The 57,671-nt window shown below is 43.3% G+C and carries 44 protein-coding genes (1 of these 44 running past the window's edge); 12 read left to right on the top strand and 32 right to left on the bottom strand.

The features are described 5' to 3' along the window. On the top strand, positions 1-838 hold the end of the coding sequence (locus R7F07_RS15450) for an Hsp70 family protein (RefSeq protein ID WP_171342976.1). Its footprint begins 1,988 nt before the window's first position; only the last 838 of its 2,826 coding nucleotides appear in the window; its start codon lies beyond the left edge, outside the window; its stop codon occupies positions 836-838. Positions 839-923: 85 nt separating this feature from the next. On the opposite strand, the gene R7F07_RS15445 is transcribed toward R7F07_RS15450, so the two are convergent. After that, entirely contained in the window at positions 924-1,118 is a 195-nt protein-coding gene (locus R7F07_RS15445; protein WP_005377692.1) for a hypothetical protein, read from the bottom strand. An 86-nt stretch (positions 1,119-1,204) separates the two neighbouring features. Between R7F07_RS15445 and R7F07_RS15440 the strand changes: the two genes are divergently transcribed. Beyond that, complete coding sequence (locus R7F07_RS15440; RefSeq protein ID WP_005377694.1) at positions 1,205-1,891, top strand: DNA-3-methyladenine glycosylase I; 687 nt, start codon at positions 1,205-1,207, stop codon at positions 1,889-1,891. An 82-nt stretch (positions 1,892-1,973) separates the two neighbouring features. Here R7F07_RS15440 and R7F07_RS15435 read toward each other — a convergent pair whose 3' ends face one another. Together R7F07_RS15435 and R7F07_RS15430 are read right to left on the bottom strand one after the other, a co-directional pair. Then, complete coding sequence (locus tag R7F07_RS15435) at positions 1,974-2,951, bottom strand: Gfo/Idh/MocA family protein (RefSeq protein WP_171342977.1); 978 nt, start codon at positions 2,949-2,951, stop codon at positions 1,974-1,976. Positions 2,952-2,962: 11 nt separating this feature from the next. After that, positions 2,963-3,250: a putative quinol monooxygenase gene (locus R7F07_RS15430; RefSeq protein ID WP_039842932.1), complete on the bottom strand. Its 288-nt coding sequence runs from the start codon at positions 3,248-3,250 to the stop codon at positions 2,963-2,965. A 103-nt stretch (positions 3,251-3,353) separates the two neighbouring features. On the opposite strand from R7F07_RS15430, the gene R7F07_RS15425 reads away from it, so the two are divergent. The 6 genes from R7F07_RS15425 (at position 3,354) to R7F07_RS15400 (ending at position 11,286) form a co-directional block, all read left to right on the top strand. Continuing rightward, positions 3,354-4,232 carry a LysR family transcriptional regulator gene (locus tag R7F07_RS15425; RefSeq protein WP_171342978.1) on the top strand — a complete coding sequence of 293 codons (879 nt, stop codon included), beginning with the start codon at positions 3,354-3,356 and terminating at the stop codon, positions 4,230-4,232. 425 nt (positions 4,233-4,657) lie between these two features. After that, a complete protein-coding gene (locus R7F07_RS15420; protein WP_158159647.1) occupies positions 4,658-6,001 on the top strand; it encodes a sodium/glutamate symporter in 1,344 nt (447 codons plus the stop codon). A 203-nt stretch (positions 6,002-6,204) separates the two neighbouring features. Beyond that, the gene (locus R7F07_RS15415) at positions 6,205-6,696 is read left to right on the top strand and encodes a type II secretion system protein (protein ID WP_005377704.1); all 492 of its coding nucleotides are present in this window, start codon (positions 6,205-6,207) and stop codon (positions 6,694-6,696) included. 271 nt (positions 6,697-6,967) lie between these two features. After that, entirely contained in the window at positions 6,968-8,707 is a 1,740-nt protein-coding gene (locus R7F07_RS15410) for an ABC transporter transmembrane domain-containing protein (RefSeq protein ID WP_065274505.1), read from the top strand. Positions 8,708-8,710: 3 nt separating this feature from the next. After that, positions 8,711-10,486, top strand: a complete 1,776-nt coding sequence (locus tag R7F07_RS15405; protein ID WP_171342979.1) for an ABC transporter transmembrane domain-containing protein — start codon at positions 8,711-8,713, stop codon at positions 10,484-10,486. 251 nt (positions 10,487-10,737) lie between these two features. Continuing rightward, complete coding sequence (locus R7F07_RS15400; RefSeq protein WP_005377712.1) at positions 10,738-11,286, top strand: hypothetical protein; 549 nt, start codon at positions 10,738-10,740, stop codon at positions 11,284-11,286. Between the two features lie 42 nt (positions 11,287-11,328). On the opposite strand, the gene R7F07_RS15395 is transcribed toward R7F07_RS15400, so the two are convergent. From R7F07_RS15395 to R7F07_RS15360, 8 genes are all read right to left on the bottom strand, one after another. Next, positions 11,329-13,551 carry a TonB-dependent siderophore receptor gene (locus R7F07_RS15395; RefSeq protein ID WP_171342980.1) on the bottom strand — a complete coding sequence of 741 codons (2,223 nt, stop codon included), beginning with the start codon at positions 13,549-13,551 and terminating at the stop codon, positions 11,329-11,331. 199 nt (positions 13,552-13,750) lie between these two features. Next, positions 13,751-15,727, bottom strand: a complete 1,977-nt coding sequence (fhuB, locus tag R7F07_RS15390; protein ID WP_171342981.1) for a Fe(3+)-hydroxamate ABC transporter permease FhuB — start codon at positions 15,725-15,727, stop codon at positions 13,751-13,753. Beyond that, positions 15,724-16,608, bottom strand: a complete 885-nt coding sequence (locus R7F07_RS15385; RefSeq protein WP_005377718.1) for an iron-siderophore ABC transporter substrate-binding protein — start codon at positions 16,606-16,608, stop codon at positions 15,724-15,726. The genes fhuB and R7F07_RS15385 overlap by 4 nt, the downstream gene beginning before the upstream one ends. An 11-nt stretch (positions 16,609-16,619) precedes the next feature. Next, positions 16,620-17,384 carry an ABC transporter ATP-binding protein gene (locus R7F07_RS15380; protein WP_005389081.1) on the bottom strand — a complete coding sequence of 255 codons (765 nt, stop codon included), beginning with the start codon at positions 17,382-17,384 and terminating at the stop codon, positions 16,620-16,622. 324 nt (positions 17,385-17,708) lie between these two features. After that, positions 17,709-17,927: a hypothetical protein gene (locus R7F07_RS15375; protein WP_005377723.1), complete on the bottom strand. Its 219-nt coding sequence runs from the start codon at positions 17,925-17,927 to the stop codon at positions 17,709-17,711. A gap of 87 nt (positions 17,928-18,014) precedes the next feature. Beyond that, a complete protein-coding gene (locus tag R7F07_RS15370; RefSeq protein WP_115385952.1) occupies positions 18,015-19,139 on the bottom strand; it encodes an HD-GYP domain-containing protein in 1,125 nt (374 codons plus the stop codon). A 274-nt stretch (positions 19,140-19,413) separates the two neighbouring features. Then, a complete protein-coding gene (locus R7F07_RS15365; RefSeq protein WP_054701450.1) occupies positions 19,414-20,619 on the bottom strand; it encodes an aromatic amino acid transport family protein in 1,206 nt (401 codons plus the stop codon). Positions 20,620-20,780: 161 nt separating this feature from the next. Further along, the gene (locus tag R7F07_RS15360; protein ID WP_017634023.1) at positions 20,781-21,974 is read right to left on the bottom strand and encodes an iron-containing alcohol dehydrogenase; all 1,194 of its coding nucleotides are present in this window, start codon (positions 21,972-21,974) and stop codon (positions 20,781-20,783) included. 629 nt (positions 21,975-22,603) lie between these two features. On the opposite strand from R7F07_RS15360, the gene R7F07_RS15355 reads away from it, so the two are divergent. Beyond that, complete coding sequence (locus R7F07_RS15355; protein ID WP_025766702.1) at positions 22,604-23,869, top strand: HD domain-containing phosphohydrolase; 1,266 nt, start codon at positions 22,604-22,606, stop codon at positions 23,867-23,869. A 54-nt stretch (positions 23,870-23,923) separates the two neighbouring features. Here the strand turns inward: R7F07_RS15355 and R7F07_RS15350 are convergent, their stop codons facing one another. Both R7F07_RS15350 and R7F07_RS15345 read right to left on the bottom strand, forming a co-directional pair. Further along, on the bottom strand, positions 23,924-24,526 hold the full coding sequence (locus tag R7F07_RS15350) for a 2OG-Fe(II) oxygenase (protein WP_005377733.1): 603 nt from the start codon (positions 24,524-24,526) through the stop codon (positions 23,924-23,926). Positions 24,527-24,686: 160 nt separating this feature from the next. Beyond that, a complete protein-coding gene (locus tag R7F07_RS15345) occupies positions 24,687-25,457 on the bottom strand; it encodes a TerC family protein (RefSeq protein WP_017820626.1) in 771 nt (256 codons plus the stop codon). A gap of 411 nt (positions 25,458-25,868) precedes the next feature. Here R7F07_RS15345 and R7F07_RS15340 point away from each other — a divergent pair, with 411 nt between their 5' ends. After that, positions 25,869-26,807, top strand: a complete 939-nt coding sequence (locus R7F07_RS15340; RefSeq protein ID WP_005377737.1) for a LysR family transcriptional regulator — start codon at positions 25,869-25,871, stop codon at positions 26,805-26,807. A gap of 19 nt (positions 26,808-26,826) precedes the next feature. On the opposite strand, the gene R7F07_RS15335 is transcribed toward R7F07_RS15340, so the two are convergent. From R7F07_RS15335 to R7F07_RS15320, 4 genes are all read right to left on the bottom strand, one after another. Beyond that, on the bottom strand, positions 26,827-27,708 hold the full coding sequence (locus R7F07_RS15335; protein WP_021033867.1) for a YjjW family glycine radical enzyme activase: 882 nt from the start codon (positions 27,706-27,708) through the stop codon (positions 26,827-26,829). A gap of 22 nt (positions 27,709-27,730) precedes the next feature. Beyond that, on the bottom strand, positions 27,731-29,275 hold the full coding sequence (locus tag R7F07_RS15330; protein WP_171342983.1) for a YjjI family glycine radical enzyme: 1,545 nt from the start codon (positions 29,273-29,275) through the stop codon (positions 27,731-27,733). 212 nt (positions 29,276-29,487) lie between these two features. Beyond that, the gene (locus R7F07_RS15325) at positions 29,488-30,111 is read right to left on the bottom strand and encodes a LysE family translocator (protein ID WP_025766704.1); all 624 of its coding nucleotides are present in this window, start codon (positions 30,109-30,111) and stop codon (positions 29,488-29,490) included. A 200-nt stretch (positions 30,112-30,311) separates the two neighbouring features. Further along, entirely contained in the window at positions 30,312-31,529 is a 1,218-nt protein-coding gene (locus tag R7F07_RS15320; RefSeq protein WP_025766705.1) for an HD-GYP domain-containing protein, read from the bottom strand. A gap of 487 nt (positions 31,530-32,016) precedes the next feature. Between R7F07_RS15320 and R7F07_RS15315 the strand changes: the two genes are divergently transcribed. Further along, positions 32,017-33,720 carry a putative bifunctional diguanylate cyclase/phosphodiesterase gene (locus R7F07_RS15315; RefSeq protein ID WP_005377743.1) on the top strand — a complete coding sequence of 568 codons (1,704 nt, stop codon included), beginning with the start codon at positions 32,017-32,019 and terminating at the stop codon, positions 33,718-33,720. Positions 33,721-33,828: 108 nt separating this feature from the next. Here R7F07_RS15315 and R7F07_RS15310 read toward each other — a convergent pair whose 3' ends face one another. From R7F07_RS15310 to R7F07_RS15290, 5 genes are all read right to left on the bottom strand, one after another. Then, a complete protein-coding gene (locus R7F07_RS15310) occupies positions 33,829-34,302 on the bottom strand; it encodes a response regulator (RefSeq protein ID WP_005377744.1) in 474 nt (157 codons plus the stop codon). Then, on the bottom strand, positions 34,289-35,626 hold the full coding sequence (locus tag R7F07_RS15305; RefSeq protein WP_005389108.1) for an ATP-binding protein: 1,338 nt from the start codon (positions 35,624-35,626) through the stop codon (positions 34,289-34,291). The genes R7F07_RS15310 and R7F07_RS15305 overlap by 14 nt, the downstream gene beginning before the upstream one ends. A 3-nt stretch (positions 35,627-35,629) precedes the next feature. Next, on the bottom strand, positions 35,630-37,048 hold the full coding sequence (locus R7F07_RS15300; RefSeq protein ID WP_171342984.1) for an SLC13 family permease: 1,419 nt from the start codon (positions 37,046-37,048) through the stop codon (positions 35,630-35,632). Positions 37,049-37,285: 237 nt separating this feature from the next. Next, the gene (locus R7F07_RS15295) at positions 37,286-37,750 is read right to left on the bottom strand and encodes a GNAT family N-acetyltransferase (RefSeq protein ID WP_053350583.1); all 465 of its coding nucleotides are present in this window, start codon (positions 37,748-37,750) and stop codon (positions 37,286-37,288) included. 35 nt (positions 37,751-37,785) lie between these two features. Next, positions 37,786-38,148 (bottom strand): hypothetical protein, encoded by a 363-nt coding sequence (locus tag R7F07_RS15290; RefSeq protein WP_017634013.1) that lies wholly within the window; start codon positions 38,146-38,148, stop codon positions 37,786-37,788. Positions 38,149-38,627: 479 nt separating this feature from the next. Between R7F07_RS15290 and R7F07_RS15285 the strand changes: the two genes are divergently transcribed. After that, positions 38,628-39,185 (top strand): DUF3750 domain-containing protein, encoded by a 558-nt coding sequence (locus R7F07_RS15285; RefSeq protein WP_033905229.1) that lies wholly within the window; start codon positions 38,628-38,630, stop codon positions 39,183-39,185. A 51-nt stretch (positions 39,186-39,236) separates the two neighbouring features. On the opposite strand, the gene R7F07_RS15280 is transcribed toward R7F07_RS15285, so the two are convergent. The 10 genes from R7F07_RS15280 to R7F07_RS15235 form a co-directional block, all read right to left on the bottom strand. Beyond that, positions 39,237-40,814, bottom strand: a complete 1,578-nt coding sequence (locus R7F07_RS15280) for a sensor domain-containing diguanylate cyclase (protein WP_005389121.1) — start codon at positions 40,812-40,814, stop codon at positions 39,237-39,239. Positions 40,815-40,999: 185 nt separating this feature from the next. Next, positions 41,000-41,470, bottom strand: coding sequence for a heme-degrading domain-containing protein (locus R7F07_RS15275; RefSeq protein ID WP_033905228.1), 471 nt, complete (start codon positions 41,468-41,470; stop codon positions 41,000-41,002). After that, positions 41,467-42,507, bottom strand: coding sequence for an oxidoreductase (locus tag R7F07_RS15270; protein ID WP_042522861.1), 1,041 nt, complete (start codon positions 42,505-42,507; stop codon positions 41,467-41,469). Before R7F07_RS15270 ends, R7F07_RS15275 begins: the two co-directional genes overlap by 4 nt. An 11-nt stretch (positions 42,508-42,518) precedes the next feature. Then, positions 42,519-43,292 (bottom strand): DeoR/GlpR family DNA-binding transcription regulator, encoded by a 774-nt coding sequence (locus R7F07_RS15265; RefSeq protein ID WP_064368373.1) that lies wholly within the window; start codon positions 43,290-43,292, stop codon positions 42,519-42,521. Between the two features lie 178 nt (positions 43,293-43,470). Beyond that, positions 43,471-44,313 carry a phosphate ABC transporter substrate-binding protein gene (locus R7F07_RS15260; protein WP_171342985.1) on the bottom strand — a complete coding sequence of 281 codons (843 nt, stop codon included), beginning with the start codon at positions 44,311-44,313 and terminating at the stop codon, positions 43,471-43,473. Further along, a complete protein-coding gene (locus R7F07_RS15255; RefSeq protein WP_053303115.1) occupies positions 44,303-44,923 on the bottom strand; it encodes an OmpA family protein in 621 nt (206 codons plus the stop codon). Before R7F07_RS15255 ends, R7F07_RS15260 begins: the two co-directional genes overlap by 11 nt. After that, complete coding sequence (locus R7F07_RS15250) at positions 44,916-46,229, bottom strand: TolC family outer membrane protein (protein WP_005377756.1); 1,314 nt, start codon at positions 46,227-46,229, stop codon at positions 44,916-44,918. Before R7F07_RS15250 ends, R7F07_RS15255 begins: the two co-directional genes overlap by 8 nt. 15 nt (positions 46,230-46,244) lie before the next feature. Beyond that, positions 46,245-47,558, bottom strand: a complete 1,314-nt coding sequence (locus tag R7F07_RS15245; protein WP_047102180.1) for an HlyD family type I secretion periplasmic adaptor subunit — start codon at positions 47,556-47,558, stop codon at positions 46,245-46,247. Continuing rightward, positions 47,555-49,726: a type I secretion system permease/ATPase gene (locus R7F07_RS15240; protein WP_171342986.1), complete on the bottom strand. Its 2,172-nt coding sequence runs from the start codon at positions 49,724-49,726 to the stop codon at positions 47,555-47,557. The genes R7F07_RS15245 and R7F07_RS15240 overlap by 4 nt, the downstream gene beginning before the upstream one ends. Then, entirely contained in the window at positions 49,723-57,627 is a 7,905-nt protein-coding gene (locus R7F07_RS15235; protein ID WP_318110534.1) for an Ig-like domain-containing protein, read from the bottom strand. Before R7F07_RS15235 ends, R7F07_RS15240 begins: the two co-directional genes overlap by 4 nt. Between the last annotated feature and the right edge of the window lie 44 nt (positions 57,628-57,671).

Below are 57,671 nucleotides of genomic sequence, written 5' to 3'. Positions count from 1 at the left end.
CGGCAAACGTGACGAATGGGACTTCACCACACTCCGTCAACTTTTCGATACTTTTGCACAAGGTCGTAAGCGTCGCCGTCGTTCTGAACAGCACGAGAAAAACTGGCTTCGTTTGGCTGGCTTTGCACTGCGTCCGGGCTTTGGCGATCCAACAGACTCTTGGCGTATTGAGCAAGTTTGGGGACTGTATCAACAAAATATTCAGTTCAAAAACCATCAAGGCTGGACAGACTGGTGGGTATTCTGGCGACGTATCGCGGGCGGTCTAAGCCAAGAACAACAAGAAACCATTTTGGCAGACATCGCGAAATACCTACACCCTGGCGCGATGAAAAACCCACAGTCAGCTAAAGCGGCACAAGACATGGGTTATGAATCCATGGTTCGATTGGCGGCGTCGCTTGAACACCTAGAAGTCGAAGACAAAGTTCTATTGGCAACGTGGTTCTTGAGCAAAGCCATCAACCAAAACCAGTTTGAACAAGCGCACTGGTGGGCATTGGGACGCTTGGCATCGCGAACGCCACTTTATGGCAGCCAGCACAACGTCATTCCTCGTGAACAAGCGGAACAGTGGCTACCTAAATTACTGGAACAAAACTGGCAGAAAGAACCAATGATCGCGTTCGCAGCCGTAATGATTTGTCGTAAGACGGGCGACCGCCTATTCGATATCTCTGACGACTACCGTGAGCAAGTGCTGGCTAAGTTGAAGCAAAGCAAGGTGCCTGAATCTTGGATATCACTGGTTGAAGAAGTCAAAGAGTTATCTGAGAGCGAATCGAAGCGTATCTTCGGTGATGCACTGCCAAGCGGTCTGACGCTGGTAAACAACTAAGCTCCCATGCTTATAAACGCAACAAAGCCCTTCGAGTGAAGGGCTTTGTTTTATCTGATTCTGCTTGCTGACGATAGTCGACTCGTTAGTTCATTTCCGTATTGATTACCACATCACGCGTTTCATTATCCATATCACTGATGCCGACAACTGAGATTTCACGGTCAGATAAATTCTCAATCATGCTGTCTTCTAACCCACCGTCCGTCATCCACGCATAGAATTTTTCTGCAATACGATCCGAACCTTCTCCGACAAACGTTAATGTGACCTTCTTCATTTGTGACACTCCATCAATTTGCGATTCAGCCACTTAAGCGTAGTATGTTTCGCAAATATCGACATAAACTAGGACTAACTTCTTTTATGAGTATCGAAAAATTTGACGCGATTTATCAGCGCGCTGCCGAGCGTAAAGGTGGTGAAGATCAACTTGAAGCGCTTTTATCTCATCCACTAAGCAAAGAAGAGCTGGCAGCGATTCCCGACGACCGTTGGCTGGCTGCTTTTTCAATGAAGGTATTCCAAAGTGGGATTTCGTGGAGCGTGGTTCGCAACAAGTGGCCGAACTTCGAAGAAGTGTTCTTCGGATTTAAGATTGAGCCGCTGTTGATGCTGTCAGACGAGCAATGGGAAACCAAAGCAACCGACAAACGCATCATTCGCCACCTCACTAAAGTCATGTCGATTCCTGCCAACGCACGTATGATCCACGAAGCAAAAATCGAATATGGCTCGTTTGGCAAAATGGTTGCCGATTGGCCGCAAGAGAAAATCACCGACCTGTGGGCGTATTTGAAGAAACGCGGTAATCGCCTAGGGGGCAATACCGGTCCTTACACACTTCGCCAAATGGGCGTTGATACCTTCATCTTGTCTAGCGACGTTGAAGCTTACCTGCGTAATTGCAAGATCATTGAAGGTGGCAAAGATACGAAAAAATCGCTCGATGCAACCAACAAAGCGTTTGTTCAATGGCAGCAAGAAAGTGGCAGAAGCCTGTCTGAAATCAGCCAAATCATTGCGTTCAGCACCGGCGATAATCGCATTTAACAGAGACTGGCCCAAAACAAAACGGCGCACCAAATATTGGATTTAGTGCGCCGTTTTTATGTTCATTGGTTCAAGTACAGACTTACTTTGAAGCCAGTGATTCCCACTCAGTCAGTAGCTGCATAATACGGTGAGAGTCTTCCCATGTTGCACAAGGGTTCTCTAACGATGTACGCCCTGCTTCAACCGCTTGGCGAATATTGCGCACTTGATAGAAGAAAGCGTCTCCAGCTGCCGATACAGACACCTCGCGCTTCGACGTCTCGTAAATTTCCACACTAAACTGGTTGTCTTGCGTTGGTAGCCATGGGTTTGAATCTAACGTAATACAGCCTTTGCTACCCAGAATGGTGAATTGGTGTTTCAATCCATGATCTTCGGCGGTGTGTACGCTCGCCGTTTGTTGCTCACCGAATTGCATCATCAAACTCGATTCACAGATATTCCCATCGTTACCTCGTCGACCAATCGCCGTCATAGAGCGGTTTCCAACGGCTTGTTCACCCAACATGGTTTTCACCACCAAATGCACTAATGACATTGGGTAGCAACCTAAGTTATACAAAGCACCTTTGCTGTCTGGATTAACAAACTGCGCAATCGACGCAATATAAGACGTGTGGATGGAGCGAAGTTCACCAATCTCTCCCGATTCAAGCACCGAAACCAACTCGCTGATCAACGGGTGATGTAAATACATTAAGCCTTCAGCAAAGAACACCTTGTGTGCTTCTACTGCTTGAAGTGCCAGCTCGGTTTTTTCCATATCGACAGAAAGCGACTTTTCACACAGAATCGCTTTGCCCTGCTCAGCCGCTTTGACGATAAAGTCATGATGAAGGTGATTTGGCAATGCGATGTAAATAATGTCGACTTGCTCATCGGCAATCAACGCATCGTAATCGTTGAACGTATTCTCGATGCCATATTGCTCAGCGAATGTCTTTAAGTTCTGCTCCGAACGCCCAGCAACCGCGTACAGTTCACTCTTGTCATCGCCTTGGATTGCCTCAGCCATGACACCTGAGATAAAGCTTGTGCCTAAAATGCCCCATTTCATGTTCACGTCTCCTATTGAGCTTGGGTTTCGAATGCTTGGACTAACTCTGCCATTTCAGCTGCAATGAACGCTTGTGTATGCGGCATAGCAAAATGCGCTTCAATCGCGGTGCGGTTTTCATATCGCTCCCAAAGAATCACACGTTGTGGATCTTTAGAATCGTAGGTCGCATTCGCTTGCAAGCACCCCGCTTCGCTTTGCATATCAAGGCAAAATTGTTCAATGGCTTCAACCACTTGTTGTCTTGGCTTATCGGCATTCATTTTCAGTTCGGCGGTAACAAAAATCGTCTCGCTCATGATGGATCTCTTTCTCCATTCTTAATCATACGCCCACTGTAATTAACCTCATTTGATTGATAAACTCTGCTTTAGTTATTTCTTTATCAACTCTGGGTGTGCAATGGATAAATTAACAAGCATGAAAGTTTTCGCTTACGTGGTCGAACACGGCAGCTTTCGTAATGCTGCACACCACTTTGATATTTCACCGACTATGGTTGGCAAGCACGTGAGCTTTCTTGAGCAAAGCTTAGGTACACAGCTGATTCATCGCACCACGCGTAAACAGTCCTTAACCGAAGCTGGCAGACTCTACTATCAAGAATGCCACCGCATTATTGAAGACATCACCAACGCAGAGAACCTAATCCAGACGCTGATTAACCGTCCAACCGGAACAGTAAAAGTTAACTGCCCTGTCACGTATGGCAAAAAGGTCATCGCCCCCATCGTAGCTGACTTCTTAGCTGAATTTCCCGATTTGAACGTTGAGCTGATGTTGGATAACAATTTGATTGACCCATATCGAAGCGAAGCTGACGTGATTATTCGAATCGGTGAATTGGTCGATTCGTCGTTAGTCGCGAGAAAATTGGGTGAATACCACATGACTTACTGCGCCTCACCCTCTTACCTTGAGCAACATGCCCCTATCCAATCGCTTGATGACCTTGAACACCATCATTGTTTGGGGTTTCAGTATCACCAAGGAGAAAGCCAACAAGTGGTGAACATGCCATCTAATACCTTTGGAAACAGCAACACCCGATTAACGTCTAATAATGGCGATGTACTTAAGTTTGCCGCGTTAAAAGGCTCTGGTGTTCTTCTGCAACCAAAGATCTTAGTTGAGCAGAAAATCCAATCTGGTGCCTTGGTAGAAATTCTCCAGCAACATGCTCCCAAGCCAAAACCGATCCACCTGCTTTACCGTTCAAAACAGCTTTCCCTTAAAAACCGTACCTTGGTCGATTTTATTCTTTCTCATGTGAATCCATAACGTCACCCCATAAAGCGGCGACAATTTAACCATTTAATTAACTTTTATTGTCGATATGACAAATATTATTGCTTGTTAATTGTCTTTATTTTTCATGTTGTTAGTCAGAGACACCCATAACTAGGCATAATTTATTGATTCACACCAATTGCATTGCTCTGACAAAGTGACTAGGATTGCCGCCTTTCCTGAGTGAACTATCAAAAAAATATCGAGAAATTTAATCTAATTTCTCTTCCTGTTCGTGTGCAATCACAACATTTACACTCATTTCAAATTGCATAAGCACATTCCTTTGCTTATGAAAACGACATTGATTTCTCAACGCTTTTAGTCACGTATGTGACTTTTTGGCTTGAGAGAGATTTTTATTCAAGGTAGGTCACAAGGACGCTACCCCTTGACTGCATTTACTGGAGGATAAGATGCCTAAAGGTCTAATGCTGACTGACTTAGCCATCGCTGGCTTACTATTGATTTTGGCAAAAGTCATTCGCGTTCACGCGCCATTACTACAGCGTATGTACATTCCATCGGCGGTTCTCGCAGGATTATTCGGTCTAATTTTTGGACCAGCCCTGTTAGACGTACTGCCTTGGACCGATACGTTTACCGCTAACGCAAGCCTATTAACTGCTGCACTTTTTTCTGCGTTAGGTCTGGCAACGGATGTTCCATCACCTAAAACCGTCGCGCAGCGTGCTGGCTCATTGTGGGCGTTTAACCAAATCGCTTCTGTTTCTCAGTGGTTGTTTGCGGCAATGTTTGGTCTAGTTCTCACAACCTTCTTCTGGCCAGAGATTAATCCCGGCTTTGGTGTGACAATGTCTGCGGGCTTTATGGGTGGTCACGGGTCTGCCTCTGTTGTTGGTGAAATCTTCACGGGGCTTGGCTGGGAAGATGGCTTCACACTTGGCTTAACGTTCGCAACCGTGGGTATTTTCATTTCAATTTCTGTCGGCATGCTCATGCTGCAATTCGCATTGAAGATGGGTTGGATTCGTAGCTTTACGACATTCGATAGCATGGATGAACACGAACGCAAGGGGCTCGTTAAGCCTGATGATCAAGAGCCGGTAATGAAAGACACCATGTCTTCCCTGTCGGTTGATTCTTTTGCGATTCACGCGGCGTTGGTTGTAGTGGTAACAGCTTTCTCGTATGTAGCGGCTAACTACTTATCTTCTTTCCACGATAAGGTACAAATCCCTACGTTCGTAACTGGCTTCCTTGGCGGCATGCTCGTGCGAATCGTCGCGAAACAAACGAAAGCTTCACGCTATCTTTGTGACGGTGCATTCAAACACGCTGCGGGCATCAGTACCGATTATTTGATTATCTTTGGTATCTCAGCCATCAAGATTACCGTCCTAGCCCAGTATTTAATGCCGATGGTAGTGCTTGCAATCGGCGGTATCGCCTTCACACTATGGCTAATCTTCTGGGTTGCCCCACGTATCATGGGAGAAGATTGGTTCGAGAAAGGCATTTTCTCTTGGGGTTGGTTAACCGGTACGGTTGCCATGGGTATTGCGTTGCTTCGTATTGTTGATCCAAAAATGCGTAGCAAGGTGCTTGATGATTACGCCATCGCTTATGTCCCTGGCTCAATCACTGACATCTTCATCATCTCTTTGATGCCAATCGCGATGTATAACGGCATGCACTGGCAAGCGCTTGGTGTAGGATTAGGTTACATCGCAATTGTCTTATTTATTTGGCGATTCATTTTTAAACGTAACAGCAGTGCTCTGACACACGAATCTTAGTCGCTTTACTCGGGAGGATTTTATCCTCTCGAGTTCATTCCTTGGTTTTTCTCAAAATCACTCCCCACCTCGAAAATAAGCAACTTGTTTTATATTTGAGATTTGCAATCCCGATCTCTTATTATCATTCTTTTTTAATACTTGACCTGAAAGTTTCTATATCAGAATAGCCGCCTATTCGTTTCTAAACATGGAGAAAGGCTGTGCGTCGCTCTCAAGGATTTACTCTTATTGAACTCATTGTGTGCATCATCATTCTTGGTATTGTAAGCGTCGTTGCATTTCCTAAATTTCTTGGCTTACAAAAAGATGCCAGAGTGGCGGTTCTATATGGAGCCAGAGAAGCACTCATGACCGCCAACAACTTTGTCTACACCAAAGCAGTGATTCAATCTCAAGAGACAGTAGATGGCGGCATACAATATAACATTGATCTAGATAATGACGGCCATAACGACCTAATTGGTTACTTTGGATTTATCAAAAATGTTATTCCAGCAAAAGAGCTAGCAGGCTTTGATCCGCAACTCACTATTAACACTTGGTATGGGGTAGATAGCCCAGACGAGCCCTACTTCCTTATTGGTTTTGCAAACAAGCCTGTTGGTCCAGAACATATGTGTTATGTCGAAGTTTACTACCCAGAAACTCCTGGTGGCCAAGTGAAATACAAAATACAAACTGACGATTGCTAATTCCCATATAGAGTGGCAGTAACACTTTTACTTTTGGTGTCTTCATCGTTATTGCAAGGTAATGGCTCCAAAACAACCATTAACAACTATTTCACATAATGTCGTCGCACAGTTAGCTCATAGAGATAAAACCAGTAATTTGCGCCGACACATGGCTATAATTGAAACAATCTATCGTTTTTAAACCCGCCTATAACTTGTGCTTGTAAACTCATCATTTCGCTCAATAATAGTTCTATAACAAATTCAATAATTTAAAGCGGGAGGCGTAATGAGAATATTCTGGCAGCTACGTTGGTATTTCCAACAAAAGTGGAGGCACTATGTCGGATCCATTCTGCTTTTCGCTGTGATATCAGCACTACAGCTTGTTCCGCCCAAAGCAGTTGGCATCATAGTTGACGGCGTCGTAGACAACACTTTAGATACAAATACGCTGATTCTATGGCTCTCAGGGTTAACTGTACTGATCTTTACCATTTATGGGTGTCGCATCTTATGGCGAATTTGGCTTTTCGGCGCAAGCTGGGAGCTCGGGACCATTCTACGTAACCGTCTATATAGGCATTTATCGACACAGCCACCTCGTTTTTTTGAACGTTACAAGACGGGGGATCTGATGGCTCGTGGCACTAATGATGTGCGTAATATCGTTATGACAGCCGGCGAAGGGGTTTTAACCGCCGCAGACTCTTTGATCACTGGTATTGCGGTTTTAATCATTATGGTAACGCAAGTAAGCTGGAAGCTCACCGTAATGGCGCTTCTTCCAATGCCATTTCTTGCCATCATCATCTTCTTTATTGTGCGCATCCTACATCAACGCTTTCGTGTCGCTCAGGAAGCCTTTTCTACCATGTCAGACATGACACAAGAGTCACTTAATGGCGTGCGAATGCTGCGTGCTTTCGGATTAGAAAACCAAGAGCAGCAACGTTTTGAAGAGGTTGTGGATGATACTGGCGAAAAGAACATCGCTGTTGCAAGAGTCGATGCTAGATTTGACCCGGCAATTCAGTTAACCATCGGTCTTTCTTTCCTTCTTAGTGTCGCTGCTGGTGCTTACCTTGTTGATAAAGGTGAGATCACGCTTGGTGATCTGACCGCATTTACGATGTATTTAGGGTTGATGATATGGCCGATGCTGGCATTCGCATTCCTATTTAACATTTTAGAAAGAGGCTCAGCTGCATGGAACCGACTACAAGAGATCTTTGATGAAAAGCCAGAAATTATCAGTGGTAATAAGCCAATAGAAAATAAACCACTTCCGTTAAAAATTGATATCGACGATTTCCACTGGTCTAGTGATTTACCGCCCGCTTTGACGGAAGTAAACATCGAACTTGAACCCGGAAAAATGTTGGGAGTTGCAGGGCCTGTAGGAAGCGGAAAATCGACCCTGTTAACACTACTTTTACGTCAACATGATTTAGAAAACGGCTCAATTAAATTCGGTGATGTCGAGATCAAGGATGCCCTACTTCCACAGTGGCGAAACCGCTTTGCTGTCGTTAACCAAAGTCCGTTTCTATTCTCCAAATCTATCTTCGACAATATTGCCTTAGGCAACCCTAATGCAGAGAAAGAAGAAGTCTATAGAGCAGCAAAGTTAGCCTGTATACATGACGATATTGAGAAGTTTCCTGAAGGCTACCAAACAGAAGTTGGTGAAAAAGGCATTACACTCTCCGGCGGGCAAAAACAACGTATTGCGATAGCACGCGCTATGCTGCTGAATGCCCAAGTGTTGGTTTTGGACGATGCACTTTCCGCTGTTGATGGACGGACCGAACATCAAATCCTTAAGAATTTGGAAACACACTACCGTGATCAAGCCCTAATCGTTATTGCACACCGCCTCACCGCATTGGAAGCAGCAGACGAGATCATTGTCTTGAATCACGGCCACATTACTGAACGTGGGCAACATAGCGCTTTATTAGCGCATCAGGGATGGTACGCCGAAATGTTCGAGTACCAAAAACTAGAACAGGCGATGGAGGAATAATGAATGAACCAGACCAGCACGTTTAAACGGTTAATGTCTTACCCATTATCTCAACCAAAGCCAATGACTAAAGGACTCGCCTTGCTGTTTATTGCAGCGTTAGCTAGCGCCGGCGGCCCTTGGTTGATTCAATATTTCATTGATGAGCACATCGCTAAAGGTGACTATTCACAAAATGTTCTGATTTCGCTAGCAGTAGGTTATATCGCTCTTCAGATCGTATCGGCAACATTCCAGTATTTTCAGTCATTGCAATTTAGCATTGTCGCGGCTAACACGATCAAAGCGATTCGTAAGCAAGTATTTTCTGGCGTGATTAAGCAGCCGTTATCTGCGTTTGATTACACTCCTGCTGGAAAATTGGTGTCGCGAATCACCAACGATACGGAATCTTTACAGCAATTTTATGAGCTTTTGATCGCGACCGTGGTGAAAAACGTGGTCATGATTGTCGTAATGCTTGGCGTTATGTTTTTCATGAGTTGGAAGCTCACACTCGTTGTGCTTGTATTGCTGCCGATCGTCATCGGCTTTATGTACTTGTTTAAGCAGCTAAGTACAGAAAGCTACCGAAAGATGCGTGACCTATTGACCGATATAAATGCGAATCTGAGTGAATCCATTCAAGGGATGAGTGTCATCCAATTAATGCAACAAGAAGAGCGTTTTAATAAACAGTTCAACGAGCTAACCGCAGAGCATCTGGTGGCATCTAAACGAGTGATTCGGCTAAACGGCTATCTGCTAAGACCATTAATGGACTTACTCGCTGGTCTTGCGTTGCTTTGCTTGGTTGCGATCTTTGGTTTTAATGGTATTGAGTTGATTGGTGTGGGGGTACTGTATGCATTTATCAGTTATCTTGCGCGAGTTACTGAACCACTAATTGAGATGACTCAGCAACTTGCTCTACTTCAGCAGGCGTTAGTATCAAGCGAACGTGTTTTTGAATTGATTGATGCGAAAGAACAAACTTACGGGGGCGATCATCAACCATTAAGGTCAGGTGCTATCGAACTTAAAGACCTCACATTTAGCTACGATGGTAAACAGGACGTCCTAAAAGACATTTCGTTGAAGGCCAACCACCAAGACTTTATCGCGCTTGTCGGGCATACAGGAAGCGGTAAAAGCACATTAGCGTCACTGTTAATGGGCTTTTATCCAACTCAATGTGGTGAACTGCTCATAGATGGTCGTCCACTTAAAACATTAGGGAAAGACGTACTTCGCAAAGATGTGGCAATGGTTCAACAAGATCCACATATTCTCCCTGCTTCAGTCAGAGAAAACATCTCTCTCAGTCGGGCGGTTGATGACAATCAAATATGGGATGCGTTAGACAAGGTAGGTTTGGCAGAACAAATTCATCGTTACCCTAACGGGCTAGACACGCAGTTAGGTCAAGGCGAAACTAATTTATCTGCGGGTCAGAAACAGCTTTTGGCGTTAGCACGTGTGCTCGTGGTAAAACCTAAGATATTGATATTAGATGAAGCAACCGCAAATATTGACTCAGGAACAGAGGCTTTAATCCAAAAGAGCTTGGCGGTACTCAGACAAGACATGACGCTCGTTGTTATTGCTCATCGGCTTTCAACTATCCTAGATGCAGACCAAATCATTGTTCTTCATCATGGGGAGTTAGTCGAGAAAGGCACACACAAAGCACTCTTAACGCAAAATGGTCGTTATGCTCAAATGTATCAGTTACAGCAAGCAAACCGACATCTACAACAGATTGAAGAAGACACCAAGCAACTCGAAGAAGCGGTGTGATTTTATGCCCGTGCCTTCTTTTTATTTAGTTGGTATGGGCATAATTGGTGTAACTTCAAAATTTAGCCTTGTTAGCTTCCAATTTCTTCATAATGTAAACTAATTTTCTATTTCTTACCTATTATTGACATAACCCCTCGCTATATCACGCAAGGTCGTTGTAAAATCGTACGGTACTTAAGTCTACTGCCTGTGGCATTGGGCCGAATTCCGCTTTCTAATTATGCACATTAATCTCATGACACAAGTCCATGGACAAAGATAAGTTTACTAACATCTATCGCTTGCCTGGTTCGATTCAAATTCGTATCGGTAAATGGCAAAAGACGTTCCGCGGCACCTCTGATTTAGTTTTACATCAGGCGCTAATGGAGCGTAATAAGCAATTTAAGAAGCCAGACTTTTTACCTAAAGGCTGGTGTGTCACTCCTATTGATGAAAACGACATTACCATTACGCATCACGGTAAATATATCCAAACCGTTATGCGCACAATGCTGGACAGAAAGGTCTCATACAAGCGACTGTTCCTATCTCGAATGAGTCTCGAAGATGGTGAAAAAGTGCTCCACAATTACAAGCTGGAGTGGGTAAGAAAACATAACCAGATCGCCAAAAAGTACAATCAAATTAAAAAGAAACAATATATGAACTTTGCAAGAGAAGAAGAGGAAACCCTCTACCCTTCGATTCCAAAGGGTGAGTTTGACAAAACATTATGGAACAAACTTGTCGTATCATCGTTTGGTCCGCAGAAAAAGTACAAAAACCCGCACTTTGTCCGTAAAGCCGATTTCTAAATAAACACCCCTAAAGTTAGGGGTGTTTATTTATACGTTAACTCACCAGTCGTAAGTTAAACTTGCAATAACATTTTGTCGGTCGCCATACCAACAAAAGCCATCACATGTCGCTATGTACTTTTTATCCGCGATGTTTTTAGCTGCGACTTGTAACTTGTAATCGCCGATTCGATAACTGACCGTCGCATCCATTAAGAAATAACTTGGTACTTTTAGTCTCTCTTCATTGTCTCCGTATGACTCACCTGTATAGCGCGCGCCTAAGCCAACAGCAAAGCCATCAAGAGGTCCATCAAAGAAACGATAATGTGCCCAAGCTGATGATACGGTATTCGCCACTTGGGAAGGTGTTTTGCCAACCCATGCCTTATTGATGTCTTCTTTTATCTCTGCATCAACGTACGCAATGTTCCCGATCAATGTTAAGGATGGTGTCACATTAGCTACAGCTTCAAACTCAACGCCGTTATTTTCTATTTTTCCTATTTGCGTTAATTCACTCAAGTAGATACGAGCCAAGTTTTCTTTTGTTGCCCGATACGTTGCAATATTGAAATAACCATCAAATGAATCCGGTTGGTATTTCATACCGATTTCAAATTGATCACCGCTTTCAGGCTTCGCTGGCTTACCATTGCTGTCTTCTTGAATAATTGGATCAAAGTACTGAGAGTAACTAAAGTATGGCGTGAAGCCAGAATCAGAAATATAAGCCGTTCCCACGCTAAACGTCCACTCTCCATTATCGACTTTCGTGCGAGCACCCGTGGTAACATTATGTACTTCATTACTTGTATCGTCGTAACGTGCCCCCAATAACATCGCCCATTTATCGTTGATCAGCATATGATCTTGAAAGTAGACGCCGAGCTGCTGATTATCGATTTTCGTTCTTTGCTTATCGGTTTCGCTCAATGGTTGTAGCATATTCGGATCGAGTAACATTATGTTATCCGAATAAGTAGGATTAAATACATTAAACCTAGGATCGGGCAAAGCTCCCATTGGTGTGTTTAATAATGCATTACCATTAGCAACGATAGGGTCATTGGCAAAATCTTTACCATCGATACTGATCATTTGAAAATCTATGCCCAACATCAAGTTATGCTCAACACTTCCCCAATTTACTTGGTGCATCAAACGATTATCGATATTAAAAGCATCAGATGACCCATCTTCTGTTGAAGCACCCCGAAGTATGGTTTTGCGTTCATTTGATGGGTCCAAAGCCGGCCCCAACGCAGGCACGTCAGCCGAGTAAACGTACGAATACATTTGTCTTAGCTTAACATCCATTTCGCTGTAACGAGCTGCTTGAACAAATGAAGTGGTATCATTAAATGCATGAGAAAACTCATAGCCTAAAGACACCTGGTCACGCTCAAACGTCTCCCAGTTAGGATTGCCTATCGCTAAACTATCACTGATCTTTCCATTTTTGTTTGGCGTTAACGTTCCTTCAACTGGCAAAAATTGCAGATAAGGATCTGAGTCGTCTTTTTGATAGCTCGTTAGAAAGGTAATTTCAGACGTCTCATTAAATTTGTACGTCATCGATGGAGAGAGAAGAATGCGCTCTGCTTCTACCCCACTAATTCTCGTCCCATTTTTTCTCGCTAACCCTTGAAAGCGGAAAGCTAACTGCTCACTCACCTCAGAGTTTACGTCAAGAGAAAGTTGTTTACGGTCTTCAGAACCGTACTCCAAAGATACAAGTCCTGACCCCCCATCAAATTGAGGTCGCTTACTGACAACATTGATAACCCCACCTGGAGGGTTTTGCCCATAAAGAACAGACGCTGCACCACGTAAAACTTCAACCCTCTCTAACGCAAACGGATCTATTTGCCAACTATAGAAGCCAGAAGAATATAAACGGGTACCATCTTGATACAACCCGCTGTTCGCTTGTTTAAAACCACGAATAATAAACCAATCTTGCTTGTTATCTTCGCCGAAATAATTAGTTTGAATGCTTGGTGTGTACTGTAGTGCGTCAGAAATGCTAATAGAGGCACGATCATCCATTTGCTCTCGCGTAACAACAGACACCGCTCTTGGAGTCTCATTGATAGCAATATCAGTTTTCGTCGCTGCCCGACTCTTCGCTCCGAGATAACTAAAATCTGGACCAACTGCACTGTCTTGCTGCTGTCCAATCACAACTATATTTTCATCTTCCTGAGCCAAGACATTTGGCGTTGATACAGCTAATACAACCGCCATCGACGTTGGTGTCAGCATAAACTGCCGAGTCATATTCTCTCCTTTTTGTCGGCAGCCAAACCAACCCTTCATGACTTCAGCGACCGCTGAAAGAAAAGCGAGTTACGGCATCGCCAGTTGTTTCCGTAAAAGACAAACCAGAGGTTTTGCATAAAGCACTCGCATAGGTTACGAATGCCACTACGAGTGCTTATTTGTATAAGTACTTTCTTGGTTGAGGCTTAGCTCATTTCTATAAGCGGCGTAAACCCCACATTAAATACAAACCGCCAATGAGAGACGCCATAAGCCCTGTTGGTATTTCTTGCGGGTAAAGGACCTGTCGTCCCAACCAATCAGCCAACAACATCACCCCTGCCCCCAGTATCGCGGCGCATAACATGTGTTGTGACGCTTTGTTAAAACCAAATAAGCGAGCTAAATGCGGAGCCAACAACCCAACAAAGCTAATCGGGCCAACAACCAATGTCGCACTGACCGTGAGACAAGCAACTAAAAGAAGCAGTATTGCGCGTGAACGATCAACTCGAATTCCAAGTGCTTTAGAGGAAGCGGCACCGACAGGAAGAATATCTAGCCATCTTACGCAGAGAAAACTCAACCCTATAAAGACAAGTGCAGATAAAGACAATGGGAGTAACGTTTCAACCGAGACATAGTAGGTAGACCCAGACAACCAAGCCAATGCTTGATAACTTCTTGGGTCACCAGTGGCTAGAATAAAGCTCTGTATTGCATTCATCAGTGCGGTTATCGCAATACCAGTCAACAAAATACGCTCCGGCTGAAAGCCTGACTTACGGTTTAGCAGCACAATGACTAATACCGTCGCTAATGCACCTACGAGCCCGCCTAGAGAAAGAGTGAAAATTGACGAACCAAACCCAGTAAACATCGCGATGATCAACCCCATCGCTGTCCCTGAACTGATACCGATCACTTCAGGACTTGCCATTGGGTTTCCACTTAGGCGTTGAATCATGGTTCCAGCAATCGCTAACATTGCCCCCGCAATTGCTGCTGCAAATAATCTAGGTGCGCGCCACTCCAAAAAAATCCAATTTTGGCTAGAAAATAAGTTTGCCCACCCTTCATTTTGCACAGCAACCGTGGCAAAAAGAACAACAGAAATTAACGTGCCGATCAACGCCAATGAGATCGCTTTAGGGTTTAGCTTGTAAACATGTTGACGGTGTCGAGTTAACACTGTTTGAGTATGGCTCTGCGTCTTTTGTGATAAACGAGGTAACAGCCATAACAGTAACGGAGCGCCCAATGCAGCCGTTGCTGCTCCCGTTGGTATAAAACTCGCCATTAGCCCTGGCAGTTGCTGAATAACCAAATCGGTTAAAGTCAATAACATGGCACCAATCAGCATTGATACCCAAAGCTTATGCTGGATTTTATTGATACCTATCAATCGAGTAATCGCTGGCGCCGCTAACCCGATGAAACCGATGATTCCTACGGCAGAAACCACCCAAGAAGTGATTAACACCGCAAGCCCAAGGCAGACAAAACGCAACTTAGCTAGCGAGACACCTAAACTCTTGGCACCTTGCTCGGAGAGTTCCAACAGACTTAACGGCTTTGCAATCACAAATGCAACGACCGTAGCAAGTGCGATTCGAGGGGCAAGATACGAGAAATCTCCCCATCCACTCTGAACAAGCGAACCGGCTCCCCATATCATTAACCCATTCAGCTTTTCGGTATTCATCATCAGAATAACCGTACTTAATGATGCAAAGTACAGGTTTATCACTAACCCAGAAACGACGACAACCGTTGGAGATAACGCTCGTCGCCATGACAACAGCATCACCAACCCCATCGATATCACACCGCCGATGAGAGCAACCAAATTAGGCGCGATATCCAACATCCAAGGTGCGAATAGCGTTGCTAACATCAAAGCAAAACTTGAACCGCTCGCCACACCAAGTGTCGTGGGTGAAGCGAGAGGGTTACGCAGCACTTGCTGCATCAATACCCCAGCAACCGCTAATCCAGCACCAGATATAATCGTGGTGAAGACTCGAGGCCACCAGCTAAAGTGAAGTAAAACAGAATCGATAGATTGAAAGTTAGGCTCCCATAAACTGCTTAGAGCTAACGAAAATGAGCTTACTTGGTACAATTGGAAAGCACCAATAGAAAAGGTAAATGCCGAAAGTAACACCACAAAGCTTAAAGGCATCGTTTTCATTGTGTTAACTCCTCGACCTTACTCGCCGTAACTAACTCTGCGAAACGGAGGGCTGAAGGCATAGAACCAAAACTCCAAACGGGCGCGACTTGCATGACCTTTTCACCAGATTGTTGAACAACATATTGCCAAAATGGGTCTTGAGAGAGCTGCTCCGCTCCACCATAAGGTAATGGCTCTACGATAACGATTTGAGCTTTTATGCCAGCTAACTTGTCGATGCCAACTAGGCTGAAGCCCCAGCTATTCGTCTTTTCATTCCATGCATTACTCAGCCCAATCTTTTCGATAGCCTGGGAGTAAAGACTATTTTGACCAAAAACACGTACGTGCTTTGTATCCATAAACTGAATCATTAGAAGTGGCGGCTGGCCTTTATTTATACGCTGTTTTAATAAAGACAAACGTTTTTCATATTGTTGGATAAGCGCCTCTGCTTCCGCCTCTCTTCCCAGCTCTTCACCAAACCTCCGAGTGAAACTGGTAAGTACCGACCAATCCGTAATCCCGCTTTCATATAAGTCAATGGTGGTAACCGGGGCGATATCAACTAAGCGATGCTTCATTGAGGAGAAGTACGGGGCAATAAAAATACGATCAGGTCTGAGCTCGTAAATGCGCTCTATATTGGGTTGAGTTCTTAACCCTACATCCTTCGTTTGAGGTGGTAACGGTGGCGATTTTACCCAAGCATCGTAATCTTGCCCTTGAGCAACGCCTACGGGCACAACCCCTAAAGCCAACATCGTTTCAGTTTGTGTCCAATCAACCGACATCACCCGAGGTGATGCGTCAGCTAGTGCTTGAAAAGAACTGACCAAAAGCGCACTAAGTGAGAGAGCGAAAGAGAAATGTTTAAGTCGAGTGTTTGTACTGCTCATTATTCCAACCTTTAGCTTGGCATCGCCACCGGATAACCCGCAGGGTGGTCAGAGATCATCATCTCTATCCCATATATGTCCCTCAACTTAGGTTCAGTAAACACCTGTTCAACATTGCCTTGTGCAATCAAATCACCTTGATGTAATGCAACGATGTAGTCGCAAAATCGTGCAGCCAAGTTGATATCGTGTAATACGATAATAACGCCCAAACCCAGTTCTTGACTGAGTTTAGAGATAAGCTTCAACATATCTACTTGATGGCTGATATCTAGCGCAGACAAAGGCTCATCAAGAAGCAAATACTCGGTTTTTTGGGCTAACAGCATAGCTAGCCACACACGTTGACGCTCTCCTCCAGATAACGTGTCCACTAAGCGATCTGCGTATTTTAGTGTGCCTGTCATCGCCATTGCTTCTTCAACAATGTCGTGATCTTTCTTACTCAAACGTCCAAGTAAACCATGCCATGGATAACGACCAAAACCGACTAAATCTCGACCTAAAATACTGTCGGTCACCGGAAGATGCTGAGGCAAGTAGGCAATATGTTGGGCGAATTTTTTCGCTGAGAGATCGTTAATGCTCGTTCCATGCAGAACCACGTCACCAGCTGTGTATTGCTGTTGCTGTGCCAGCAACTTTAACAATGTGGATTTTCCTGAACCATTGTGTCCAACAAGGGCGTATGTTTTTCCGGGTTCAAATGTCACATCAAACGCTTTTAGCAATGACTTGCCTTCAATCTCAAACTGGAGTGCTTTAGCTTCCAACATCCCTACTTCACCTAATAGCCATTTACGAATAACAGTTATTCAAAGCTCTCATTCGTTGATCACGTTTGCCGTTCTTATTCAACAGAACGATTAATAAGGGAGGTTTTATATAACAACAAAGATACAAATGCAAACCGTTGTCATTATCATTACATAAACAAGATCATTGAGAGAATTGCTAAGTGTTAGTGATAATTTGCTCTGCTGAACTTCATTAGTAAATTATAGGCAGGTCAACGAGAGCAGCGGTCTCCCACTGCTCTCGCATAAATTTGAACGAATACTGCAGCGTATGAAGAAATGAAAAATGCCGCAGTGAATACATTAATGACGAGCGTCAGCGCCAAACTCTACTTCTTTATAGATATCGGCCAGCGACTTTTTACCTTGTTTGTCTTTGGCTGAACGCTTTTTCTTAGTTTGATAATGGTATTCTTGCTCCTGAAGTGCTTGTTCGTGCTCTTTTGCTGACTCAACAAACTCAGGATTTGCAAGTGCTTGTTGGCGTAAGCGGTTTACTCTTTCAAGGGTTTCCCACAACATACTTCACCTCCAAACTTATTACTGTATATAAAAACAGTATTGTTTAAATATTCCTCCTCGTCAACATTTCAACTTTGTTACTGCTCTTCACATTAACCCCAAGCCTGTATAGTGCTCGGGATATTTGTGGATGATTTGCTTTATATAACCTTGATGCTCTCGCAGAGCATCAACACATTCTCGAGATAACCACCCCTGATACACCCATTTTTCAAGTTCTAACAATGCGTATGGGATGGACCACGCTTGTCTATACGGATGGTGCGTTGTCATAAAATCAAAGGCATTCGCGGCAGCCGTAATTTGGGCGACTATTGGTATATCATCATTGGTTAAACCATAAGGATAACCAGTGCCATTTAAATTTTCGTACTGATAAATAATCATCTGCAAAAACAAAGTCACACTCGGGTGAACCGGATTTCCGATACGGGCAACTATGTCATCCGCTGAATCGATACAACGCTCAATATGTTGAATCAATATCGCCTCTTGTTCTTGAGAGTAATTTGTTCGGCGGCTAGCAATTTCAACTGGCAGCTGACTATCACCGAGCGCATGGAACTGAGCAAAAATACCAATATCTTCGACCATTTCGTCATTCAGGTGATAACGATCCGCTAACTGCGTTGCGATAATTTGACTGTAGTACTTCATGCGTTTGGTATGCGCGTAATACTCAGGTGAATAGCCTGGCATCATACATTGCATTCGGTTCGCTAGCGTTTCTATCGCATTGACTACTTGAGTTTCTGATTCAACCGCAAATCGAATCATTTCGAAATAAGGTTTAAGACCATTCAGCGCTTCTAAACTAAACGCATCACGTTGGGTGGAGTTCAAAAATACAAAACCAGTAAAAGCTTTATTGTCATAACAAGGAATAGCAGCCGACGACTGATATCCGTGTTTGAGTAAAATTTGAACCCGAGGACAGTGATTAATATCATGAAGGTCTTCGACGATACGAGGAACCGCGTTTTTAGAGGCAATATTGAGGTGGTGGAGTTTACGGAATGCTGATTCGTGATGGGCTAAACACCAAGTGTCGAACTCACTTTCTGCAAATGATTTGAGCACATCTTGGTCTGGGTGATATTTTGCAAATGACACCCTATCAATACATGGCAAGTGCGCCTGCATCCTGCCTTTTAGCGTTTGCAGTTGCTCGTTAAGCGGTTTTGCAAACGGGTAAAAACTCCGGTGCGCCATGCTTCACCTCCACACCAAAGCAGAGAAACAAGAAAAGCTCATTGTGTTGCAAATTCAATGGTATTTTGAGCGGTTTTCTCCACTTAAATTATCGATATACCACAACTTAAGTGTACGAAATAAAAGCACATTTCTACCAATTTTTTCACCGGATATCTTACGGTAATTTGATCCAGATTAAAAAAGCCAACGAGCGAAACTCGTTGGCCTAACAATACTGATTGATTACGATGGATTCAGTAACTAGAAGTTATTCAAAGAACGTTCTAAACAACTAGCCTAGAGCAGGAAGCACACCCAGCGTAATTAACACCTGAGCGAATACGATGCCAGTGCCAGCGATGCCCGTTATCACTAACGCACCTTGACCACCTGCGACGCGGTACTCCCCAGTAAAATCATCCGATTTACGAACCTTGATCACCATAACCAAAGGCAAAAAGATGGCTAAAATCGCTAAGGCAATCGCTGCATAGCCCAAAGCCATAATAAAGCCTTGAGGATAGAAAAGTGCGAAGCCTAGCGGTGGAGTAAACGTCACTAGTGCCGCAATCAAACGATTAGGCTTATCGTTACTTCCTTTGATGGTATCACCCAAAAATTCGAATAGACCCAAACTCACGCCAAGGAACGATGTCAACAATGCCAAGTCAGCAAACACACCAACAATGCTACCCAAATTTGATTGGTGTACTGTCTGAGATAGTTGACCAATCAGTGCGCTCAACCCTCCGTTCTCAACAAGCGTACTTTGGCTAACCACACCCAACGTCACGATTTGCCAAAAGATATAAATAACGAGTGGAATCGTCGAACCAATAATAACGGCTTTGCGTAAAGAAGAAGTGTCACCGTCTAAGTAACTCACAATTGCAGGTATACTTCCGTGGAAACCAAACGAAGTAAAGATCACCGGAATCGCCGCTACAACAAGGCCTTGTTCGATTGGCATACTTAACAAGTAAGATTCCGTAACGTTTGGAGCAAGAAAAGAAAGCACCGCAACCATTGCAATGAGCTTCATCGCGAACAGAACTCGGTTTACTTTATCGACCGTACCGGTACCCACTGTCACAACTAAAGTCACAATCAAGGTAAAGATTATCGTTGATGTAGGCCCTGAAATATCGAGGTCAAACCATTGTGCAAGGCGGTCTCCGAACTGAGCACCACCGCCAGCGATATACGCTGCACATAATGAGTAGAAAAGAAACAACATCGCAAAACTTGCCACCCACTTGCCTTTTTGACCTAGGATCTGTTTCGCCAAAGTATGAAGTGTAGCACTACTCTCCGCATGTTGATGAAGCTCAAGCATAAGCAAGGCAGTGAAAGCCATCAGAGCCCATAAACCTAGCATGATGATAATAGAAGTTGAAAAACCAATGCCGGCAGAGGCAAGTGGAAGCGCTAGCATACCAGCGCCTATTGTAGTGCCCGCAATAATTAGCGTACTACCGAATACTTTAGAACGACTCATTGTATATTAATCTTTACACTTTATTAGAAATTATCAGTATTAGATCGGGCAACGGCGGACCGAAACCAACACCATATTTGTATTGCCGTCGATATTGTAGGATCTTTAGCAGAAGATCAAGCAAAGTGTAAGGATAAAAAACCACACATGTAAACTATAACTTACACTTTACTGATATTTAACAATAACTGTGTGCATTCTTCCCTGTTCATGAACTTGGGAACAGGGTAATTCCAGTGCGCCTCTTTCAGAATTAAATCAACAAGCGCATCAGCATCTTCACGTTGAATGAGCGCACTGGTTTGCTCAATATCAATAGTTGAAAACAAGGACTCCAGATTCGCCAAAAAATGCTGAGCACTTGCGTTACCTAACTGCCCCTCGGCCGTCAACTCATCGAGCTTTCTTAGTTGAGGCTCAATCTCTGATAATGAAAAGCGCAGCACAGGCAACAAGGCTAATCCGTTTGCCATACCATGAGGTATTCCATATCTCGCACCGAATGTGTGAGCAAAGGCATGAACATAACCCAAACTCGCTTTGGTAAATGCTAAACCCGCGTAATAGGATGCCATAGCCATTTTATGACGAGCTTCGACATCATCCCCTTGCATCACAGCCCTAGGAAGATATTTAAAAATGAGTTTAATAGCGGCAACCGAATAAGCCATCGTTTCTTGAGTAGCGTTTTTCGATACATAGGCCTCAATAGCGTGGGTTAATGCATCAACGCCAGTATCAGCCGTGATCTTAGGAGGTAAACCAATCATTAAATTCGCATCTAAAGCTGCCATTAGTGGCACCAACTTTGGATCCATTAAAGGGGTTTTAATGTGTGAGGAGGGATCTGACACGACCGCAGCGATAGTAACTTCACTTCCGGTTCCAGCCGTTGTTGGAATAGCAAAAAGCGGCGCTGGCATTCGCCATACCTTCAATAGTCCAGCTAATTTTTTTATTGGCCGTTTATTGGTAACTTTCGCAGCGATGACTTTTGCACAATCCATTGCAGAGCCGCCACCCAAAGCTAATATGCCCTCACAATGAAAACGATGATAAGCCTCTAGACCGCTCTCAACCTGATCATAGGTAGGATCGGGCTTAACTTGCGAGAAAACATCTAACTGTAAATCGAGTTGTGCTGCTGCCTCAAGCACCTTATCTACAATACCGACTTGGACTAACCCTTCGTCGGTAACTAACAAAACGCGTTTAAATCCCAGCTCGGTCATCGATTCTAATAGCTCATTCATCGAACCAGGGCCGGAAAACAAGGTTGGTCTCGGCATAGGAAGGATATGGGCTGCAATTTTTAACCCAGCGGTGTAACTCCGGTATAAACGATGCTTCAACATACGAAATCCTTTTCATTTAGAGCTATCATTCTAGCTACTTTTACTACCTATGCTTACTTTGCAATCACACATTTTCAATAAACTTATCTCACTAAAAGGGCTAGCATCGCTGGGAAACCGTACCATTTTATTATCTTTCCTCAACGACATGAGCTACAGAGAAAATGTTTTCAACGACGCTCTATTGTCATGTAGTTAACAAGCTTCTTTCCCTATTACTCTGTTAGTTACAGAGCGAGCCTCGAAGAAGTCTTCTTATTTTTTGCCTTCAAAAGCAACAATATGAATTCTGTTAATCACACATCAATACCGTGTGTCTCTGGTTGAGCCCGAGCACGATTTACAAAAATAAAAATAAGAATGCGTTACATCATGATTTATTGTCGTTTTCAAATAAGTCAACAAGAGCAACAATAATCTTTCAAAACTTATACTTAGTTCAAATATCTGACTCTTAACCATGAGCTTCAGGTGATATTATTATGCAACTAGGATTATTATCCCGCCCATAATCAAAACTATGTCTAAACGCCCACCTTTTGGGGGTCTATTCGCTGTCGTACCCAATTTTTCCTATCACCTTCTGATTTGGGTTTAGCGTGGGCTAATTAGCAATGTCGGTATAAACCATGAATCATTCTTGCCATTCCCATACGGACATGGGCTTTGAAGTCGATCTGAAACAAGCACTTATCTGGGTTGCTCGAGCACTCGACTATGTCGGTGTTGATGATACGCACCATAGCCATCGTGTCGCTTACATCGCTTACCAATGTGCTCGGGTCATGAACTGGGAACCAGAAAAAGCGGAGTTTTGCTACTTCGCAGGGATGATCCACGATTGTGGGGTCTCCGAAACACAAGAACATAAAATGTTACTTGAGGAGTTGGTGCCACAAGATGTAAAAACACATTGCTTAAGAGGATACCGAAGCCTCAAGCAGTGTCGTTTGTTACGTCAGTTTGCTACACCTGTTCTTTACCACCATACACATTGGAGTGAACTAAAATATCTTGATTTACCGCCTTTTGAAAAAGAGGTCGCTGCCCTACTCTATTTAGCCGATCGTCTCGATTTTATGCGTTCCAAATACGTCATGAACTGCCACTGTGACATTGTCACACTTCATGAAGAACTAATTGCAGAATGCATCATGGCAAACGCTGGAACTTTGTTTAATCCAGACATGGCTAAGGCAATGGTTAAGCTCGTTATGACCGACGCATTTTGGTTCGCGATGGAGTCTGAAAATATAGAAACCATCGGATTAAACTTTAAAAGCATTGATTGGCTTCAAAAACAGCTCACCATCCAAGATATGAATAGTTTGGGCATGTTTATCGCTCGAATTGTTGACGCAAAAAGCCCATTTACTTATCAACATTCGCAAAAAGTGGCGGAGTTATCTCGGTATCTAGCCATCAAGCTTGGGTTCTGTGAGCACGACCAAGAGATGTTATTTATTGCTGGGTTGGTGCATGATATCGGAAAGTTAAAAACACCAGATGAGATTCTTCATAAAGAAGGCTCTCTTAATAAACAAGAGTATACGCGTATTAAACGCCATACAATTGATACTCAGCTCGCATTACACAAAGTGTTTCCCAACGCTAAAATAGCGGAGTGGGCCTCTAATCATCACGAGCGTTTGGACGGTTCTGGCTATCCTTATCATAAAACAGGAGACGAACTCGATGTACCATCGCGTATTGTCGCGGTTGCCGATGTTTTTCAAGCTCTGTCTCAGGACCGTCCCTACCGCGGACGAATGGCTCAAGCACAAATCGCCGCGATTATGGGGGAGCAAGTCGCTAAACAAGAACTTTGTTCTGACGTCTATGCAGTGCTAGAGCGAAACATGACCGAGTGTTACGAGCTATCAACTAATGTTTAATCGATAAAGGGCGTATCTACGCCCTTTGCTGATTTTATGCTGGTTGCAAACCAATCATTTTGCAATATCAAGTACATTGTCTCGCACACCATTGATTCTGAACCAACCTGCAATACTGAAACGCTCAGCATTGGTCGGTAAAACCTCATGCGGGAATTGCTCAGATAAGAATAAAAGTAAGCGTCCTGATTGAGGAGGGATGGTTGCTATCTTATTATCATTTAGATCGTAAACCACCAATTCACCTGCATCCTTTTCCGTCCAAGATTCGTTCATGTAAAAAACGGTTGTCAATCGACGGTTTTCATTGCCCTTAAAACAATCTAGATGCTTTTGGTAGAAATCCCCTTCCTCGTACTTGGCAAAGTGAGCTTCATACTCAAAAAGTCCCAGAAACAAGTGACGGTTCACTTCTTGGCGTATTTCTTCCATCTTATCTAAGTAAGAAGTAACCGCGTGCCCCATATTGGGCGATAACCATTGAATTTTGTCACTTCGAATTGACTCAATACGTGTCACATCGTCATTACGACCAATACGCGCTTTTTTCCAGTTACTTGGAATGCAGTCTCGTAATTGAGCCACTTCTTGTTCAGAAAGAAAATCATCCCAGATGTAGTAGCCATGGGTTGCTAACGCATCGATCATTTTATCCATTATTGTCGTTCACTCATATTAGTTGGGCGGTCTATATAAAAAATCTTCAACCCCACAACAAATGCGATTTTTTGTCGAAACGACAACAAAATAAAAAGAGAGTAAAAATAGGTGATGACGAATATAAAAATGCCGCTCATATGAGCGGCAATATCTTTTATTATTGACGAGCTTCTAATCTGGTTGGATGAACTCGCAACGGACTAAGACGTTTAATAGTCGGGCGTTGTTTGTTTTTTAACTGGATATGACAAAGTTCCAGAATTAAGCCGAATGCCATCGCAAAGTACACATAACCTTTGTTGATATGAATTTCGAAGCCTTCTGCCATCAATAAACCACCTAACAAAACGAGGAATAACAAAGCAAGTGTCTTAAAACCAGGGTAACACGACACCAGGTTATTGATTTTTTCGGCTGTCATGACCATCACGATAGCAGACGAAACAATCGCTGCGACCATAAGTGGGACATCACTTGTCAAACCAACGGCGGTTATCACCGAGTCCATCGAGAATACAGCATCCACGGCAACAATCTGCAACAGAACTACCGCTAAACCAGTACGGGCGTGAGTTGAGTGAGCCGACTCGTTGTGATTTAACCAACTCCACAACTCTTTCAGGCTTTTAGCCAAGAGGAATGCACCACCCGCAATCATGATAACGTCTCTTCCGGTAAACGCATGGTTCGCCAAAGAAAATAGCGGTTGAGTCAGTTGCATGATCCAAGAAATTGAAAACACTAAACCAATACGAGCAATAACAGCAAGACCAATACCAAGGTTTCTTGCCAGCTTACGTTGGTGCAGCGGCAGTCTTTCACATAAGACAGAGATAAAAACGACGTTATCAACGCCTAAGACAACTTCAAGCGCAAACAAAGTGGCGAAAATAGCCCAAGCTTCTGGTTGCATAAAAAGTTCTAGCATGAGCATGTCTCCAATAATAAGAAGACATATGGTGAAGGGTTTTGTCGACTAAAGGGGTCGTCCATTAATTATTTATACCTTTGTTACTGAGGGATCATGAGTAAATCACCAAACAATCAACAAAACAATATCTATTTTAATTAACAAGGAACAAGTTTAATTCGTGTACAAATCAATCAACTCCTCCAAATTGATTAAAATTACATAGAAGCTTTAGAATTGAATAAATGAAAGCATTAAAGTCCAACAAAACTAAGATAAATTTCTAGACTTATAAGCACCATCAACCCTTATGCAACCCATTAAATGCATTGAGCTCAAAGAGAAACAGGCGTGTTTCCGAGATAAACAATAGTAAAAATTTGTTTCATGCTGATATACTGCCAAAAATCATAAGAAACCATGCTATTTATGGACTACATTGCTCTTTCGCGTATAAGCCTTAAACATCTAACTGTTTTACATATGTTGTTAACCACTCACAGCGTCACACTTGCGGCAGAACGCTTGTGTGTAACACCATCGAGCGTCAGTAAAACGCTCGGACAGTTGCGCGAAACGCTAAAGGATGACCTTTTTTATCGTGATGGCACTCGCTTAGTGCCGACAGCATTTGCGCTGCATATAGGCCCATCAATCCATGGCATACTCTCCAGTATGAATGGGTTATTACATCAAGGCTCTTTTAATCCGGCTTACTATCAAGGTAGTTTTTCATTAGCAATGCGTGAAAGTTCGTTTGAGCTCTTTGCGCCAGTTCTACAGCATCTGTCCCAACAACTGAGCAATCACGCGCACTTGAATGTCCATGCGAAAGAGGAAATGAGCTTCGATGCATTAGCAAGAGGTCAAGTGGATTTTTTGTTGCTTCCTCACGATCTCAGCCAACCACCCACACAAAATAAAGACTTGGTCTGGAAAACCATTTTGAAAGACGAAATGGTTTGCTTAATGAGAGCATCGAACCCACTCGCTGAGCAACCCCTATCTGTTGAAAGTTACCTTTGTGCAAGACACATCGGTATTCATGATAAAGATCTGTCACAACCTTATTTTGAGCAAAATCTCACCCAAAGGCATTCAAAGCGAAACTTGGCCATGCGTGTAGCCGACTTTGGTTCAGCTGCGGTGATGTGTCAGCACTCGGATTACTTGTTCACATGCTCCAAGCTTTGGGCAAGAGCGGCAATGCAAGCAAAAGGTTTGGTTGAACAAGCTCTTCCATTCGATTACGGACAGGTAGCCTACAGCCTCGTTTGGAACAAAGCGAGCTTAAACGATCCCGCTTTAAAATGGTTACAGCAACAATTACTCGACGCCTGCGCCATGTTAGATGCCTGTGATGCGTAAGTATAGATAAACAACGGTACTACGTGAGTACTGTCGGCACTGTGATAGGGTTACTCACGTAGCATCGAAGCTCTGATTTTAAGCGTTCGATATCATGATGAGAGCACATATCCCAAGTTAACGCCTCCCCCACTACTCCGTGATGCTGAAAGGCATTTAAACGGATAAGCACCGATTCAGGAAGAGTACTCAAGTAACGTCCAATTGCTACGATTTCTATATCTAAATCACTTTTTTGGGGAATATGCAGTAAGCGGACCTCGTACAATTTTTCGTGCTCAACAAGGTACTGAAGGGTTTTAAATACACGATGATTATCACGCCCAGTTAGCCACTGATGCGTCTCCGTCTGCCACGCTTTCAAATCGATCATTGCGCCATCCAGAAAAGGTAGAATACGCTGCCAACCAGCAACCGCTAAAGAACCGTTACTGTCGATGAAACAAGAGAGGTGCCGTAATTCAGGATCTTGTTTTATCCCTTTAAACAGCTCAATAATGAAAGGAAGTTGTAAGGTAGATTCCCCACCGGATACAGTAACACCACTGATGAAAAAGCGATGTTTGCGTATCAAATCGAGCATTGTTACTACAGAGTAGTCAGTAATTTTTGGATTAGATTGGTTCTGACATATCTCTATACAATGATCGCAGTGGGTGCACTCCTCTTTAAGCCAAACAACGTTGTTGTTTTCGTCGAACTTCAATGCGCCTGCTGAACATTCACTCACACACTCACCACAATGATTACAATGGTTTATCGTGTGAGGATTGTGGCAGTTCAAACACTGATAGTTACAACCCTGTAGAAAGATGACTAGACGATTTCCTGGCCCATCAACACAAGAGAAAGGAAGGATACGAGTGACTTTTGCCAAAAGGCTTCCACTTCGTCTAGACATCTTGTTCTTTCCTAAACCGAACTTATGCCTGCGTGTAAGTCGGTGTTACTTCATGACTCACCACACGTGGCGAGCGTTCTAAAATTTTGGTATTTTTTGCTGCTTCTGCACCTAGAAACGTCGTGTTGGTTCTCGAACCTTCTTTATCATGTTTCGCGACATCTGAAAGTTTGATCATGTAGCCTGTCACGCGAATTAAGTCATTTGAAGTGACATTCGCGGTAAACTCACGATAACCAGCATTTAGTGCCCCTTTACATAAATTGAACATCGCTTCTGGGTTAGATTTCACCGTTTCATCAATCGTCAAAATATCGCTGATACCCGCACGATAATACTGATGATGCTTCGCCGTTGCTTGTACATAAGTGACAGGGTCTGGCTCTGCACCATAAGGCAGACGTACACCTGGCGTAACATCATGATCTAAGCTAATGCCGCCTTGTGCATGTAAGAGCGCTTTGCCATCTAAACCATATTTCACCGGGGTTGAGTCCACCAGTTTAGCCAGTGTTGCTGAAACATCATGAGCAAAAGTATTTGCTCGATCATTTTTTCCGTATCGCCCTATTTGCCCTTCTTTTTCAAATAGAAGGTTTACCGCTTCGGCCATGCCGTAAACGCCATACATTGGCGCGAAATAGGACTCTTTTATCAACCCTTCTTGCGTCAAAAAGCCTTGAAAGAAGTTCGATTTTTCATGCAAGTGCGTGCTTCTTGCGTTTATGAGCTCGACCATTAATCGATGGTAAGAAGGCAACGCACTGTTTAAGAAGTCGTTACAGTCTGATGCTCGTTTTGCAACTTCTTTTAAATTCATTCGCACCAATGTGTTCGAGCCACCTGCTAATGGAAGCGAGTTGTAGCAACTTACAATACCAAAGCGTGAGCCGTTGTAGGCTTTCGCGTGCATTGGGTAATTGGCGATATGCGGTTTACTGCATTCACAAATGTTCTGTGTCGCTTGACGAAGTAAATCATCAGGTGTAATTGTCTCGTCGTACATAAAGGTGAGATTCGGTGCGATCTGCTTGAGCTCCGCATCTACTTTTAAAACAGTGCGACAAATAATGTTGTCTGTCGGTCCGACATTCACATGCATAAACGCATCTGGCAATGTGCGATCCAGCATGATCCAAAAATGTTTTAACTTTTTGTAAATCTGGCTCTCTGTTAGGTCGCCTATGTAAGGCAACAAGACATCATCTAACTGGCCTAAGTAAACCGGAATGTTCGTTACCGAAGGAACATGATGGTAAATGATAGTCAGCATGTTCAACGCATCATCGAAATCATCAGCCGGAGACAACTCTAAATAGTCTGAGCCTTGCGATAGAAATTTAGCGTAATCAGGCAACACATAGCGAGGTTTAAACGGTGCATGACCTTCAAACATATCGCAGATGATGGCTTCATCCATTGCTTGTCTCAGTGATGGAGATACGGTCATGTAAGGAATGCACGCTTCCGCCTCTAAAGCTAAAAAACTCGACTTCTGTTTTGGAGAAAGACGGACGTCGGTCGCGATATCTAGAAAACGTTGTTGTAGTTTAGAAAGGCTTGTCATCTAAGATATTCCTACAAAGTAACCACAAGCCCACAAGACAAAATACGAGCTCTACCCCTAAAGAGTAACGTGATTTTACTCCTGCTTGGCTGTTGCCACTAATGAAAATAAACAAAACGTCTATTTCCATTCTGGAAATAAGACAAAGCTAAATTAGCGCATTCCAACTTACTATATGGGAAAACCTAACTGCGTACCGAAGTCTGTCTTATTTATCGGTTTGCCGTCGACAACATCACGCCTGCACCAATAAATACTCCACCAGTCAAACGATTGAACAACTTCGCTCTTCCAGCGACAAACAACCAATCGGAGGCTTTTACCCCTAACAATGCATAAAATGTTAGCCAGCTAAGCTCAAAAACCACAAATGTAGACGCGAAAATCGCGTATTGAGACAGTAGCGGTGCGGAAGGTTCTATGAATTGAGGAAACAAAGCGGTGAAAAAGACTATCGCTTTGGGATTACTAGCGCCAACAATGAAACCACTAGTGAACGCGCTAAACGCTGTCGCGGAACTTTGAGTCGTTGCCGTTTTATTAAAATCTGTCTGAGATGAGCGCAACGCTTGAATACCTAACCAGATTAAATAAGCGGCGCCACACCATTTGATAATATTAAAAACTAACTCAGATGAAGCAATGACAACTCCCAGCCCGGTAAATGAGAGCGTAAGGATGATCGTAATCGCAGACAAACTGCCAAGCGCAGTCATGAAAGCAATACGAAACCCACTACTCACTCCTTTACTCAAACACAACAGTGAGCTTGGTCCTGGTGAAGCTGTGAGCACGAGAATGGCAAGAGTGTAAAAAATCCATGTATCTATTTGCATTGGCATCCCTTCCAGCAAAATGAGGTTTATAGCCCATTGTGTAGAACTATTTTATCGCCCGGTTTCTATCCATGAAGCCGAGGTCTTAATAACCATCTTGCATCTAAATAACTTAGAAAAAATTAATAGATAGTTATGCAAATAAAATACGATCTACATGCAAGGATGTAAAGCCTGTTGTATAAGCTTATCTATTTCTCTTAATCATAAAAAGGCTTAGGATCGATCTCTAACGATGAAGGCGCGATCGCTCTTTCAATTTTGTACGCACTCGTTTTTAAATCCACCATCGTGACATCAATGTATCGTTTATACTTGCGGGAGTAGAAACATTTCACTTCTGGCTTTAATGCTTGAGATTCATTTGAAGACCAAACAATACCAACACGCCCATCGTTCAACTCGACAATAGAGCCTACGGGGTACATCCCAATGCAATTAATGAATTTGTAAACTAAGTCTGCGTCTAAATGAAATGGCGTTAGACTCAACAAGATTTTAAACGCTTCGGCAGAACTCATGCCTTTTTTGTAACAGCGATCAGCCGTTAGCGCATCGTAGATATCTACAATACAGCTCATACGGCCGTGAATTGGAATCTCCTCCCCCTTCAAGCCTCTAGGATAACCATTGCCATCTAACTTCTCGTGGTGCATCAAACAAACATCACGGCTTACGTCACTAAGTCCTTTTACGTGAAGGATTATCTCACCTGCGAACACTTGATGTAGCTTCATATGTTCAAATTCTTCAGGCGTTAGCTTCGCTGGCTTGTGCAAGATCTTATCATCGACTTTAATTTTACCTACATCATGAATAATGCCACCTACAGCAAGCTGTTTTAGCGTTGGCTTATCCAAGCCCAAGTACTTACCGAATGACACTAAAAGACAAGCGACATTGACGGAGTGTTCCAATAAGTAAGAGTCTTTTTTTCGGAGTGCAGAGACACACTGCAACGCATCTGAGTCAATCAAAACACTTTCAATGACATCGTCAGCCCAAGCTTCTACTTCATCAACTTCAATGATTTTTCCTTCAAAAGTTTGATTCAATAGTTTCTGCGCCAAATCTTTTGCTTCGGCGATCAGCTTTTTGGCTCGCTTGTGTTGGATGTCTCTCGAACGATAAGTTCGTTGACCCCTCTTAAAATCTGAGTGTTTCTGCTCTCTCGTCTCTTTAGTGGCATCAGTTGATTCATCTACAGGCTTGAAGACACACTGCTGCGAAGATAATGTTTGATCTACCCAAACATACTTTACGCCACTTGTAGCAAGCTTCTTAATGCCTTCAGGGCTAGATATCCGCCCTGCATTGGCTAAATTGACGCGCTTGTTGTGCTCTATCGCGGTAACAAACATACCAACGCCGATATCAGCGAGCGCAATTTTGATTGAATTTTTCGGATCGTACTGCATATAAAGAAGGCTTACTCGATATTAACGTCCGCATTATAAGAGATTTGATTACTTGGCGTGATAATAAATTTGAATTGATTACAATTAATGAGCATCCTGTCAATTAATAATCGGTCGCGTTCATTAAGTCCTTTTTGTTATTATGGTTTTATCCAAGATAACATATATACAAATGACGTTAGAAAACAACACATTGATACCGACACAACTGAAAATAACTTTAGGATAATTATTCATAAATATTTATAGATTGCGGACGGCATCAATAACTGTATTTTATAAATGATTTTTACTGTTGACTATTTTTTATAAATGTCGATGATTAGCCGCCTAATCTTAGTATGTTATTAACCTAGTAGCGCATAAAATGATAGCCAAACAATTTGAACTGACACTTTTGTGATTGTAATGTACGCCAGCAGATCAACTCTATGTTATCAACCCCAACACTCATCTCTGATGCTAAAAGGCTCGAGGAGGAAATATCTTGACCACCATATTTGACCAACAAGTCTCAGATAGTGACCGAGAGTTCCTAAAAATCGTCGAAGAACGATTCATTCATATCTTCGATGTATTTAACGAAGGCCTCTTTTACATGGATGAGTTTGGCACCATGGTATTTTATAACAAGGGCTTTTATGAGCAGCTTGGTATCAACGCTGGTCGAATCAGCTTAGAGCAATGGTTAGACCTTGTTCACCCTCTCGATCGAGAAAGACTCTCCACTCGGGTCGATGCTCACATCATTACCAACAACACGAGGGTCACAACGACCTACCGCGTGCGTAAACCCAATGGACAGTACGTCTGGATTGAAGGCGTAGCCATGACCAAAGAAACAGAACATGGTCATTATATGGTTGGTAGCCACCGTGATATTTCTGAACGCAAGCTGATGGAAAGCTACATTCATCAAGTCGCATTTCATGACAATGCGTCAGGTATGGCTAATCGCGCCCATCTCTTGCTGGATATTGAAGATAGTGTGCGAGCCACCGATTCTTGTGCATCTATCTGTTACATTCAGATAGAAGAGATTAAATCTTACTTAAATCAATATGGCAGCGAGTTGGTCGATGGGTTAGTGGAAAAATTGCTACAAACTCTCAGTCACCTACCTTCTCCAAATAGTTCTGTATATCGCGTACATGATGATGACTTTGCGATTTTGATTCACGATGAATGCTCGGTAGAAACGCTGCAAAGTTATGCCGAAAGTTTAAAGGAAACCTACCACGAGGCAGTGATTGAAGAGGGCCAATACTTAGGAAGTAACATTAGTATTGGTTTGTATCCTTGCATAGATCCAAGTCACTCAGCAGAGGAAATATTGCGTAAAGCAGCACGAACTTGTCAGTACGCAAGCGAGCAGAATAAAGACCGTGTTGCGGTTTACAGTGAGAAAACTCAGCATGCCGTAGACCGTTATTTCTTTATTGAACAAGGTCTAAAAAGTGCACTAGAAAAACAGACATTAAGCGTTAAGTTTCAGCCAATTATTGACGCCAAAAGCTCAAAAGTAGTGAGCTTCGAATCTCTGGTTCGCTGGCGTAGCAAAGAGTTTGGCGAAATTTATCCAGACGAATTCATCCCCGTGGCAGAGAACAAAGGTTTGATTGTCGAACTCGGATATCAAGTCTTTGCCAAAGCGTGTGAATTTATCAAAAACTACCGTGAGCGTTACCAAAACCAAGTTCGTGTCAACGTGAATGTTTCTGTACTTCAGTTAATGAACAGTGAATTCCCTGCGCGAATTAAAGCCATGGCGGATGAGGTTGGTGTCGATCCTGAGTCTATTGTGTTGGAACTAACAGAAACGTTTATTTTGGATAATAATCAGACAGCCATTGCCCCTCTGAATACCCTCAGGGAACTAGGATTTGCACTCTCTCTGGATGACTTTGGATCGGGTTACAGTTCATTAAATAGCTTCTTCGACCTCCCGATGACACAAATCAAAATTGATAGGTCGATGGCGTGGAAAACACTAACCAACCGCTCTTCACAAGAATATCTGAAGTTTCTTATCACTATGTGCCAGGAAAATAATATTGAAGTAGTGATTGAGGGAATTGAAGACGCCAAAATGTGTGAATTTTTTACCGAAATGGGCGTCGATTATCTGCAAGGTTATTGGTTCTCTAAGCCACTTTCTGTTGCCAGTGCAAGCCGCTATTCGTTGAGTTAAGCATACTAGAGCAATATTCCCGCACGGCCACGTTAAACATGCTGAACTATTCACTATAGATTTCAGACACTAACTGGCCGTGACGAAAACAAGCTTAATGTCCCCCGATTAACGTAGACGTTCAAACACCACACTCTGATCTAAATGCTCGTGATACTGAGTATAATCTAAGCCCACATCAAAGATATATTGGGTCACCAAGTTTCTAACACACTCTATTAATTGGCTTGCTTGCCATGGTTTTTCAAAGTAGCGGTCAATGCCTGCTGAGTTGATCGCATTAATCGTATCGGTGTGCGTCGCTTGCCCGGTAAGAAGCACTTTCCTCGTAAAGCCAAAACGACCGTCTTTTGATACATCGGTCAGCAGTTCTACTCCCGTTTTACCTGGCATCACATGATCGGAAATAATCAATGCGATCATCTCGCCTTCTGCATCAAATTCATCCATCAGTTCTAGAGCCTCACCTGCTGATTCGCAGTCTTCGACATTCAACCATTGATTTAACGGCTCTAAATCTTGTAGAACCGCGCTTAGTACCTCTCGTTGGTCATCAACGCAAATTACATTAAGCTTCTCCATGTTCACCCTCTACTGGTAACTTGATTCTAAAAATCGTTTTTTCACTGTCGCTCTTTACCACAATAGAGCCGTTATATCCGGCGATAATGCGCTTCACAATCGACAGACCTAACCCTAAACCAAACGACAATCCCCCCTTTTTAGTGGTGAAGTTTGGCCGGAAAATTTTTCTACGTGTCGCTTCATCAATTTCTGGTCCATTGTTAGCAATCGTGACCAAAATTTTACCCTTACTCTCCCGAGTATGTATTTCGATACCGGGTTTCTCCGTTTCACCAAGTGCATCGCACGCATTCTTTAATATATTTACCCAAACTTGGACGAGTTCGGTTTGAGAACCAATAAAAGCAGGTAAATCCGCAGGGCTAAAACGAACACTCACTCGTCTTAAGTCACTTTGCAATAGAGCCAAGGCGCGATTGATTGAATCATTGATGTTAATCGCTTCATCCAAGTCGATATCCGTGCGCCCCAATTGTTTTACGGATCGCACAATGCCAACGGTATGTTTAGAGGCGATGCGTAAGTCATGGAGATCTCGTCCCATTTGCCAGAAACGTATCGCTTCTTCTGGTCTTTTTAGCCAATGTTCTGAAAGGAAGTTGTTTGGAACGGCACGTGCAAGATCACGAGCAACCTCCTTGGTTAAACCGTAGTATTTTTCGAAGTGGCGCCCCCGCTTTCTCGCTTCGCTAGAAGAGACTTTCTGCCCTTGCATTAAACCAAAATCAAAAAATTGACTCGCTTCCGGATGAACTTCTTCAAGCAGTTCCATGATAACTGTCTCTAGCCGTTCTGATTTACTGCTTACAACGCCTATCGCATTGTTTAACTCATGAGCAATACCCGCTGCAAGCTGCCCCAACGTTGTCATTTGCTCTGCGGTATGAAGCTTTTGTAGCGCTTTTTCTTTAGCTAATGCCTCTTGCATTGCACGCCGTTGACGACGAGATAATTCGTTAACCATCACAGGCATAAATTGTGTCGTCAATGGTCCGTATGTCGCCTCTTCCACGGCGGGCGTATCACGCTGTATCCAAGCCAATTCAACATCGGTTTGAGCAATCACTGTCGAAGAGGCAGTCCACGTACCAGAAAAGAAACTATGTACGCCAATAAACGCACCTTGAGACGCAGAAAATACCTGAATCGGTTTCTTGTCATCTTCCGCGTAATAGCCCGCCAGCTCTCCCGACAGCACATAGTACAAGCGATCGTTGTAGCCTGCTTGCTCAATAAGCACCGACCCGGATAGAACCGTTAATCGGCGTTCAAGGTGATTAAAGTAGCGTTGTACTAACGCGTCTAACTTCGTTTCGTACATGGGTTATCCAATATGCCCAACAGTATGTAAAATCCACACCATCACAAAACTGAGTAATACGCCAATCACGCCTAGCACGGCACCGATACGAGCCATTTGGCCGCTCTCGACATGCCCTGTTGCATGAGCTAACGCGTTTGGTGGCGTACTGATTGGTAACGACATACCGAGTGAAGCGGCAAATGTCACGACCAAGATCAGAGTAACTTCACCGCCGAGAGGCGTTAGCGAAGCCATAGAAGTACCCAGCGCAGCCATTATCGGCATCAGCAAGTTTGCGGTGGCTGTATGCGACATAAAGTTTGCCATTAACAAGCACAAGAAAGCCGCACCAAACAAGACAACATATGGCGAGAACTGATCAAACGGAATGCTGTGTACCACCAGCTTCGCAAGCCCGGTTTTATCTAGAGCAAGGCCCAGAGCAATACCGCCTGACACCAACCAAAGCACATCCCAAGAGATTTTCTTCAAGTCTTCTTTGTTAATGATGCCCGTCAATGAGAACACTGCGACCGGAATTAATGCTACTGTGTAAGAATTCATTCCATGTGCAGACCCCATCAACCAAAGAATAATCGTGCCGGCAAAGGTGACGTAAACCATTATTGCTTTGGGTGTTTTCAAAAACTTGCTTTTAATGTTCAGATCGATGGTGGTTTGTTCGGCTTTATACAAAAAACCAATCAGAAACCAGGCTAACGCCATCATCACAATAACGAATGGCACACCAAATACCATCCATTCACCAAACGTAATTAAGTTGTCACCAACCAAATACTTTAGGGCGATGGCATTCGGTGGCGTGCCGATTGGAGTACCAATGCCACCAATGTTGGCTGCAACAGGAATACACAAGGCGAATGCAATTCGACCTGGGTCTTTAGACCCGAAAACCGCTATCACAGGGGTTAAAATGGACAACATCATCGCTGTTGTTGCGGTGTTTGACATAAACATGGAAAAAACAGCGGTGATCAGCATCAACCCCAGCATAACGAACTTTGGTTTTTGTCCAAATGGTTTGAGTAACACTCGGGCTAAGTTGACATCTAACCTGTACTTTGTCGCCGCCATAGCCAAAAAGAAACCGCCGAGGAAGAGCATGATAATCGGACTAGCGAAGGTCGCCATTATCTCGTTGTATTGTAATAGCTCACCAAAATGTGGCTGCCCTTCTTGCAAACGAAAGAGCACAATACCTTTATTTGATACAAGCAATAGCTCTAGGACAATGATCACAACCGAAGTGGCGTAGATTGGAATTGGCTCGAATACCCAGCAAAGTGCGGCAAGCAAGAAGATTGCAATCACTCTTTGCTGGACGATAGTAATGCCATCAAATGGGAACGCAGAGAGAGGCATTAACCAAACAAGCAATGGTATCAATGTTGGAACAACGTATTTGAGATAAGGGCGCATAGTACTACTTCTCTTCCTGAGATGGTTAGCCAGACACATTTGGCGTTTGGAACGCTATTACCCGCCGCAAAACCAAAACTTTCAGACTGTTTTTAAGCCTTCAGAGACGAAATGCGGTAATGGCGTTCCAGAGAAGATTATGTACACTGTTTTCAAACAAAACGTTGGTGCGAGATCAATGAACTCGTTTTCACATTGGAAAACATTTTATATCTGTGTTCAAGCTCACTATTTAAGTTAAATATACTTTTCCATCATAAAGTTAGTTAAGGTTTCTCCCCTAACCTCAACACGTTGTCGAGACTTAACTGTGAAACCCATTTTCTCGTAAAAAGGTCGGGCGGTAATACTCACTTCAGAATACAGTCGTTTTATCCCCTGTACTTTTGCCTGTGAACAAAGAAAAGACATCAAATCACGACCAACACCTTGTCCTTGGTATTCATGATGGCAAAAGAAATGATCAATCAAACCGTCACCTTGCAAATCACAATAGCCAACGACCTGCCCTTCTATCTCCGCGACATATGGTTGAATATCGTCCATTTTTCGTTGCCACACATCGAGGTCAAAATCTGATGGTGCCCAAGCGGAAACTTGTGATTCCGTATAATCGCGACGATTAATGATTCGCACAGTATGGTAAAAGAGTGCCCACAGTGTTGGGGCATCCTCGGTGCGATAACAGCGTATTGAGAGCATCAATTTCCTCATTCCTATTCAATAAATACTAAGCATTAACGCAAAGTGATACTAGTGAACTCATCATTTTCAATGCCAATCACTAAAGGCTTCCCAATCTGATCACTGTTCATCAATACGGTAGTATTCAGCTCACGGCTTGATCTGCGTATATTGCTTTTTCTTATGATATGAATATTCACAATATAATCGGAATACTCCTTTGTGATTCCGCCGGAAAATTCTACGTGCTCACTTTCATTGTCTCGGACAACATGAAATTTTCGATTGGCTTGAATATCAGTACTGATGGAGGAATCACCATAGTTCAGCACAACGGACGTTGGTTCGCTATCTTGATTGGCAAAACAGCCAAATGCGAACATGCTTAATGCGAGTATACTTTTTGATTTAAACATTAATTATTCTATTTCTAGTTATTTTTCTGCTATTTGCATGACCAAACAGCACTTGTTCTGTGAGAGCCTATTGTGCCATAGCTGAACGCTGACTCTAAACGCGCAAAAAGATGAGCGATGAAAATTCCGCCCAAAACAAGCAAATGTGAGACAATGTGAGGGTCCCAAACTCACTCAATTAGTCAAAATCCACTGTAAACCTCTGTTTTTTAATGCTTTTAATTCATGTGGTCGTGTAAGGAATACATACAACCTCTTACTTTTTCATACGCAACTAGACGAATCGTTCGAGAAATACGGCATCGTCTATGCCACATGTTACAAATCGGCTTACCTTATTATTACGTATGAACTGGAATTATGGCACTAACTTCCCTCTCTCTTTTAATAAGGAGAGGATTTCAACAATCAGACTTGCCACGTTTTTATAGCTAAAATCAATAGAGCGTTACCAGCATCGGTTGGTCTAGGAGCAATAAATGAAAGACCCTCTCAACTTTACTCACCATGTAAAAATTTGGCTCATGTCAATCGCGGTTATGCTGGGTGGATGCACTCAAGGAGATTGGCGTACCGCTAGCAGAGAACCTGCGGGTATCGCACCCGATCCTTCCAATGTTAAGCATGCTGTGATTGAGTTTTACGCCGCAGACGCGTTTGGTTGGCGAGGCTGGTTTGCTGTTCATACATGGTTTGCAATAAAGCCTGAAAATGCGAACGAATATACAGTGTATGAAGTAGTCGGCTGGAGAGTGAATCGCGGACAACCCGCTCTATATCAGTACCAAACTGGGACGCCAGATCGATATTGGTATGGTGCAAAACCAGAAAAGATCCTCTCCATACAAGGTGAAAAGGCCCGCCAGCTTATCCCTAAAATACAAAGTGTTATTAACCAATACCCTTGGGCTGAAGAATATACGCTGTTTCCAGGGCCAAATAGCAATACATTTCCGGCTTGGGTGGGTAAACAAATTCCAGAGTTAGAGCTAAACTTGCCGTTTCGCGCAATTGGTAGCGGTTACGCCAGCGATTAACAGCAAAGGTTAGTCACTGGCTCGTTTTATGTTCAGCATAAAGCGCAATATCTATTGTGCGTCGTCACCCAACTCCGTTCTATTTCTTCCATTATGTTTCGCTTTATACAGTGCATTATCGGCGTCTTTCATTACCGCTTCAATTGGTGTGTCATTGCCTTTCCAGTGAGAAACGCCCAACGAAACCGTGACCTTACCAACCACCTGAAAGTCATGTTGTTCCACGTTGTGTCTAATACGCTCTGCAACATCCATAGCGTGGTTTACGTCTGTTTTTTCCAAAAACATCATAAACTCTTCACCGCCAGAACGACACAGGTGATCATTAGAGCGAGCTTGGTCTTTCATTAACTGCGCAAACTCTCTAAGTAAGTTGTCACCCACGTCATGGCCATAGTTATCGTTTACGCTCTTAAAGTGGTCAATATCTAGCGCCAAAACAGAGAACGCGGTATTTTCCTGCTTAAACAAACCAAGAACTTTATCTAATCCACGTCGATTCAATAATCCAGTCATCGAATCTGTTAATGTATCCAGTTGCAGCTTATCAATGGTTTTTGACACGATACCAAATGCTTTAAGAAAGCTAAGCTTCAAATGTGAGACCTCAAAATACCAAGACTTAACCAGTTTGAGATCATCGATAGATGATGAATGTTCTTCGACACCTCGCACAGCACCCGCTAACTGCCAAAGTGGTCTAGAAATAAGAAGGGACAAGAACCAAATTAGCAACAAAGTTAATAAACCAATTGGAATCGACTTAAGGAAAACATTCCACATCTGTTCATCTAGCACAGATAACGTCATCGATTTCGGGCGCTGAGCAACAATTCCCCATCCTGATGACTTTACTGGCGCATAACCAGCAAGCATTTCGACGCCGCGAGAGTTAACAATTTCTTTGTTGCCGCTCTGCCCCATCGTCACCGCTTTGATTGCTTCATTATCGTCGATTACTTCACCAACCCTCGATTGATCTGGGTGATAAATCAGAGTGTTACTCTCATCGACAACGTAAAGGAAAGAACCATCTTTGTATGCGTGCTGGCTGAGTAACTCTGCAAGAATATTTTCTTTTTCTAGATAAATAGTGCCGCCGATATAACCTAAATATTCATTAGATTGAGAAAATATAGGGTATGAGATGGTTAACAAGTAATTTCCAGCTGGCGATATAAATGGTTCAGTAACAACCGGTGCTTGAGCGTTTAAAGACTGGCGTTTTCTTTCACCCACTAACCTTACACCTTTCACCTGAAGTGTTTCAGGGGATACAGAAATAATAACCCCTTTTGCATTAACGACAACCACAGAGTTAAATGATTTGGTTTGCGTTCTTAATCTCTCAGCCTCTTTATCAAGAAGCTGAGCGTCATGCATCTTGTCTTTTAGCACGTTCGCACTGTATTTTAGCTGCGACATTGAGCTTTCTATGAAAGAGTCTGTCATTTCAGACATTTTTTGGGCGTAAACACGGTTTGATTCTAACGTGTTATTGATGATGAGATCCCTTTGAACACGATAAATCGAGTAGAATGCGTTGATCAAAGTGACAAGCACACTGAACACACATAGGGTGACAATAAGATTTCTAAGATTGAGTTTTTCTTTTCTTCTAAAAGACATTGCCAATGGCCAACTTTGAAGGCTTTCTATATGAATGAGCGTATAGGTTATATGAAATTGATTTGATTTTCAGGTAGTAAGTTGGGATCAATGTTAATATTTGCTCACATTAAAGAACACTTTATGAGCTAAAAAGAGAATTCAGTAGCACGATAAAGAAACCGTGCTACTTTCATATTTGGCGTTTAAGAGGGTTTTGTCTCTGTCATCGTTTTTAATATATCCACAACTAGCTGATGATCATCTAACTGCGGTAAACCCGATACCGTCACAACCCCAACCAAACCAGACCCAGAAAGCCGAATTGGGAACGCGCCACCATGAGCGCAGTACTCACGAGCATCGAGATGAGGCTGATTTTCGAAATCACGTTGCTTTTGCTTGTTGTACAGAGAAAGATAGTAAGAGCTGTGGCCATACCTTAATACTGAGTTTCGCTTCCTACGGACCCAATCTAAATGATCAGCGCAGGTTCCTGCCATCGCGTATTGAAATAGCGTTTGTCCAAAGCCGTAAACCTCAATAGCAACAGCCGCGCCGCGAGCTTCAGCCTCTTCTTTTAGAGCGAGGCCGATAGACCACGCAATATGGTGATTAAATTCCGCCAACTGAAGTTCATGCTCTTGCAGGGCCACGAGTTCAAGCGTCAAACTCATGGTTTCACCTGAATCGTTTTACCCGTTTTACTGCTTTCCAATGCCATCTCAATCAGAGCGATATTCTGTACTGCTTGAGCGGCAGGAACCGGGTTATCAGTGCCCAAACGAATGGCGTCTGCCACACCAACAAAGTAAGCTTGGTACTCGCCTCTCTCCGTTTTGATAGTTTGCGCACCGTCTTCGTCGTAACGGACGCCGTATAACACCTCATCTTCTTCCGACCAAGCATCGTTTTCCGGCAAACGGCCTTCTTTTAAGTAGCCCTCTTGAGGATCTAATCCGAACTTTTCATATTTAGCTTCCGTACCCAATACTTTGTAGCGGAGATTCGGCTCTGGGCTATACAAGTTTGAATGCAAGTGCACAATATGCTCAGGGTAATGAAGTATCAAGTTGTAATAATCAATCGTCGTCGCGCCCGGACGCATCATTCGACATTGTGCGTCTATCGCATCTGGCAAGCCAAACAACACCAATGCTTGATCGAGAAGATGAGGAGCAAGGTCGAATAGAATACCACCGCCATCTTGAGCCTGCTCTCGCCATCGTTGACGAACTTCAGGGCGGTAACGGTCAAAGTGTGACTCAAACAGCTTTATATCACCTAACTTACCTTGTTCGATAAGAGATTTAACCGTGAGAAAATCTCCATCCCAACGTCTATTGTGAAAAACGCTCAGCACTAGACCTTTCTCTTCCGCCAAGGCGATAAGTTCATTACCGTCTTCTATACGAGTAACAAACGGTTTCTCGACGATGACGTGTTTCCCATTGTTCAACGCACGCTTTGCAAGTTCGTAATGTACGTCATTTGGCGCAGTAATGATTACGAGCTCTGCATCACTATCATCGAGTAAAGTATTCGCATCAGAAAACCACTTAGCATCTGGCCAATCATTTTGAACCGCCTCCTGTTGACGAGAGCTTATCGCGCTCAGCGTTAAATTTGGTAGCGCTTTAATGAAGGGTAAATGAAACGTTTTTGCTGAATATCCGTAACCAATCACAGCGGTTTTTACGGGATCGTAAGCCATTCTAAGATTCCTTATTTCGGTGACACAACAATACATTCAATATCATTGTGATCGAGGAGTTGTTGAAAATCTGATTGAGGGGGATGATCGGTAATAATGATGTCGATCTTTGACAAATCACATACGTGGTGGAAATTGTCGCTACCAATTTTTCGGGATTCACAAACGACAATGACCTGCTGAGCTTGAGCAATCATCGCTTGTTTCATTGTTGCTTCTAACAAACTATTTGTTGTCAGCCCTCGGGATGACAATGCACACACGCCAATGAACGCTTTGTTCACGTGATAATGCTGCATTTGCTGCTCTGCTTGCGCCCCTAAAACTGCTCTGGAATAAGGGTCAAAGTGTCCGCCTAAGAAATAAACGTCCATTGTGTCGTTTGTCTCAGCAGCGGTCAGCACATCAATGCTGTTAGTAACGACGTTGAGCTTGTTTTCTCCACAACGCGCTTTTCCTGCATAGAGTGGGAGCAGAGATAAAATGGTGCTGGTATCAATAACAAGATGGTCGCGCTCATCCAACAACGCTGCGGCAGCTTGAGCCAGTCGATGTTTAACGTCACTCACGGGTCGACTCGCGTATGCCTCGGTATGGGAAGAGATCGGCGCAAGCATGACACCACCTCGTATTCTTTGTAACCCAGGTTGCTGACTCAACTTAACTAAGTCTCGGCGAGCTGAATCTCGCGAGATACCAAAGTACTCACAAACTTCAGACAACGTTACTTTGTTTTGCTGCTCCAGCTTCGCTCTGAGTGCTACGAGTCTTTCTTCTTGTGTCATAACTTAAATTCACTTAAGTGATTTTAAGTGAACTTGCCACAATAATAGAAAAATTACCAACAAAACCACTTACAACCAACTCAATTGACCAAAGGTTAACCAAAGATAAATGAGCAGCAAGGCAAAACTTCCTAGGACGGTACGTTCACTCAAGCCCACATAGTTAGGCGTATGAAGTTTATTTATACCCGTTTAAAACAACTGGCTCATCTAGCCCTAACTTCACTCTATTTCTTTTAATAAGCGCTTTTGGTAGTGGAATAAACCCAGCATTTCGTACCTGTTGTGTATTGTGGTCGGTTGTAAGGAGTTCAAATAGCTTTGATTTTTTGATCTTCTGATTAGTGTCGAATTGTTTATTTATATAAACGTAATAGACCACGGAAAATGGATAGCGAAGAGAATAGATGCAATCTGTGCTCAAAGAGCATGAGTCATCGTTATGATGAACAGAGAGAGCCTTGTAGCTCGACCACTGTTCTGAGTATTTAAAATCGGAGTATCGCATATAAGCTTTGGCTGAAAAGTCGTCGCTTAAAGCCCGTTTAAATCGGTCTTCATCAAGCATTTGAATCGATGATTGACAACCATTAGAGCTCACATCTGGGTTACTTAAACGCATCTCCCCGAAAGCATACGTATTTGCATCACAGCGTTTCAATTCACTAACGGAAACACTATCTACCGTACTCTTTTGACTATTGATTACGACAATAGCGTTTGCCATTAAAAACAAACGTGTAGGCCTGTGGCCTCTTTCTCGTTGAAATCGGGAGATGTTTTCATCTGACCATTTCTTAGATGTGATCGCAATAGAGGCTCCGTCATTTAGCATGTCGTTAAAACCACCAGACTGAGATGCAAGCGCTACATTTACACTTGGCTCATCTATCAATGTTTCTATCGTTTCTAGTATCTCTGGTTCGACAAAAATCGATGTTCGAGCCTCAGAGTCAGAAAATGCCAGCGGTGAAATCAAACATGAAGTTAGAGCAAGGAAAGGCAAGACTTTAATTTTCATAATTCAGCTCCAACTTCGAATTAGGTGTCAACTCGCTGTCCGAACTAAATATAGTCCACGCTTGTTCAGTACTTTCAGCTTTCGTGTTTACAACAGCAATTGTGCGCCTTTCCCGTTTTTTTAGTTGTACCGTCAATGCCGTATTCTGATAAAACTCTTGCTCTTCAATTCGATTATCTTGAATGCCGTTTCTCACTAGCAATTCTCGTATAGCTGCCGTCCTTTTCTTTGCCAACGCTTTGTTGTATTCGAGTGACGCTTCAGGGCTTGTGTCTCCTATCAGTATGACTTGCGCATTTGGGTTACTCTGAAGCAGTGCTTTCAACTCGCTTAGCGGCATATCATGAGATGGCGTTACCTGATGCTCATCCATCGCAAAGAAAAAGCTGATCAGGTGTGTCTGCGAGTCGTTGACCCAATTCGCACAGCCTTCACTGTCAACAACCACACCTTTTGGCGTATCTGCGCAGTTATCTCGTTGGTTTATCACGCCATCACTATCATTGTCTTTAAGGTCGTTGTACTGGTAAGTGGTCAACGTCGTATTCGGTGATTCAGCACAGCCTGCTAACATGAAAACTAGAAGACTCGTCACTGCGAATTTATCCATTATTGTTCTCCTTCCAGTTCTCTGGATACTCAACTCGCAACGCATAAGTCAGAATCCCCATCGAGTTGAATAAACGGTAAGTGGCAACCAAATGATCGTACTTTGTTCGGGTGTAGTTCCGTCTCGCAACAAACGTTTCAACTTTGGCATCTAATACATCTAACAAACTGCGTCGCCCTACATTGAACTGCTGGATGTACCCTAATTCAGTTACTTTCGCCGCATCAACGTTGACTTTTAAAAACTCCATTTGCTGTTGAAGCAATGTATGTGCGTCCCATGCCAGCCTTACACCTTCATTCGCATCTAGTTCTGCATTTGCTCGAATAGCCCTCGCCTCCTCTACTCGCCAGGCAGATGACTCCACTCGGGAGTCTGTAGAAAAGCCGTTAAAAAGATCGTAGTTGACCGTCAGCATAACCTTTGCATCTTCGTTAATGCCTTCAATATTATCCACGTTGTCTGTTTTGTTGGCTGACAGCTCAAGCTTGAGCTCTGGGTAGTAATCCCCCTTTTCTCTTTTTACTTCATGTCGAGCCGCCTCTAAATCTTTCATCGCTGACTGTATGGATGGGTGCAACCTAACCGCTTGTTTGAGTGCTTCGTCAAGCTTATTCGGAAGCAACTCCTGCGGGTAAACAGGTTCAACTAAGTTTTGCGGCGCTCGACCAACCAAACGTACAAATCTTGTTCTAGCATCGGAAAGATTGTTTTGGGCGGCAATCAATGAGGACTGTGTTGTCGCGACACGCGAAGAAACCTGCGCTAAGTCGGAGTTGCTGGTTAAACCTTTTTCTTTTTTATCTAGAATGAAACGGTAGATCTCTTGGTGTTCATTTAGGTTTCTTTCTGTCAGTTTCATCAACTCTCGGGCATGTAAAACATCCACATACGCTCTGACAGTATCTAATGCAACATTTTCCGCAGATGCCAATAAGTCCAAGCGTTCAGCTTCAGCCTCGTAAGATAGGCGATCAACATCAGCACTTGTTTTAAATCCATCAAATAACAGTTGGGAGATTCTTACGCCCATCTCCGTTCTTTCTAATGTTCTATCTTCACTGTCGATGTAGTTTCCGTTGTTATATCGAGTACCTTCGTACCCTGCTGCTGCATACAAATTAACCTGAGGAAGAAATGAACCATTTATGGCATTTCGGTCTCGTACCATCGACTCATAGCGAGAATAGCGAGCAAGCAAACTGGGGGAGCTATCGAGAGATAACGTAACTGACTCTTCTAAAGTCAAAGCGTTTGGCGACGATGATACTGCAAACAAGACCAATAACGTTGATTTAAGCCGCATCTTATATCCTTATGTCTATCTTTCTCTGAGCGAATTCTCTTTCGCACGTAATATAGGTTTTAACCAATAATTCAGTACTGTTTTTTCTCCTGTAAGAATGTCTACCACAACCTGCATTCCCGGGATGATCGTAAACTTATCATCAACCTTGAAAGTAACGTTGGCACGGTAGTAGGCATTGCCCTCTTCATTTTGAAGTGCATCGGCGCTTACGTAGGTCACTTCTCCTTCTAGGCCTCCGTAAATGACAAAGTCATAGGCAGACAACTTTACCGTTGCCGGCAGGCCAGGCCTTATGAAGGCGATATTCTGAGGAGAAATTCTCGCTTCAACGATTAACGTGCTATTACGAGGGACTATTTCTAAAATAGGCTCACCCGGCTTAACCACACCTCCGATGGTTCTGACAAAAACATCTTTGATGGTTCCATCGACCGGAGAAAGTAACTGCGTTCGATTCAACTGATCCGCAATCGCCTGACGACTTTCATTGAGCTGCGCTAGTTGCGTCACAACTTCATTGAGCTGCCCTTGTGCCTCTGCCCTAAAAGCAAGCGCAGTACCACGATAATCTGCGATGGATTCAGAATACACAGCCCTTTGCTTTTGGGCAGCAGCTTGTGAACTCGCGATGTCTCCTTTGAGCTTTATAACGTCTCTATTCAGTTTTAATAATTCCACTTCAGCTACCGCGCCACTAGAAACCACCTCTCTCAGCATATCTCGCTCTTTCGAGACAATAACCAGACTGCTTTTTAGTGTTTGAATGGTATTCAAGGTATCTAGATAAGCTTGCGATTGTTGCTCAATTCGCAATTTAGCCTCCTCCAGCTCAGACTCCAGTTGGCTCAACCGCTCAAGATAGTTTGCTTTGGCATTCAGATAGGCAGAGTGGCCGGTCATCGAAATATCAAATGTCTGAGGCTCGATACTCACTTGTTGTTTCCAATCCAGTTGGAGGCTATTCACTTTTACCGTTTCTAATTCAATTTGAAGCCTCTGCTTTCTGGCGAGCAAAGATTCAACTTGTTCAGAGGTCTCCGAATAGGTCGACTTAAACCTTGTATCATCCAGAATAGCGATGGTTTGCCCCTTAGTGACGCTTTCACCAGGCATGACAAGTAACTCCTTTAGAATACCTCCCTCTAAGCTCTGAATCGTCTGAACAGACAAAGTAGGAACAACCTTTCCTTCGCCGACAACCACTTCGTCTAACCTCGCCCACGAGGCCCAAATAATCACACTTAGCACTAACGCGGCAGACAACCAAATCAACGTTCTCGAACGGTTTGCTAAATGAGCATTACTCCAACGAACTGTGCTCATCATTGACCTCCTTCGCGTACAATTGATACTGCGCGTACTCTGTTCGTTTTCGCGTTAGACTGTTGTTTAGCAAAAATTTCTTGGGGCGCTCCTTCCCTCAAAATTGTGCCTTTATCAAGCACAACAATTCGATCACAAAGCGATAATAAGGAATGTTTATGAGAGCTAATAATCATCGTCGTCGAGTGCGGCAACGATTTAAGAGCATTAAACAACGCATTCTCAGCTGGCTGGTCTAAGGAACTGGTTGGCTCGTCTAAAATTAATGCTGCTGGGTTTCGATAAAAAGCTCTTGAAATCGCTACAGCTTGCCTTTGCCCCCCCGACAAATAACGCCCTCCTTCTCCGACTTGCGTTTCTAGACCATGAGGAAGGCGACTCATGTACTGGTTCAAACCCGATAATTCTATCGCACGGCGTAATCGTTCTTGATCAATAACATGATGTCCTAATACTATGTTTTCCATAATACTGCCGTATATAAGATGCGAATCTTGGCCAACCCAACCCGTTTTCTCTCTTATCAATTCGGCAGGCCAAAGCTGACTGTCAATGTCATCGAAATAAACGCTGCCCTGTGAGGCACTGAGTTGATTGGTCATAATGGAAAGGAGTGTTGACTTTCCTGCTCCTGCACTACCAATAACGCCAACGCGTTCGCCTTGCTTGATAGTAAGATTAATATCTCTCAAACATGGCATATCAACATCTGGGTATTGGAAGCTCACGTTTTCTAAACGTATATTCCCTGTAAATTCGGCAGACGTAATGACCTGACTGCGTTGCACCTCCTGAGGTAAAGACATGATAGAATTTAAGCCTTCAACCGCTGTTTTTGTCTGTTGATAGCGAAGTAACAGCATAGCTAACTGGTTAATCGCCCCTGCAGCACGACCGCTAAGCATGACAATAGCAATGAGCCCCCCCATGCTGAGCAATCCCTCAGAAATTCTGTACACGCCTGTTACAAGTAACATTACGGTAATTATCTGCTGGCTAGATTGAATGGAGTAAGCAACGATATTCGAATAGTTTCGCGATTGATTTTGCCAATCAGAAAGCATGGATACCGTTTGCTCCCAACGCTTTTGTGCTTCTCCCGTAGCGTTATTTTGCTTAATCTCTTTTAAAGAGGACAATGAATCAAACAAGTGAGCTTGTCGCTTCATGGATAGTGCAGCACTTTCCGTATGTGATTGTTCTATTTTTGCTTTTACCGCAAAGCCAAGGATCAGCAGGGTAAACATGACGGCAATAGGTATGAACATCATTGCCCCACCTAGCCAACCTATTAAGACTAAAAATAACAACGTAAATGGGAGATCAACTAAGGTCACAAGAGATGCAGAAGTAAAAAAATCGCGAACACTATCAAAATCTTGTAGTTGTCGAGCGAATGCACCGACTGATGCAGGACGGTGTTCAAGTTTCATCCCCATAACTTTAGAAAAAAGTATCGAAGAAAGCTTGTTATCGATGTACTTACCCGCGGTATCAGTGACAACTCCCCTTGCTTTACGCAATAGCCAATCAAAAATAATGATGACGGAGACACCAGCGACCAAAACCCATAATGTACTGAAAGCTTGATTAGGCACTACACGATCGTAAACGTTCATAGTGAAAAGCGGAATAACTAGCGCTAGCGTATTGATAAGGAAAGAGGCAATCAAAAGATCTCGATACCACGGAGACATTTCTTTCACTACGGCGAAAAGCCAATGTTCATTATAATCCGCTTGAATAGAACTTATCCGTTTGTCCAGCTCTGGACGCATAGAAACTTGCCATGCTTGAGGCTGGAATTGATTATGCAGTTCCGCGCTCGTGACGTATTGCGTTTCACCTTGATCTTCACTAAATAACGTGACTTGATAATCGCTGTTATGTCGCTCAGATATAATAGCGGGTTGTAACGTCTTCCTATTGATTACCACCAATGGAAAGCTCAACATTGCGGTGGATTTTAAATCGATTAATGTGAGTTCAAGATCGGCTCGCTCAGCGGCTCTGATGAATAAGTCAACATCCAATCTACCCTCAACAAGAGGTAATCCAGAAAGCACCTTTTTTGTATGGTGTCTAACCTCAAAATAACGCATCAACCAAGTTAACGAATGCCCCCAAGGATCGTTAGTCAGCTCACTTGATGAGGATGAGTGATGCTTCATGACATACCACCTACTAGCAAGTTGTTGTCATCAATCATCTTCTGTAAGACATTTTCTTCGGCTACGCCAGTCGAGTCACCTTTGTAAAGCTGATCAAGAGTGACGCCCTGCATAAGAATCTGTTGTTTTGTCCCCGTCTCTTCTGGTTTTATGTGAAGCGTTACGCCATCATCATTCTCTGTTAAATCGAGCTTATTATCGACTTCTGTTATCGAGGTAGCGGTGATTATCGAGGCAATGTCAATTGTGTCATTATCATCACCAACAGCGGATATTTGGAAATCGTTGATCACATCGTACGAGGGCTTTAACTCGTTACCGAGCCCTGAACTATCAAACTGGAATACATCGCTGCCACTTCCTCCAATAAGCAAATCATTAGCATCTGTCGCAAGTAATGTTTGGTCACCCTCTTCCACTAAGGCAACATTGACTACCTGAGCAGCACCTTCTGCGACTGTAGCACCCAGTGTTGCAATCGGTTTTATCGACAACGTAAAATCACTTGCACCGCTAAACCCGCCAACGATGGAAAGATCAGCGACATCCTCTTGATCAACAGTGTAAATGCCGTTCAATCTTTCACCATGACTCAACTCTAGATCTGTTGGTAATCCGCGAATCTCCACACTTCCAAACTCTTCTGGTGCAGGGTTGACTAAATTCATGCTCAACCCTAAAGGAATACTCCCAGACGCTTCAGACACAATAGACTGATAATCGGCCGTTAGTGTTGGCTCATCAGCTTCAGGGGTAACAACAATGGTTAGATCGGTGCTTTGCACATCTCCAAAATCGGTTTCGAGTTTCCCTGACACTATCGCTTGATCAAACGTTCTAACATTGAGAGCAACATCCATCGTTCCAAATGCATCCTTCGGAACGAACTCCAAACCTGACACTTCATTTGCTCGCACTAATACCGTCGCCACGGCATTGCCCGCGTCATCGAAGGTAAAGGATGAGAATTGAGTTCCAATACGAATCCTACCTAAGCCTTCCAATGCAGAGGGTTCAGAGCTTGCTTTGATCAACATCGACACTTCTATATATTCGTTGCTATTTGTTTCAAAACCGCTCGCTAAAAAGTCAATCGAAATGGAATCACCTTCATCTCCAGTGAACGTGTTAGAGGTTGTATTCAACGATACATCATCGCCAATCGGTTTTACGCCAACGTTGAACTGAGAAGTGGTATAGTTATAGTCGTTTGATCCAGACTCTTGGGTAATAGCTTGCAGTGTTAGTGAAATATCCCCACTAAAATCTAGTGGCGGTAGAAAGTAAACCTTATCAAGTTGTGCTTGAGTTAGCTGCCACTCCTTGCTCTCACCATCCGTTGAACCGTTATCAGGGAGTAATTCGAACGTCCCATTATTGTCCCAAACCAACACGGCTCCGTCTGGCACTCCTGTCATGACCAAAGACATCGACTCAGAACCATCTTGATCGATTAATGATGCAGATAAGTTTCCTAAATAAATATAATTATCTTCATCACCAACTACGTCTTCTGTTTCCAGAACCGCTTTATCAACCACTGGGGCAATGGTAACGGTAACTTCTGTTGATTTAGTTTGAGTATCTTTCGCACTGTCAGTACTTAAACAACTTCCCGTGACTTCATCAGTAATGTTTGCGTCAACGGAAATAACAAGCTCTCCACTGTAGTTTTCAGGTGGGATTAACTGAATTTCGTTTAGACGCGTAACATCTGTCACTACCCATGTTCCATCACCGTTGTCAATGAGTAGGCTCGGGTCCACGGCAGTAAACCGCGCATTCTCGTCAGACACCGATAAAGAAACCCAATTGACACTTTCAAGGCCAGTCGCTGCGTCACCTTCTCCAGTAATGGACTGCATTGGTCCTTCACTATCGCCCAATACAAGAGCAAGATTCAGGTTGGTTATAGTATCTTCTTGAACCGTAACTTGGCTTGGTGCTATCGCGATATCATCGACAACAGGAGAGATTTGTACCGTAATGGTCTGAGCGGTTGTTTTCGAGTCACCATCGCATGGGGCCGTTTCTGTCACTTCTAAATTGAAAGTAATGCAACCAGCAAAGTCCTCATCCACGCCAGTAAGCGTCAAGGAAGACAATCCAGCGCTAGAAATTGAATAACCCAACAGATTGCCCGCATTATCATAAGCAGGTATCACCCCTTCGCCAGTAAGCTCGACTCCTTCAGGTAAAGAATCTGCGGCGACAAAGAAGGAAACTAAGTTATCATCACTACTCGCCACATCAGGGTTTAAAAACGCCCCAATTGAGACATCTTCACCTTCTTTACCTACAATATCCCCACTTTGAACGCTTCCTGGTTCACCAGGATCAGCACACTGGTCTCCATCTCCTTCATGGCCAGTAATTTGAATTTGGAACTGACCTGTGATGTATTGAGCATCCGTTTCATCTCGAACATACGCTAACACATTCACATCAAGTATCTCTGTGTTAGATGGGCTATAAATCGATGCGCTAGCAAGCAAATCTTGAGCGGTTTCCAACACGCTATCACTTGTGATTCCTTCCATTGGAATCAGCCAGTTCCCATCGGCATCTTGAGAAGCACCATTCGGATGAGTAACAATGAGGTCTTGACCCTGCGGTATCTGTAAAACGATGTAATCGAGATACTCTGAACCATCAATATCCGCTTCTGTAAATGTAATGCCTCCACTCACGTCGACAGCAGACCCATCGGTACTTGTGAATACTTCAGTCGCACCTTCTAAACGTGTTTTGTCAATATCTTCATTACCAATATCCACTTTGCCAGAAACCACGACGCTCAAAGAGCCATTGATTGCCTTTACATCAGTCTCCATCGTCGGAGACGTGTCTGTCACTTCGTACTGAACTTCCAGGCTAAATGTCCCACTTAGGTCTTCATTAGCTTTTACAGTGATTCGTCCACTGTTTAACAACTCAGATAATGTTGCCGAGCTACCATCAAGTAGTTCATTGAGTTCTAACGGTAAGTTACTTTCCTCTACTGCATTACCATCAAAGTAAAGCGTTAAGCCATCTGGAATGGATACAATGGTGTATCCTGTCAAGGACTCACTAGAATCTATATCTTGATTAACGACAGGCTCAAGATTTAGTGTGATGAAATTGTCCTCAATACCATTGCTTTGTAATTCTTGACCGTCAGTTTGATCAACAATAGGTGAGATTTCCATTTCCACTTTAAGAGGGGTTTCAGCAGAATCACCATCCGGCTCTGTTGAAACGACGATAACATCCATGCTCAGTGTTCCACTAAAATCTTGCTCTGTTTTGAGGTAAGTGTTTTCAAGAACAGCGTTTGAGACCTGATAAACTGGCCCCGTTATTGGGTCCACGTAAGCAATTGGAAGAACAATAGGGTCACCATTTACATCTGTCAGTTGTGTTCCCAAAGGGATGTTCTGAAGCAAGATATTAATTTCTTCTGATAGATCGTCATCTGATGTCTGGATGATAAAATCCAGTTGTATCAGGTTATCTTCGTCTAACGTAGAGAGATTACTAATTACTTTAGTCGCTTGATCATATTGCCAATTCCCCTGTCCACCATCTAGGACAATTGGTTCATCGACCACGCCTTTTAGCTTAATATCAATGGTTGCAAATTGGCTCTCGGCGGTTTCATTAATAGGTGCTAAGCCATCAATAGTCGACTCTGTTGAAATGGCGGTTACTTGAAGGGATAGAGATTCAGTAAATGAGCTGATATCCGATTTTGGTTGAAGTAACGCTTCCGAATTGGCTAGAGCATTGGAGGTCACTAGGTAGGTATTAATACCGATAAGCGTAATCCCAGCTCCGACAGGCAATGTCCAACCATCTTGAACTTCTATGCGATAAGACAGAGACTCCGAGCCATCTGTGTCAGTGAGCCGCCCTAAGATGTAATCTTTTAAGTCAATCGTTTGGTCTTCAAGCCCCTGAATGTTTTTAACGGTCAGCGTAGGCACATCGGCATCTGGAGATATATCGATAACAACTTGCTCAGTGATCTCCGCTGTTTTATCTTGCTCATCGGCAAACACACTACCCGACTCAGTCGTTACTGCCGTTACATCAAAAGTAAATCTTCCGGCTAAGTTTTCGTTAGATGTGATTTCAATTTGATCTAACTCGGATTGGCTATACGCTTTACCTTCCTCAATAGCACTTCCATTAAGTGTTAACATAAGTCCATCTGGAATATTCGAAATTTGGTAGTGGAGCGTTTCAGAACCGTCTTGGTCAAACTTTTCAGCAACAATATTGAGTGAAAGTGATTCAGCGGAATCTTCAACACTTTGATAAGAAAAGTCCGAATCACTAGACCACTCTGGCAAATCTGCAACCGGTAAAACGTTAACATTTAACGTGTTATTGCCTTGTAGTACAAAACCATCTGGTTCGACATCAGATACGATTAATGCAGACACTGCTAACGAAACTTTGATAGTGTTGCCCGACAGGTTTAGCGCTGGTTGATAAGTGAGATCACCATTTGGAACGGTGAATATACCCACCCCCATCAGCTCTGTACCAGAAAGACTAATAAATCCGTCATTATCATCATCTTCAAGGCGCACTCCGTCTAAAAACAGAGCCCCTCCTTGTAGAGATTCAACAGAGATCCTTATCGCTTCAACACGCTCATTATTCTCCGTATCCCCAGGAGAAACTCTAATCGGTAACGCGACTGGCGTGGGGTCTCCACTATTATTCGCGCCATTATCTTCTAACGTATCTACATTAACGGTTCGAATAAAGCCCCTGGCATCATCAAGAATTAATTGAGCTTCACTGCTTGCTTGGTCACCGTCTGCATCCGTCACAGTTATCGTTAGATCATCAAGCAAACCACCTACAGGCGTATTAACAATAAGCTCGGTAGTTAGCGTAAATGTCCCATCTTGAGCAATAGTCAGCGTTCCATATTTTAAGTTACCATCACTACTATTGATTAAATCGATGGTCCAAGCATCATTGCTAAATACCGAACTCGCCGTATCGTATGTTTCACCTGCATAGGTCAAACTTGAAATCAACGTGCCATCTGAACTGATTAAGTCGGCATTATTGCTAAACCAGTTTCCCGAAAACTCATCCCCCTCGGTAAGTTCAATTTCTATTGGTGAGCTTGTGTCTTCAGGGATATCATCTACTACACTAACGGTATATGTCTCAGCTTCAGACTGGTCGCCATCCTTATCAACGGCATAAATTGAAAAACTGAGTTCTAATGTGTTCTCGTCCGCTGGAACACCGTCAGGTTCATCGTGTTCAAGTGCACGGTATAGATCAAACTCGACAGTCCCATCGGTATTAAATCTAATTCTAAAGACGTCTTGCTCGCTTTCATCTCTTGCATATAACCAACCATTCGAGTCCGGTGAATCAAGCGAAACCAAGCTACCACTACTTGTTTTATAGCCGAGCACATTGAACATATCGATATTCACGCTCACACTGGCGATAGAGTCTGAACCTTGTAATAGCGTAATGGATGGTGACGAGCCCTCGATGCCAGAATCAAGCGAATCATCATTCAACCCACTTTCATTGACTGTGATTCCCTCTGTAATTACTAGTTCCGGAAACAAGCCATCATAGACCAGTATGTTGGACTCCGTAGAGATCTCGCTTCCATCAGAATCTCTCGCCACGATGGGCATAGAGATCGACAATTGCGTCCCATCACCTAAAACATGGTCAAGCGAGTGATAAAGCTCTACAGTTACATTAACGGTAGACGTATCATTTGATGGCAAAGAGAAGTCACTAGGTAACGTGACCCTAAATACAACGTCTCCAGTGTCTGAAATTGCGTCAAAGCTTCCATCATTGTTATCGTACCAAGTGACAGCCTCTCCGTTATAAGTAACAGCATCACCAAGCGTAGTTTTGACAGTATCTCCATCATTTATGTCAACACCCAGATACACAATCGGATCGAATGATGACGTAACTATCACATCCGTATTCGCTATGGCTGAAACACCATCAGGAGCAATGTTTGTATCGACAGGTGTTTCGGTCAACTCGACATTGCCACTATTGATTAGCGCTTGTCCATTGTCGTTATCTATCACATTAATGTCTAAAACGACCGACGTGTTATCTTGGTCTGAGTCCATTGCAGTAACAACGAGAGGTACGTTTGGATCAGTATTTTCTTGTTGGTCGAGAGCCTGAAAAAGCTCAAAGGAGTAGGTAATGTCGCCATTTGCATCAATAGGTAATGAAGCATTGAGGATAGCTTGAAAGATGGGAATCTGAGTTTGCCCATCTTCGTCAAGAATATAACCATCAAGTGTTTTGCCATCCGCAGAGACTTGATAAAGCACAACTTGTTCACCACTCGTCAACAAGGGTTGTTCAGAGACGATGAACGACAAAGATTCGAGGTAATCGCTGCCAACCTCAACTTGAAAATTCCCTGAGCTCAACACACCTCCATTTGCGAGATCAGATTCTTTTACTTCTACCCCATTCAAATTATTTAAAGTTGGGTCTGCGCCATCCTTTAGAACATAGTCAATTTCATTCTCTACAAGCGGTGTGGCATCTAAATCTACGCCACCAATGGTCAACGGGAAAGTGACCGTATCACTGCTATTGAATTGATCGATAGGGTGCTCAAGAGTAAGCGAAATTGAAGCTAATACATCGTTACCCGATTCAACGCCACTCAATGTTAACGTAAATACAGTGACACCATTGGCAAATGCTGTAATTTGCTTTCCACTAGAGCTTAACGTGTAGCTAAGCTCATTATCAGAGACTGAGCTTGTAAGCCCTAATGCTTCTAACTTAGTAATAGATGACCCACCGAAATACAAACTACTCGGATCCGGATTGTCAGATCCCGCGACAATATTAACAGTTCCTTCAAAGTTCAATATCGGGCCATCCAAAGGGACTTCTGTTACGTCTATAGTCGCATTGCCTACGTAACCTGCTTGTCCATCACTAATATCAATCGTCGCGTTAGCCAAGCCATAGTCTTGGGAGTCATCTGCAGCTAAATAGCTGAAAGAAACACTTTGCTCGACCGAATGATCTAGGTTTCGACCTGCATCAAACTGCCAAGAGCCATCAGAAAATACGGTTAATTCGCCTTTTTCTAAACTAAAACTTACGGATCCCCCCTCTAGAATTGACTTCTGCTCCCCGCCAGCCTCTACAAATTTCACATAAAGTGTTCCATCAAGATCAATATCATTTTCAAGTAGATTGCCCGTAATTGTTTGATCTTCTACGACTGAGTATGTGTCATCTCTAATCACCGGATCAGAGTCATAAATAGTAATCGTTAACGGTGCCACAACCGTCTCTTGTGTACCGTCAGCATCACTTTGAATGCTTTCAACCAATACGTTAGTCACCAGCTCATCTTGACCTACACCATGATCAATCGCTTCATAAAAAGTAATTTGAACCGTACCATCATCATTGACCTCTGCAGAGAAAACTAATCGGTCGTCAGTCGATGTTCCTTGTAAGCTCAACCCATCTTCTGCAACAACAACATTTATAGATTGACCGACCGATGTAAGCGCGCTCAAACTTGGTTGCTCTGCATGCAGTGCTGGCACACCATTTTCTATGTTGATGGCTGCCGAGCTGCTTTGCTCACCAAAAAATCCAACGATGTTTTCAGAAAATACCGTTGAACCGGGTAGCACTATTGTCGGCATGGTATCGACCGCATGGTTGCCGGCGGCATCCAACACTTCAGCTTCAATGGTCCACGTGCTGTTTAGATTGAGAGTGTTTACGTCAATTCCGGTTACTGTCCACGAACCTGATGCATCAACAAGGCCAGTAAAATTGAGCGTGCTGTCTCCGTCACTTACCCGAATCGTCACTGCCAAACCTTGCTCTACACCACTGGTTGTCCCTCTCATTTCCGTGACTATACCCTCACGGAAATCATCAATGGCAAGACCAC

It is taken from the genome of Vibrio sp. YT-16 (assembly GCF_033337405.1).
Lineage (GTDB): Bacteria > Pseudomonadota > Gammaproteobacteria > Enterobacterales > Vibrionaceae > Vibrio > Vibrio alginolyticus.
The sequence above is the reverse complement of the archived record's forward strand: the minus strand, read 5'-3'. Positions and strand labels throughout refer to the sequence as shown.

What these genes read in the sequence shown, in the direction of transcription:
- R7F07_RS15445 (WP_005377692.1), bottom strand. Translation starts at nt 1,118, where the DNA reads ATGAAGAAGGTCACATTAACGTTTGTCGGAGAAGGTTCGGATCGTATT.
- R7F07_RS15440 (WP_005377694.1), top strand. Translation starts at nt 1,205, where the DNA reads ATGAGTATCGAAAAATTTGACGCGATTTATCAGCGCGCTGCCGAGCGT.
- R7F07_RS15435 (WP_171342977.1), bottom strand. Translation starts at nt 2,951, where the DNA reads ATGAAATGGGGCATTTTAGGCACAAGCTTTATCTCAGGTGTCATGGCT.
- R7F07_RS15430 (WP_039842932.1), bottom strand. Translation starts at nt 3,250, where the DNA reads ATGAGCGAGACGATTTTTGTTACCGCCGAACTGAAAATGAATGCCGAT.
- R7F07_RS15425 (WP_171342978.1), top strand. Translation starts at nt 3,354, where the DNA reads ATGGATAAATTAACAAGCATGAAAGTTTTCGCTTACGTGGTCGAACAC.
- R7F07_RS15420 (WP_158159647.1), top strand. Translation starts at nt 4,658, where the DNA reads ATGCCTAAAGGTCTAATGCTGACTGACTTAGCCATCGCTGGCTTACTA.
- R7F07_RS15410 (WP_065274505.1), top strand. Translation starts at nt 6,968, where the DNA reads ATGAGAATATTCTGGCAGCTACGTTGGTATTTCCAACAAAAGTGGAGG.
- R7F07_RS15405 (WP_171342979.1), top strand. Translation starts at nt 8,711, where the DNA reads ATGAACCAGACCAGCACGTTTAAACGGTTAATGTCTTACCCATTATCT.
- R7F07_RS15400 (WP_005377712.1), top strand. Translation starts at nt 10,738, where the DNA reads ATGGACAAAGATAAGTTTACTAACATCTATCGCTTGCCTGGTTCGATT.
- R7F07_RS15395 (WP_171342980.1), bottom strand. Translation starts at nt 13,551, where the DNA reads ATGACTCGGCAGTTTATGCTGACACCAACGTCGATGGCGGTTGTATTA.
- fhuB (WP_171342981.1), bottom strand. Translation starts at nt 15,727, where the DNA reads ATGAAAACGATGCCTTTAAGCTTTGTGGTGTTACTTTCGGCATTTACC.
- R7F07_RS15385 (WP_005377718.1), bottom strand. Translation starts at nt 16,608, where the DNA reads ATGAGCAGTACAAACACTCGACTTAAACATTTCTCTTTCGCTCTCTCA.
- R7F07_RS15380 (WP_005389081.1), bottom strand. Translation starts at nt 17,384, where the DNA reads ATGTTGGAAGCTAAAGCACTCCAGTTTGAGATTGAAGGCAAGTCATTG.
- R7F07_RS15375 (WP_005377723.1), bottom strand. Translation starts at nt 17,927, where the DNA reads ATGTTGTGGGAAACCCTTGAAAGAGTAAACCGCTTACGCCAACAAGCA.
- R7F07_RS15370 (WP_115385952.1), bottom strand. Translation starts at nt 19,139, where the DNA reads ATGGCGCACCGGAGTTTTTACCCGTTTGCAAAACCGCTTAACGAGCAA.
- R7F07_RS15365 (WP_054701450.1), bottom strand. Translation starts at nt 20,619, where the DNA reads ATGAGTCGTTCTAAAGTATTCGGTAGTACGCTAATTATTGCGGGCACT.
- R7F07_RS15360 (WP_017634023.1), bottom strand. Translation starts at nt 21,974, where the DNA reads ATGTTGAAGCATCGTTTATACCGGAGTTACACCGCTGGGTTAAAAATT.
- R7F07_RS15355 (WP_025766702.1), top strand. Translation starts at nt 22,604, where the DNA reads ATGAATCATTCTTGCCATTCCCATACGGACATGGGCTTTGAAGTCGAT.
- R7F07_RS15350 (WP_005377733.1), bottom strand. Translation starts at nt 24,526, where the DNA reads ATGGATAAAATGATCGATGCGTTAGCAACCCATGGCTACTACATCTGG.
- R7F07_RS15345 (WP_017820626.1), bottom strand. Translation starts at nt 25,457, where the DNA reads ATGCTAGAACTTTTTATGCAACCAGAAGCTTGGGCTATTTTCGCCACT.
- R7F07_RS15340 (WP_005377737.1), top strand. Translation starts at nt 25,869, where the DNA reads ATGGACTACATTGCTCTTTCGCGTATAAGCCTTAAACATCTAACTGTT.
- R7F07_RS15335 (WP_021033867.1), bottom strand. Translation starts at nt 27,708, where the DNA reads ATGTCTAGACGAAGTGGAAGCCTTTTGGCAAAAGTCACTCGTATCCTT.
- R7F07_RS15330 (WP_171342983.1), bottom strand. Translation starts at nt 29,275, where the DNA reads ATGACAAGCCTTTCTAAACTACAACAACGTTTTCTAGATATCGCGACC.
- R7F07_RS15325 (WP_025766704.1), bottom strand. Translation starts at nt 30,111, where the DNA reads ATGCAAATAGATACATGGATTTTTTACACTCTTGCCATTCTCGTGCTC.
- R7F07_RS15320 (WP_025766705.1), bottom strand. Translation starts at nt 31,529, where the DNA reads ATGCAGTACGATCCGAAAAATTCAATCAAAATTGCGCTCGCTGATATC.
- R7F07_RS15310 (WP_005377744.1), bottom strand. Translation starts at nt 34,302, where the DNA reads ATGGAGAAGCTTAATGTAATTTGCGTTGATGACCAACGAGAGGTACTA.
- R7F07_RS15305 (WP_005389108.1), bottom strand. Translation starts at nt 35,626, where the DNA reads ATGTACGAAACGAAGTTAGACGCGTTAGTACAACGCTACTTTAATCAC.
- R7F07_RS15300 (WP_171342984.1), bottom strand. Translation starts at nt 37,048, where the DNA reads ATGCGCCCTTATCTCAAATACGTTGTTCCAACATTGATACCATTGCTT.
- R7F07_RS15295 (WP_053350583.1), bottom strand. Translation starts at nt 37,750, where the DNA reads ATGCTCTCAATACGCTGTTATCGCACCGAGGATGCCCCAACACTGTGG.
- R7F07_RS15290 (WP_017634013.1), bottom strand. Translation starts at nt 38,148, where the DNA reads ATGTTTAAATCAAAAAGTATACTCGCATTAAGCATGTTCGCATTTGGC.
- R7F07_RS15285 (WP_033905229.1), top strand. Translation starts at nt 38,628, where the DNA reads ATGAAAGACCCTCTCAACTTTACTCACCATGTAAAAATTTGGCTCATG.
- R7F07_RS15280 (WP_005389121.1), bottom strand. Translation starts at nt 40,814, where the DNA reads ATGTCTTTTAGAAGAAAAGAAAAACTCAATCTTAGAAATCTTATTGTC.
- R7F07_RS15275 (WP_033905228.1), bottom strand. Translation starts at nt 41,470, where the DNA reads ATGAGTTTGACGCTTGAACTCGTGGCCCTGCAAGAGCATGAACTTCAG.
- R7F07_RS15270 (WP_042522861.1), bottom strand. Translation starts at nt 42,507, where the DNA reads ATGGCTTACGATCCCGTAAAAACCGCTGTGATTGGTTACGGATATTCA.
- R7F07_RS15265 (WP_064368373.1), bottom strand. Translation starts at nt 43,292, where the DNA reads ATGACACAAGAAGAAAGACTCGTAGCACTCAGAGCGAAGCTGGAGCAG.
- R7F07_RS15260 (WP_171342985.1), bottom strand. Translation starts at nt 44,313, where the DNA reads ATGAAAATTAAAGTCTTGCCTTTCCTTGCTCTAACTTCATGTTTGATT.
- R7F07_RS15255 (WP_053303115.1), bottom strand. Translation starts at nt 44,923, where the DNA reads ATGGATAAATTCGCAGTGACGAGTCTTCTAGTTTTCATGTTAGCAGGC.
- R7F07_RS15250 (WP_005377756.1), bottom strand. Translation starts at nt 46,229, where the DNA reads ATGCGGCTTAAATCAACGTTATTGGTCTTGTTTGCAGTATCATCGTCG.
- R7F07_RS15245 (WP_047102180.1), bottom strand. Translation starts at nt 47,558, where the DNA reads ATGATGAGCACAGTTCGTTGGAGTAATGCTCATTTAGCAAACCGTTCG.
- R7F07_RS15240 (WP_171342986.1), bottom strand. Translation starts at nt 49,726, where the DNA reads ATGAAGCATCACTCATCCTCATCAAGTGAGCTGACTAACGATCCTTGG.
- R7F07_RS15235 (WP_318110534.1), bottom strand. Translation starts at nt 57,627, where the DNA reads ATGAGAGGGACAACCAGTGGTGTAGAGCAAGGTTTGGCAGTGACGATT.